The organism is Granulicella sp. dw_53, assembly GCF_018449545.1.
GTDB lineage: Bacteria > Acidobacteriota > Terriglobia > Terriglobales > Acidobacteriaceae > Edaphobacter.
The window spans coordinates 1-56551 of sequence record NZ_JAAVUR010000024.1 but is presented as its reverse complement, the minus strand read 5'-3'; the positions used below and the strand labels follow the sequence as shown (position 1 = coordinate 56551).

The following is a 56551-nucleotide window of genomic DNA, read 5'->3' as shown; positions in this document are numbered from 1 at the left end:
CGAGAGGCAGACCTCCTCGATGGCGTTCAGGACCTCGAAACGGATCTCGTGGAACTGGCGGGAGAAATCCAACATGGGAACGGGTTGCGAAACGCTTTTTGACACGTCTGTCATGTTATACCGGAGGCAGATGGAAGCCTGAACCGGTATCGAAGGGCAGAACATTCCGGGTGTCCTATCGGGAATTATCGCGGGACACACCGCGCAGAATGAGGAACAAAGCACTCCGCGAGTTGAAAATTGCGTGGGATGCTCGTATTGTGGTCAGGTTTGATAAGGCAGTGTGGTGCACCCGACGTTAATGGGTGTCTCCCGTCCGAATCAGAATCAATGCTGGACTCTAGCTGTTCGGCCAGGCCTTAACGTAATTGTTGGATGAACCCCGCAGAAGGAGATCGGCACCATGGAATCAAAGCCGGCACAGAACATTCAGGACACTTTTCTCAACACGGTTCGCAAAGACAAGAGTCCCATTACGATTTATCTGGTGAGCGGGGTGAAGCTCACAGGGCGAATCCGTTCTTTCGATAAATACTCAGTGCTGTTGGAGAACAACAGCCAGGAGCAACTTATCTTCAAGCACGCCATCTCAACGGTAGTTAGTGGACGTGCCGGAGCGCATACGGAACTGCGCTCGGAGGCCAAGACGGAGCCGCGTAGCGGTGCAGGACCCTCTCCTGCTGCTTCGCATCCGGTCTTACACGAAGCTACAGGAACCCATGGTTCGTAGAACCTGGGCGCAGAAGTCTGGCCGTTGACCGCAGAAGACAAGAACATCTCAGAGGAGAAGAAAAACCGCGCCAGTCAACCGGCGCGGCGTAGCCTCGTCGCACGGCACGAAGCCGCGGCCCGCGAGACTGCCGCCTCGGCAAATCGTCCCCACGCAGAGCGTGCGGTGCTGGTCGCGGTCGAATTCACCGCTCAGAGACGGAATCTGACAGCAGCAGCGCAGCTCGCCCGGAGATCTGCGGCAGTATCGCTGGACACCTCAGGCTTTCTGGACCGAAATGAGCCTGAAGAGTGGAATGCGGATCCGGAGGACGGAGTCTCGCCACCAAAGAGACAAACCGCCAGGCCCGGAAAGGACAGTGCGGAGCCAAGTCTCGCCGACCTGGACTTCGACGCCTCGCTGGCAGAGTTCGAAGAGTTAGCCCGAAGCGCCGGAGCAGAGGTCGCCGCGACCCTGATCCAACGCAGACCGAAGCCCGATCCAGCGACGCTGATCGGCCAAGGCAAGCTGGAGGAGATCGAGGGAGTCCTGGCTTCGACCGGCGCAGATCTGGTGCTCTTCGACCACGACCTGACACCCTCGCAGCTCAGGAACCTGGAGGCAAGGCTGCCTTGCCGTGTGATCGACCGGACCCAGCTCATTCTGGACATCTTTGCGCGGCACGCCAGGACGCGGGAAGGTCAGCTACAGGTAGAGCTGGCGCAACTCGAGTATCAGCTCCCAAGGCTTGCAGGACGAGGCAAGTCGATGAGCCAGCTAGGTGGCGGCATCGGAACCCGCGGTCCAGGTGAGACGCAGCTCGAGACCGACCGGCGCAAGATCAACCTCCGCATCGACCATGTGAAGGAGCAACTGGAGGCGGTCCGACGCATTCGGCGGCAGCAAAGACAGCGCAGGGAAGCCGTCCCTGTGCCGGTAGTTGCCCTCGTGGGGTATACGAACGCCGGCAAGAGCACGCTGTTCAACGCCCTGACTGAGGCGGGAGTGCTGGAGTCGTCGCGAATGTTCGCGACGTTGGACCCAAAACTGAAGCTCGTGCAGCTTCCATCGAAGCGAAAGGTCCTGCTCTCGGACACCGTGGGCTTCATCCGGAACCTGCCCCATACGCTGGTGACGAGCTTCCGGGCAACGCTGGAGGAGGTCGAGAGAGCGGAACTGCTGCTGCACGTTCGCGACGCTTCGAGCTCGATGGTGGAGGAGCAGAAGGTTCAGGTGGAGAAGGTCCTATCCGAGCTGGACGTCTCAAAGACCCCTCGCATCGAGGTCCTGAATAAGGTGGACCTGATCGCCGCGGATGGAGCCGTCCCGATGGGAACTCCGGGAAGCGTCGCGGTCTCAGGGCTGAAGAAACTAGGATTGGATCATCTTCTGACGGCGATCGACGCTGCTCTGGTCGAGGACCCACTCATCGAGATGCAATTCCGGATTCCACAGTCGGAGGGAGCGGTGCTGGCTGCACTGGAGGCAGGAGCGGTCTTGAAGGAGAAGCGGTTCGAAGGAAATTTGGCCTACCTATCTGCAAAAGGGCCCGAGTCGCTGCTCAACCGATACCGCCGCTTTCGGGAGCGAATTAACTAGCACAGGCTGCCTGGTTGGGAGCGGAGGTGGGTCCCAAAGCACGCAGCCTGTGTGACCCAGGAATGGGTCCGGGTGGTAGATCTATTCTAATGGATCAGCCTGGCACTGTGAAAGAAGAATGAATTTGGGATTCCGTTCGCTTACCGCACCCATCGAACGGTTATCGGTGTGGTTTTGTTTGACACTGTCATCACCGCTTTGCTAAAACTAGGTGTACTGCAAGGAACCGTTCTCGCCCTTATATACATCTTTCAGGAGCCGTACCTGCATCTGGTCCGGTAAGCGGAATCTCCAAAGCGGCTACGGCCGAACCCCCTCATGGACCAGATACTTAGACAACTCGGTGAACTTGTGCTCGGCTCTGTGCCGACCATGGTGCTCTTTATTTTGTTGGTCATCGCCTATGGCGTGCTGGTTCGGCGTCCTCTGGACAAGGTCCTGGCAGAGCGGCGAGCCCGGACGAGTGGAGCGGTAGAACAGGCGCGAGGCGCGATCGCAGCCGCGGAGGCAGAGACCTCCGTATATGAAGACAAGCTGCGCAGCGCGAAGAACGAGATCTTTCAGGCTCGCGACCAGAAGCTGAAGCAATGGAACGCTGAGCGCGATGCAGCGTTGGAGCAGGTACGACAGTCCACGCAAGAGCGGATCAAGACAGCGCGTTTGGACATCGAGCAGAGCGCTGCTGCGGCTCGCTCGCAGATCGAAGGCCTGAGCTCCGAATTGAGCGCACAGATATTGAAGGCGGTTCTACCTGCCGGTGTTGTAGCCCCGGAGGTGACACAGTGAGGCTTCCTTCTACTAAGTTTTTAGCGTTGATGATTCTTGCGGCTGGTTTGTCAGTTCCAGCGCACTCCGCGTTCGCGCAGGAGCCGACGAGTCAGTCTGTAGAGCAGAAGAGCAAGACGGCGACGCAGTCTCCGGAAGCGAAGAAGTCGGAGTCCGAAGAGAACGATGCGTATCTGCACTCTCCTTCGGTGAAGTTCATCGGTTCGAAGCTGGGAATGACGACAGAGCAGGCCTCAACGGCGTTCCAGTGGGCTAACTTTGGCATTCTCGCGGTTCTGGTTCTCTGGTTCCTGGTGAAGACTTTGCCCGGTGTCTTCCGTGGCAGAAATACTGCGATTCAGAAGCATCTGGTGGATGCCCGCACGGCGACGGAAGAGGCCAGTGTCCGTCTGAGTAGCGTGGAAGAGCGTCTTAGCAAGTTGGATGGACAGATTGCAGCGATGAAGGCGCAGGCGGAGAAAGACTCTGCGGCGGACGAACAGCGCATCAAGGCCTCGGTTGAAGAAGAGAAGCAGAAGATTCTTACATCGGCCGAGCAGGAGATTGCTGCGGCCACGATCCAGGCACAGCGTCAGCTTCAGCAGTACGCTGCCGAGTTGGCGATTGAGCAGGCTGCGCGAAAACTAGTAGTTTCAGCCGAGACGGACCGGTTGCTGGTGCAGAGCTTTGCTCGGCGGCTGGCGGGTGACGACTCGAAGGGAGGGCAGAACTAATGTCAGTCCTATCGCTTCGTTATGCCCATGCCTTGGCCTCAGTCGCAGCTTCGATGAAGCTAGATACGGCAGCCGTGCGGCAACAGTTAGACGACTTTGCGCAGACGCTGGCGGGAAGTCGCGAGCTGCATGAAGTATTGGTCAACCCTTCGATCTCCGGTGAGCAGAAGCTGAAGGTGCTCGATGCGATCGCCGCGAAGATTGGAATGTTTCCGCAGGTGCGGAACTTCGTCGCAGTGGTGATGGACCATAACCGCCTCTCGGAGTTGAGCGAGATGGTGGCGGAGTATGGAGTAGTCGCGGACGAGCAGGACGGTTTCGCCGAAGCTGAGATTACCAGTGCGCATCCTTTGAACGATGAGGATCGCGCTCAATTGGAGGCTCAGGTCGCCAAGCTGGCCGGCGGACGGATTCGCGCTACCTACAGCGAGGATAAGACGCTTCTGGGCGGAGCTGTGGTGCGGCTGGGATCTACGGTCTATGACGGCTCGATCCGGGCACAGTTGGCGCAGCTGAAGCAGAGGCTTGTAAACGCCTGAGTTTAGAAGCAAAGTTTGTTATACGTTGCTTGCGAGAGATTTCCCGAAGTTACCTACGGATGAAGTTGAGGAAGAGATGGCACAGATCAAGGCTGATGAAATAACCGAACTGCTTCGCCAGCAGATTGAGAACTACGAGCAGAAGATCCAGGTCGACGAGGTTGGCACGGTCGTCACGCTGGGCGACGGTATCGCACGCGTTCATGGCCTGGACAAGGTTATGGCGGGTGAGTTGATTGAGTTCCCGCACGGCGTGGCAGGACTCGCGATGAACCTGGATGAAGACCAGGTCGGCGCGGTGTTGCTGGGCGATTACACAGAGATTAAAGAGGGCGATCAGGTAAAGCGGACCGGAAAGATCATGTCTGTGCCGGTTGGAGAGGCTTTGATCGGTCGCGTTGTGAATGCGCTCGGTCAGCCGATCGACGATAAAGGACCGATTAATACCACCGAGACGCTTCCGGTAGAGCGGCTTGCGCCAGGCGTCATCGATCGTCAGAGCGTGCGCGAGCCGATGGCGACCGGTATCAAGGCGATCGACACGATGATTCCGATCGGGCGTGGTCAGCGTGAGTTGCTGATCGGCGATCGTCAGACGGGTAAGACAGCGATTGCGCTGGATACGATCATCAACTCTGCTAAGAACAACCTGATCTGCATCTACTGCGCTGTCGGACAGAAGCGATCTTCGGTTGCGCAGGTTGTGCAGACGCTGGAAGAGCATGGCGCGATGGCATACACCATCGTGGTTGCGGCGACTGCCTCCGAGCCGGCTCCGATGCAGTATCTTGCTCCGTTTGCGGCGACCGCGATGGGCGAGTACTTTCGCGACAACGGCAAGCATGCGTTGGTGATCTACGATGACCTTTCGAAGCACGCCGCCAGCTACCGCGAGATCTCGCTGCTGCTGCGCCGTCCGCCAGGGCGCGAGGCGTATCCGGGAGACGTGTTCTATCTGCACTCCCGGTTGCTTGAGCGCTCGTCCAAGGTCTCGGACAAGTTGGGCGGCGGCTCGCTGACGGCACTGCCGATCATCGAGACGCAAGCGGGTGACGTCTCTGCGTACATTCCGACCAACGTCATTTCGATTACCGATGGTCAGATCTTCCTCGAGACGGACCTGTTCAACTCGGGCGTTCGTCCGGCCGTGAACGTCGGTCTGTCTGTCTCGCGCGTAGGCTTCTCGGCGGCGATCAAGGCGACCAAGCAGGTCGGCGCGACGATGAAGCTTGATCTGGCTCAGTACCGTGAACTGGCGGCATTCGCGCAGTTCGGTTCGGATCTGGATAAGGCGACACAACAACAGTTGAACCGTGGTCAGCGTCTGACAGAGCTTCTGAAGCAGCCTCAGTTCCAGCCATTGACGGTGGAGAAGCAGGTTGCGATCATCTATGCCGGAGTCAATGGCCTGCTGGATGACGTCGAGGTAAAGGACCTGCGAGCGTTCGAGGATGGCTTCTATCCTTACCTCGAATCGGCACAACCTACGATCCTGACCGATATCGCGACCAAGAAGGCACTGGACGATGATCTCAAGGGACGGCTGAACGCAGCGATCAACGAATATAAGGGCAACTTCCTCGCTGAACGCAAGGAGAAGAAAGAGACGGCTGCGGCCAAGTAAACCATGGCAAACGTACTCGACTTACGGCGTCGCATTCGCAGTGTGAAGAACACGCGGCAGATCACGAAGGCCATGAAAATGGTGTCTGCCGCCAAGCTGCGTCGCGCACAGGAGCGCGCGATGCTGGCGCGTCCGTACGCGCAGATGCTGACGAATGTTCTGGAATCGCTGGTGCGGCGGACGGATCTTTACGGCGGCGAAAGCGGCGATGTGATGCATCCGCTGCTGGTTGAGCGTGAGGAGAAGAATGTCCTGGTGATCGTCGTTGCTGGCGATAAGGGATTTGCGGGCGCGTTCAACTCCAACATCACCAAGGCTGCGCAGAACTTCATCGATGCACGTCGGGCGATGGGCCAGAACGTGGATGTCGAGCCTGTGGGACGCAAGGCGCGCGATCTGTTTCGCAAGCGTTATCCGACTGCGGTCTACGACAAGACGGAAGAGCACTACGACAACGATCTCTCGACTCACTATGAGACGATTCGGCGGCGCAGCGCTCCAGTCGAGGTCTTGGGCGAGCATCAGACATTGCTCCTGAAGCTGGACATCGCAGAGGTCTCGGCGATGAGTCACTCGATCGTAGAGCGGTATGAACGGGCGGAGATTGACTCGGTTTATGTCGTGTACAACGAGTTCAAGTCGGTTATCTCGCAGCGTCTGGTCGTGGAGAAGCTGTTGCCGATTCGCAAGCTCGGATCGCACGAGATTACCGCGTCAGAAGAGATGAGCGAAGAGCAGAAGGAAGCGGCTGCTCGAGCGGCGAAGACTGCGGGCATCAGCGTGAATGAGCCGGAAGAGTCTGTGGTCGAGGCCGAGGCGAAGAAGTTCGGAACGGCTGAGGTTGACTATATCTTCGATCAGTCTCCAGCGAGATTGTTCAAGCATCTGATGCCGCGCTATGTGACGACGCAGATCTTTCACGCGTTCCTCGAGAGTGTCGCTGCGGAGCATGCAGCGCGCATGACTGCGATGGATTCAGCGACGAATAATGCAGGCGATATGATCGATGCGCTTTCGCTCACGATGAATCGTGTGCGGCAGGCAGCGATTACGAAGGAAATTATCGAGATTGTAAGTGGCGCAGCTGCCTTGTAAGTGAGGCGACTGCGGAGACGAAAGAGACTATGGCAGAGAATATTGGAAAAGTGATTTCGATCAGCGGCCCGGCCGTTGACGTTCAATTCGAAGAGTCGCACATGCCGCCGATCTTTCAGGCGCTGCGGATTGTGAGCGAGGGCTTCGTTGTTCCCACCCCGCTGGATGTCGTGGTCGAGGTGCAGCAGCACCTGGGCGAAGGCCGCGTGCGCTGCATCGCCATGGTCGCGACCGAAGGCATGGTTCGCGGGATGAAGGCGATCGACACCGGCGACGGAATCTTGGTGCCGGTTGGCCGGGAGACATTGGGCCGCGTGCTGAACGTTCTGGGCGAGCCGGTGGACGAGCTGGGACCGGTGAATGCCAAGGTGCATATGCCGATCCATCGTCAGGCTCCTGCGTTCGACGAGCAGTCGACGAGCGAAGAGATGTTCGAGACGGGAATCAAGGTCATCGACCTGATTCAGCCGTTCTTGAAGGGCGGTAAGATCGGTCTGTTCGGCGGCGCTGGCGTGGGCAAGACCGTCATCATTCAAGAGTTGATCAACAACGTCGCCAGCCAGCACGGTGGTTTCTCGGTCTTCGCCGGAGTCGGTGAGCGCACTCGCGAGGGGAATGATCTTTGGATGGAGTTTCAGGAGTCGGGTGTTATCGACCTGAAGGATCTTCCTAAGAGCAAAGCGACGCTGGTTTATGGCCAGATGACCGAGCCTCCAGGGGCGCGTCTGCGCGTGGCGCTAACCGGCCTGACCGTTGCTGAGCACTTCCGCGACGAAGAGGGTGCGGACACGCTGCTGTTCATCGATAACATCTTCCGCTTCACGCAGGCCGGTTCCGAGGTCTCGACGCTGCTTGGACGTATGCCTTCGGCCGTCGGCTACCAGCCGAATCTGGCGACCGAGATGGGCGAGTTGCAGGAGCGCATCACCTCGACCAAGAAGGGTTCGATTACTTCCGTGCAGGCTGTGTACGTTCCTGCCGACGACTTGACCGATCCGGCTCCGGCGACGACCTTTGCTCACCTGGATGCGACGACTGTGCTCTCTCGGCCTCTGTCTGAGCTTGGTATCTATCCGGCGGTCGATCCTCTGGCTTCCACGTCGCGCATTCTGTCGCCGCGAATCGTTGGGCAAGAGCACTACGATGTTGCCCAAGGTGTGAAGAAGATTCTGCAGCGTTACAAGGATCTGCAGGACATCATCGCGATTCTCGGTATCGACGAGCTTTCTGAAGACGACAAGATCACCGTGGCGCGGGCCCGCAAGGTGCAGCGTTTCCTCTCGCAGCCGTTCCATGTGGCTGAGATCTTCACCGGTATTCCGGGCGCTTACGTCAAGGTTGAGGATACGGTTCGGAGCTTCAAGGAGATCATCGACGGCAAGCATGACGACATTCCAGAGCAGGCCTTCTATTTGAAGGGCGGCATCGAGGATGTGTTGGCTACGGCTGAGAAGATGAAGCAGACGGCTTAGAGCGGGATTAGAGGTTAGGGATTCGGGTTCGCGATCACGCGGTGTGGTCGCTTGCCTTCCCTCTCTTTACCTCTTCGATTGGGTTGAGATGGCTGAGACTGTAAATAATTCGGGTCTGTTGACGGTACGGCTGGTGACTCCGGACCGTGTGCTGGCGGATGTGACGGCGGAGGCGGTGGAGCTGCCGTCGATGTCCGGGTACATGGAGGCGCTTTACGGTCATGCTCCGCTGCTGGCTGAGCTGGGTGCGGGCGAGGTGCGGCTGCATGGTGGAACTTCGGGCGATCAGAAGTTCTTCGTTGCCTGGGGCTTCGTCGAGGTGTTGCCGGAGCGGGTGACCATTCTGGCCGAGACGGCGATGCATCCGAACGAGATCGACAAGGCCGAGGCGCAGCAGGAGCTTCAGGCCGGCGAGAAGATGTGGCATGAGGCGGGCGATAATGGCGAGCAGTACGACGCAGCCAATGCGCTGACTCGTCAGGCTGAGGAGAAACTTGCCTCGGCTGAGGGTCGCAGCACTTAGGTTCTGGTTGTCGTACATCCGTGCGGCTCCTTTCGGTAGTGCCCTTGTTCTGTTTCCGTGGGTGTGGGGGGTGTCCCCCCCTTGCCCGCGTGTAAGCGTAGTTTTTGCAACAGGATAGAGGCATTGACCCCTGCCAAATTCTTCCAAACAAAAGCGTTGCGTCCAAATATGTAGAGGATAACGAGTTAGGCCCGGCTTCCGCCGGGCCTTTCTTGTCTAATCTGTCTATCTCTCTTCCTATTTGATCTCTAGTTCTATTTTAGAGAATTGACCAAAACTAAAGTGCCACTTGTAAGTGAAGGCTTGGAAGGGGTTAGGTGGTTTTGGGGCTTGACATGCGTTTTTGCTGGGAAATTTGCAAGACAAAAAAGTGGACACAAGGATTCGTCCGCCTTTTGGGCTTTGTGAGCCCTAAGTCCGGTCGGCGAGACGTGAGGATCCAGGGATCAGTTTTTGAGAAATTGGACGATTGAGTTGTTGAATGTTGTGGGGGCTTGCCAGGGGGCAAAGTGGCTTACGTCGGGAAGGATGATCAGCTTTGCGCCAGGGATGGTGGCTGCAAGATAGGTCGTGTGAGCGCGGGTTATGAACTCTTCATGTTCGCCATCGGCGATGACGATATTAGGCGCTTTGATCGCAGCGAGTTCCTGGGTCGAGTAGTTGGGCTCTTTCTTCTGCATCGTCTCGAGAGCCTCATGAAGAGTGCCGAATCCGTCGGGAGTCGGTGAGATGCGAGCGTAGGTCTTCGCCAATCTTGTTGCCAGTTCGGAGAGGATGGGTGAGGTAAAAGTACCTGGCACGATCGATTCGAGATTCATGTTTGCGCCAAAGGCGTACACCCCGTTGACTCGTTCCGGATTCTTCATCGCCATGATGAGGCTGATGTTTGCTCCGTCACTCCAGCCGACGAAGGAGGCCTTCTTCAGGTGGAGCTTATCCATCACTGCGACGACATCGCTCTCCATTCGCTCATAGGAGAGCGGATACGGTCCTAGCGTGCTGCGCCCGTGTCCACGGCTGTCGATCAAGATCACCTTATGGTGACTTTCGACCAGAGCCGGAACCTGATTTCCCCAACTCAGACTGCTGGCCATCCCTCCGTGCAAGAGGATGACTGGTTCACCCTTCCCGAGCGTTCCGTACCAGATGCGAGCTCCGTCATGATCGACGTAACCTTCCTGAGTCGGTGGGGAGAGGGGTTGCTCCACTGGCAGCGTCTGCCAGGTTGGAATCGAAGAGACATTGCTCGTTGTGGATGGCAGGATAAGTGCCATGGCGAGCAGAACAGAGGTGGTCGGCAACATGTTATCTCCTTGTATCTCTCAATTTATAGTTGGCTGGTCCTGGCTCTGCAATTTCGCTAACTGTCAAAATGATTGCTGTTGAAGGGCTTAATCCGCACGGACAGAGAATTTTGCGGAAGGGACTTTCGGTGCATCGATTGAAGGATTGTGCCGGGAGCGGTTCTTGGATTGGTGCTGGCGCTGGCTCGTGTGTTGTCGAGCTTGTTGTTCCACGTCGGACCGCGCGATCCTGTGGCCTTTGCCGGTGTGACTGGCTTGTTGATTGTAGTGGCGCTGCTTGCGGCGTTGGTCCCGGGAAGTTCTGCGGCTCGGATGGATCCTACTGTTGCGTTGCGCTGCGACTCTTAGTTGTGTGTTGGAAGGTGAAGGGAGTTCGAATTGCTGCCGCTTTTATGTAACTCATTTGGGCGTTTATTCAGCTTCACCGCGCACTCTGCCAGGCGAGTGAGCTCTGAAAGAAGGGAGGCGTATTTTTTCTTTCCGAAGCATCCGATGATATTTTGTTGCACTCGATCCCAATGCTTATTTGCATCGGTCAGGATCTGGCGTCCCTTCCTGGTGAGTTGCGCGGTGCGAAATCGAGCGTGGGTTCCGTCGTGCGAGGTGAGCCAGCCGTCGCGGATCATGGGAGTGATGGCGCGGTAGAGAGAGGTGCGGTCCATCTCCAATTCTTCAGCGATTCGGGTCAGCGGCTCTTCGCTGCGGCGCTCGATTACGCGGAGAACGGCGAGTTGAGTGATATTGATGCCAGCCTGCGAGATCTTGGAGTCGTAGAATCTGCCTAAAACTCGCGATACTTTCTTCACGGTTGTGCAGGCGCAAGGGTCGATGCCGGAGGATAGAGATGTATACACATCTTAAAATTACCATAGAGTGTGTTCTTTGGCCCATCAAATATTGTGTGATGTATATGCATCATAAAAATTGATTACCGCATCAGAAGGAGAGAAGTGAACTCGGAGGAGTAACCAACAATCAATTCGTTCCCAGAGGGAGACCTGCAATGAAGGCGATATTCTTTCAAAAGTTCGGGGTACGAGATGTACTTGAGTTTGGAGATAGGCCGGATCCTGAGGTTAAGAGTAAGCAGCTACTGATCGAGGTGGAGCGTACGAGCGTCAACTACGTCGATATCCGAGAGCGCCAAGGAACCTATAACCGTGCGGAGACTCATGTCGGTGGTATCGATTTGCCTCATATCCCGGGGCTGCAGGTTGTGGGTAAGGTCGTTGAGGTCGGTTCGGAGGAAGATCGCTCCTGGGTTGGCAAGAGGGTTGTGGCGTATACGCCCGAGGGCGGCGGCTATGCTGAGTTGGTAGCCGCAGAGACGGATTTGTGTGTGGAGATTCCTGAGTCTGCAGATGCGGATCTTCTCGCTGCGTTGCCTAACCAGGGGCTCACTGCTTATTTGCTGCTGACTGCTTCGACGCAGATTAAGCCGGGCGAATCGGTTTTGATTCAGGGAGCGTCAGGTGGGGTCGGAAGTTTGGCGATTCAGATCGCGAAGATTCTTGGTGCAGGTGTGGTTTTGGGGACAGCGAGTACGAGTAGCAAGTTGGACTTTATCCGCAGCCTGGGAGCGGATGAGGCAATTGACTACACGCAGAAGGATTGGCCGAAGATTGTTCTCGAGAAGACGGGCGGCCGTGGGGTGGATGTGCTTCTCGAGTCGGTGGGAGGTGAGATCTTCGAGCAGAACTTTGAGTGTCTCGCGACGTTTGGCCGCTACATTCTCTTTGGCTCGACACGGGGACCTGGGGAGCCGTTTGCTCCACGGCGATTGATGCAGCGGTCTCAGACGATGACGGGACTGTATCTGCCAGTGTTTCTTGAGAGGCCTGAGTTGATTCGGGAAGGATTGGAGTTTCTGGTGAAAGCTACTCTGGAGGGGAGGTTGCGGCCTTCCATTGCCCGAACTCTACCGTTGAGCCAAGGGGTGGAGGCGCATCGTCTGCTTGAAGATCGTGAGATTCAGGGGACGGTTCTCCTGGATGTCGGGACTAGCTTTGTGCGTTGAAATAGTGCGAGAGTGCGGGTCTGGGATAGAGTGGTAGGCGCCGGATCATGGCACTAGATCGTTGCGATGGAGAGTACGTTGGAAGCCGCACGACCGTCTGGAACTGCTCTTGGTGTCGCCATCCGTAGAGCGTCGCACCAGCTCTATGACTCGCCTCCGCTGGTCTTCAACGATCCGATCGCTGTTCCGATTTTGGGTGAGACGTATCGGCTTGCGCTGGAGGAGGCTGAAGCATCTATGGGTGAGAGTTTCTCGCTGGGGATGCGGGCTTGGGTTGTTGGGCGCAACCGGTATGCCGAGGACAAGCTGGCTGAGGCTGTGAGCCGGGGTATCCGGCAGTATGTCTTGCTTGGCGCGGGGCTGGATACGTTTGCCCATCGTAATCCGTATCCGAGTCTTCAGGTGTTTGAGGTGGATCATCCCGCTACGCAGGAGTGGAAGCGGGAGTTGTTGGAAAAGGGTGGATTGGCGGAGCCAGCTAACTTGCGTTATGTGCCGGTGGATTTCGAGTGTCAGAGTCTTGCGAGCCAGTTGCAGAGCGGTGGCCTGGACTGCGCGGCTCCTACGGTCTTCGCGTGGCTTGGCGTGGTGCTGTATCTGACGCATCCGGCGTTTCGCGCTACTCTCGATTTCATCGCCGGGTTTCCTGGAGGGAGCGGCGTGATCATGGACTATGCTTTGCCTCGTCATGCTTTGCCGCTGGAAGAGGTGGCGTCGCGTGACCGGCTCGCTGCGCGTGTGCAGAGTATTGGCGAGCCGTTTCAACTCTTCTTTACTCCGGTGGAGATGATGGCTGAGTTGACGGCTTTCCAGGTTGTCGAGGATTTAAGCTGGGCGGAGATGAACGCTCGCTATTTCGCGAATCGTGCGGATCGGTTGAGCCTTTCAGGTCGGAGCAGCAGGATGGTTTGCGCTCGGCGCTAAGCGCTGGGGTTATCGCTGCGCTGCTTGTACTGGGGCTGGTGGGACTGGCTTTGCAAATTAATCTATCTTCTTGAAAGTTTCGAGCGGATGGGTTGGTCGTCCGTCTGTTCTGGTAGCAGGGATTTAGATACAGGACTGTTGCCGAGAACGATGAAGAGCTCTGAAGGTATCAAGCTGGATGGTGTGGCCTGCGTGCCGCCTTATTCTGAGCGGCCGACTTATGCCGCGGCGTTTCGATGTATTGGATCGAGTTGTGAGGATACTTGTTGTGGGGATTGGGATATTCCTCTCGATAGCAGGACCTATGCGAAGTATCAGCAGTTTCCAGCAGAGAGGCTTGGGGCGGGTGTGTCGGAGTTTGTATTTGTGAATGCTCCTGGTCAGCCCGATGCACTCTATGCGCAGATCTATCGAGGGACGTCCGGGTTTTGTCCCTTTTTTGGGGCCGATCGTCTTTGCGGTGTGCAGAGGGAGTATGGCGAGCAGCTCTTATCGGCGACTTGTTCGATCTATCCGCGCTCTTTTAGTTTTGTTGCGGGGGCGCTTGAAGGGTCGCTGAGTCTGTCTTGTCCTGAGGCTGCGCGGAATGTGTTGCTGGATCCAGATTTCATGCAGATTAAAGGAGATCTCTTTTCGGGTGCTTTCCGTACGGATAACTTCTTTCAATTGGCCAGTGGTTCGAGTGATTCTTTTTGTAAGCCGCATGGTTATTTTTTTGCGATTCGGACGCTGCTGATGAAGATGGTCAGGGACCGGTCGCGTCCCATGGGGCAGCGACTGTTGTTGATCGGCTCTCTTTGCAAGCGGCTGCATGAGAGCGTGCTTGCGGAGGGCGAAGAGATCGTTCCTGCGATTCTTCGAGAGTACCGGGAGATTCTTGAGGGGCGAGGCGTGGAGCCTGAGGTGGAGTGTCTGCCTCGCGATCCGCGATTGAGGCTGGAGGTGATCTTCGAGCTAACGGATGCGCGTATTCGAGAGGGCTGTGGCAGGCGTTTTCAGGATACTTTTTTGGATGTTCGTGGAAGGGATCAGCGGTTCTGATGGTTCGGGGACGGGAGATGACCTCGAACGTTTTCTGCGGGCGGAGGAGGAGTACCATCGTCCTCTCTTCGAGAGGCTTCCGTTTGTTCTGGAGAACTACCTGGTGAACTATATGTTTCAGAATCTCTTTCCCTATGGACGCGAGGGTGGGACGAACTTAATCTCTCGAAGCATCTTCGATGAATATATTCGGATGGCGACGCGGTTCGCTTGGATTAACGGCTTGCTCGTTGGAGTTGCTGGTTACTGCAAAGAGGCCTTTGCTGGAGAGCATGTCGTGCAGACGATCCAGTCGGTCGTTCGGACGGTGGAGCACTATCCGGATGTTCTTAAGTCGATCGATGTATCTATCCGGAGCCGCGAACTGGATAGCTTGCAGGGCATGGCTGTCCTGCTGAGGAGTTAAGCTTGCTGGCGACTGCACGCGGCACTCAGCTATCTACGACCAGCGTCAAGCTGGCAATGAGGAGAGATGCGGAGAGGCTGGCCGCTGCGGGAAGGCATTTGGAGGCTAGTGAGGTCCTGGAGAAGCTGGCCGCTCGAAGTCCGCGCAATCCGCTGATCTGGAATGATCTGGGCGTTCAGTATCGGGCGGCTGGACGGATGGATGAGGCGTTTGTTGCGTTGAGGCGTGCTCATGCGGTCGATTCTAGTTATCCACCTACGCTGTATAACCTGGGCAGGTTTACGCTCGATCGTGCTGTGAGTTTGCGGGAGGGAGGAGTTTCTGCGGAGGTGGAGGTTCAGGGAATGTTGATGGAGGCGATTGGGTATCTGAATGCGAATTTAGATAGAGATCCTGAGAATGTTGATGGCCATCGTTGCATTGCTTTCGCTTACCGTATGAGACGGGATGAACGTATGGCTGAGGCGCATATGGTGGTGGCGGTTAGGCTTCTTGAGGCTGGTGCTCGTAGTGCTTAGTGGTAGTGGTGTTGTGCGTAGATCCTTTTGTTGTGTACTGCAATAGCAAGGACAACTGCAACAACAACGACAAAAGCAACTGCAACCACAGGTCCTTCGACTGCGTAACTCGCGATGAAGCTGCGAGTTACTTCGCTCAGGATGACAAATTTGTGTGAGGTACTGTCGTTGTTTGTGTGGGTACTGTCGTTGAGGCGTTGAGGTTGGGGGAGGCTCTGGGTGGCAATTTGTCGGGTGTTTGTGCTGGGTTTTATCTGTCGGTATGAGTTAGTGGGCTCCGGCGGGTGGTTTGCCGGGCTTTACTTTTCTTAGGAGCCAGACGATGCCTACGCAGAAGAAGCACAGGAGAGAGAGCCAACGGAAGACGTCTACGAAGGCCCAGTTGGAGGCTTGGCGGCCTAGTTCGCCGTAGAGGCGGGTTTGGGCGGGGGCCAGGGTGTTGGCGGGGCCGAAGAAGCCGGTGAGGGTCTGGCGGAGGTTGCCGAGGGAGTTTTGGAACTGCTGGCTGGTGATGGGGACGGAGTTCAGGATTTCGTTCTGGTGGACGGCGGCTCGGCGGGTGAGCAGGGTGGAGGCGATAGAGATGCCGATGCTACCGCCGATGTTGCGCATGAGGTTGAAGAGGCCGGAGGCGTTGCCGATCTGTTTGTTGTCCAAGGTGCCGTAGGCGGCGGTGCTGATGGGCACGAAGACGAAGGAGAGGCCGAAGCCGGTGATGAGGATGGGGATGAGGAGGGTGGTGGGGGAGACGTCGAGGGTGATGTTGCCGAAGTAGAGGGTGGTGAGGCCGAAGGTGAGGAAGCCGAAGGTGAGGAGGAGGCGCGGGTCTACCTTGTTGGAGAGGAAGCCGATGATGGGCATTCCGCAGATGGCTCCGAGACCGCGGGGAGCTACGACGATGCCGGCGGTGAAGGCGGTGTAGCCGAGCAACTCCTGATAGAAGAGGGGCAGGACGGTGACGGTGGAGTAGATGCCGATTCCGAACATGAAGATGAGCGCGGAGCCGATGGCGAAGTTGCGGTCTTTGAGGACCTTGAGGTTGACGAGGGTGTCCTTGTGGCTCCAGGAGTGCCAGACGAAGAAGACAAAGCTGGTGATGAGGGCGAAGAAGGCCCAGCGGATCCAGAGGGCTCCGAACCAGTCGTCCTCCTGGCCCTTGTCGAGGATGATCTGGAGGCAGCCGGTCCAGATGACGAGGGCGGCGAAGCCGAAGCGGTCGAAGGCGGCGACCTTGGCTTCTTTGATGTAGGGAGGATCAATGATGAAGCGGTTGATCATGAAGAGGGCGAGGATGCCGATGGGGATGTTGATGTAGAAGGCGTAGCGCCAGGAGTAGGTGTCGGTGAGCCAGCCGCCGAGGGTGGGGCCGAGGACGGGGGCGACGACGACTCCGAAGGCGAAGACGGCCATGGCGGCGCCGCGTTTGGCGGGCGGGAAGGACTCGAGGAGGATGGCCTGGGAGAGGGGTTGGAGGGCTCCGCCGCCGGCTCCCTGGATGACGCGGGCGATGAGCATGAAGCCGAGGGTGGGGGCGGCTCCGCAGAGGAAGGAGCTGACGGTGAAGATGAGGACGCAGGACATGAGGAAGCGCTTGCGTCCGAACTTGAGGGAGCACCAATTGCTGGCGGGGAGGACGATGGCGTTGGCTACGAGGTAACTGGTGAGGACCCAGGTGGCCTCGTCGGTGGAGGCGGAGAGGGAGCCGGCGATGTAGGGCAGAGCCACGGAGGCGATGGCAGTGTCGAGCACCTCCATGAAGGTGGCGAGCATGACAGCAGCAGCGATGAGCCAGGGATTGATTCCCCGGGCGACCTGGGCGGACTGGTCTGGTGGCGCTGTCTGGGCGGCGGCAGCCATACTGGGTCGAGCTCAACTCTCAGGTGGGATGCAAGACAGGCGTTTATGAGGCGCTATCCACTATAAGAGGTGAATCGGGAGCGTGGGGATGCTTTATGGCGTTCGGGTGAAGATTTGCTGAAGATATGGGTGTTACGGGTGGCGGACGATCAGATGCTGGGTGTTGCGGAGACGAAGATGGGCGGGGGTGGTCTCGAGGTAGCGGCGGGAGGTGGTGTAGTCGGCGTGGGTGGCGAGGCGATCGGGAGAGTCGGCCGTGGCGTTGGCGGTGGAGTAGGCCTGCCACTCGGAGTTGTGGTGGTTGGGCAGAAGGAGGCTGAGGGCGGAGACCGAGTCGGAGGAGCAGCCGGTGATGAGGCCTGACATCAAGCCAGTGAGGCTGAGTGCGGCTATCTGAAGGAGGCGGCGTTGGATACGTCCGGATTTAGGGAAGGACATGCGGTGGGCTCCAGGGCAGCGGGTCGAGATGCAGACGACTGACCTTGAGAGAAGGTTAACTTCTGTGGTTCGGGGTAACAATGCTGCGATGGTGGGAGTGGAGCCGCCTGAAGTTGTAGGAGGCCTTCGTTATTGGCTCATGAGTACGCCTAGAAAGTTGCCAGAAAGGCATCCGGGAGTGTCGGAGAGGATGTTTAGTGAACTACCAGACAGAGTGGCTCCTGCAAAGAATGCTCCGGCGTTGAATCTGATGGAAGGAGAGTCGGTAGGAGTAGGTGGAGCAGAGTTGAGCGAGAGTTCGGCTCCACTGACGGCGCCGGTAAGGGGGGTGGCTGGGAGGGTGCAAGTGGGAGAAGTGAAGGAGAGGGATGCGGTGACGGGAAACTGTCCGTCGGCGTTTGCGGACGCTTGCGTCAGAGTTATCGTGGCCGTACCGCCCGTAGTGGTGGTTGCCTGCCCGGGGAATGGGGCGAGCGTGCCGGTATAGGTACCTGTGACTGAGGGGATGAACCTCCCGAGCACCGGGGTGGAGGCAAGGGGGCAGGAGTCGCCTGTGATCTGGATACTTCCCGAGGCTTGGCTACGAGTCAGTGGGAGTTGGAGTTGCAAGGTGGCAGTGCTGCCGGAGAAGGGTGCGGAGGTGAGGGTGAGGAGGTTCGAGGCGTCTATGGATCCGGCGAACGGGATACCGATATCTTGCATCGAGGAACAGGAGACACTACTGAAGATCGACGAAGGAGCGCGAAAGACCGCCGAGGCCTGGGAGCCCTGCATAGAGAGGGCGCCGACGAGATTGAAGACAGTTTTCGTGGGGACGGAAGAGGTGTTCTGCGTTCCAATCTGCCAGTTGCCGGTGATATTTGGTGAGACTGAGGCGGGCGGAGCAGAGACGGGATTGCTGCCGCAACCTGTGAAAGGCATGGAAGAGAGCACGAGCAGAGATTGCAGGACGTGGATTCGGGTAAAGCGCATCGGAGGAGTCCCGTTTTTTTGGAGTTAACTGACGGTAAAGGCTAGAGTTATGCCGGTCAAGGGGCTCTTTCGTCAATTTTCGGAGAAGTGGAATCCTGTAAGTGTTTTCTGCATCATATTAGTTGACAGTAAGTGACTCAAGTGTGAGAATGAGACTGTCGCAGGTTTAGTAACATGCAGTAGATATGAATACGGGCTGCGGCCTGAAATGGGGAACTGTATATGGGAAAAATTATTGGGATCGATTTGGGAACGACGAACTCCTGCGTGGCCGTAATGGAAGGTGGCGAAGCGAAGGTGATTCCGAATGAAGAGGGTGGCCGTACTACCCCTTCGATCGTGGCGTTCACCAAGAGCGGCGAACGGCTGGTGGGCCAGGTGGCCAAGCGCCAGGCGATTACGAACCCCGAGAACACGATCTTCTCGGTGAAGCGGTTTATGGGACGCCGTCTGAGTGAAGTTGGCGACGAGATGAAGATGGTGCCGTACAAGGTCGTCGCGAAGGGCGACAACATCGTGATTTCGGCGCAGGGCAAGGAGTACACGCCACCCGAGATCTCGGCGATGATTTTGCAGAAGTTGAAGAAGGCTGCCGAGGATTATCTGGGCCAGTCGGTGACGGAGGCTGTGATCACGGTTCCGGCTTACTTCAACGACGCGCAGCGGCAGGCGACGAAAGACGCCGGCAAGATCGCTGGACTCGACGTCAAGCGCATCGTGAACGAGCCGACGGCGGCAGCGCTGGCATACGGGCTCGACAAGAAGAAGGACGAGACCATTGCCGTGTATGACTTCGGCGGCGGTACGTTCGATATCTCGATTCTTGAGGTTGGCGAAGGCGTTATCGAGGTGAAGTCCACCAACGGCGATACGCACCTGGGCGGCGATAACCTCGACCAGCGGATCGTGGAGTGGCTGATCTCGGAGTTCAAGAGCGAGACCGGACTGGATCTGCACTCCAAGGGCAACGAGATGGCGCTGCAACGTCTGAAGGACGCGGCGGAGAAGGCCAAGATCGAGCTGTCCACGGCGCAGGAGTCGGAGATCAACCTGCCCTTTATTACTGCCGATGCGAGCGGACCGAAGCACCTGGTGCGCAACTTGACGCGGGCGAAGCTGGAGTCGCTGGTCGATGACCTGTTGCAGCGGTCGATTGGGCCGTCGAAGCAGGCGATGAAGGATGCCGGCATCGATGCTTCGAAGGTCGATGAGGTCGTATTGGTCGGCGGTCAGACGCGTATGCCCAAGATTCAGCAGATGGTGAAGGAGCTCTTCGGCAAGGAGCCGAACAGGGGCGTGAATCCGGATGAGGTCGTCGCGATCGGTGCGGCGGTTCAGGCTGGCGTCCTGGCGGGCGAGGTGAAGGATCTGTTGCTGCTCGATGTGACTCCGCTGACGTTGTCGATTGAGACCATGGGCGGCGTGGCGACGGCGATGATCAACCGTAATACGACGATTCCGACGAAGAAGACGGAGACGTTCTCTACGGCGGCGGATAACCAGACCGAGGTTGAAGTACACGTTCTGCAGGGCGAGCGTCCGATGGCAGCGCAGAACCGGACGCTGGGCAAGTTCAAGCTGAGCGGGATTCCGACTGCTCCGCGTGGCGTGCCGCAGATCGAGGTGACGTTCGACATCGACGCCAACGGCATTTTGAACGTGACGGCGAAGGACAACGCGACCGGCAAGGACCAGAAGATTACCATTACGAGTTCTTCGGGTCTAAGTAAAGAAGAGGTGGAGCGGATGGCGAAGGATGCCGAAGCCCACGCGGCCGAGGACAAGGAGCAGCGCGACGCGGTTGAAGCACGCAACGGGCTGGATTCGATGGTCTATAACGTCGAGAAGATGTTGAAGGACTCGGGCGATAAGGTTGCCGAGTCGGATAAGACAGACGTCGAGGCGGCGCTGGCTGAGGCCAAGACGACGCTGAGCGGTACTCCCAACGCAGCAGAGCTGAACGCGGCGAAGGACAAGCTGACGGCGGTAAGCCATAAGCTTGCGGAGGCGATGTACAAGGCGGCTTCGGCCTCTGCGCCTACCGATGGCGCGGCTGCCGCAACAGGAACCGCGGATGAGCACGCTGAAGGCAAGAAGGACGAAGGCGTGATCGATGCGGAGTACGTAGACGTCGAGAAGTAAGGCACGGCCGTTTCTCTGTACGGTTGCGCCGTGCAGAGAACGCGGATGAAGTACGCAGTGTTGAGAAGGGCGTTCCGGCTTGGCTTGGGGCGCCCTTGTTGTATAGGGCTGAGGCTCAGAAGGCAGGGTGTCTATGACTGGCATGACGGTATGGAAGTGCGAGCAGTGGTTCGGTGGAGAGTTGCACGAGCAGAAGGTGTTCCGGAGTGAGGAGCAGGCGCGGGACTTTGCGCGGCGGCTGATGGATGCTGCTCCGGACATGATGTTGAAGATTGAGGCGATGCCGATTCAGCATGTCTGGAACTGAGTCTCCATGATGATTAATTGGGTAGCAGTAGAGGCGATTGCGAACGCGGGGCTGGTGATGTCGAGTGTCGGCGCCATCAGCTACGCGGGGCTCCAGCTGCGGCATGAGCGGGATTACCGGTCGGTAGCAAACCTGGAGAAGCAGTTGAGTTTCTTTCTCTCGGAGGCGTTCGTTGGCGCACGGCGTCGGCTGGCGGAGGCGCGGTTGGACGAGTCGGGACTGAGGGCCTGGAGTCTGGATGATCCGCCGGTGAGCGTCTTCGAGGTGCTGGATTTTTATGAGCATCTCTCGTTACTAGTAAAGAAGGGCCACCTTGAGCTGTATGACGTGTGGCATACGTTCTATGAGTGGGCTCAGCCGGTTTATGTGGATATGCAAGAGCTGATCGAGAGCGAGCATAGCTCTTATTCGGATCACTACAACTATCTACAGCGAATGATGCGTCAGATGGACGAGATTCAACTCAAGAAGATGGAGAAGCAGAAGGGGAACCACTGGGCGCTGTGGACTCCGGAGCGAATTATCGAGCACTACCGGTATGAGCTGGAGGCCGGAGGACGGCCGCGCAGGGTTCGCCGCCGGAGCGAGACGACGGTGACGGCGACGAGGGATAAGACGAATGCCTGAAGGAAACGAGATCCATCGGTGGGCGGAGCGACATGCGGCGGCGTTTGCTGGAAGGCCGGTTCGAGTGGATGGACCGCAAGGGCGGTTTGTGGACTCGGATGTCATCGATGGCCGCAAGCTGGTTCGAGTGATGGCGGTCGGGAAGCACTTGGGATATGACTTCGGGACGGATCGAATTCTGCATGTGCACCTGGGTCTGCAGGGGGACTTCAAAGAGGGATCAGGGCCGTTGCCGCCGGTGAAAGGTGCTCTACGGCTGCGAATGTGGAATGCGGCGGCGGTGAAGAAGCCCGCTGTTCCTGGGGAGAGTAAGAAGCATAGCTGGTACTCGGAGGACGATGGGACAGGGCATATCGCGCCGGAGCAGGTGGCTTGGGTCGAGCTGCGAGGGCCCATGGATTGTGCGATCTATACGCAGGACAAGTGGGAGAAGCTGCTGGAGCGCCTCGGACCGGATCCGCTGAACGGGGATGGGCCGGAGAAGGCGATCGAGAGAATAAAAAAGAGCAGGAAGCCGATAGGGGCTCTATGGATGGATCAGTCGATTGCGGCTGGCATCGGGAATATCTATCGGGCTGAGTTGTTGTTTCGTGCAAGGTTGAATCCTTTCGTTGTTGGAAAGGATGTTTCAGAAGCGAAGCTGAAGGCGATCTGGAAGGACGCGTTGCCCTTAATGAAGGCGGGAATGGTCGATCGGCGGATCATAACGACGCTGCCGAAAGACCGGCCTAGCAAGGGTAAAGTGTTGAAGGAAGAGGCGCATTACGTGTATCGCAGGCAGGGCCGGGAGTGCTTTGTTTGCGGTACGAAGATCATGAAAGAAGAGATGGCGGGCAGGAACCTATATTGGTGCCCGTGTTGTCAGAAGGACGGACGAACAGGCTAAAGTTGCTGTAAGTTCATAGGATGGATTCATACACTAGTGCTTTCTGGACGCGGGTTGCGTCCAAAGTAGGAGAGAGTGAATCCAATAAGGGACAGAGCAGGAATAGTTCCATTGCATGCGAATAACAAGGATGCTGTATCTCTTGGTTAGGGCAAGTGAACCGGCTGTTGGATCACAAGCGTGCTGAAAGTAACCTGGAACTCAATTCATTGAATGGGAGCAAAGGGCGATGACAGAGACGATTTGGAGATGCGATCAGGTTCGGGCCGGTCAGCTTTACAACCGGATGATCTTCGATACGAAGGCCGAAGCGGAGCAGTTCATGCAGCGTATGCAGCAGATGGAGCCTGATCAAATGATCTCGATTGAAGCGATCGACGCGAGTCGCGTCTGGAATTGATTTCTATTTTTTATAGAGACTGAATAAGTCGAGTGAAGTGAAATGGCGCCGATAGCTCTGGGGATGACCCCGCTGTCGGCGCCATTCCACGTTTCCCGTATAACGGGCGGCGTGGTACGCTGGCGATGTGATCCTGAACTTCAAAGATGCGGAGACCGAGAAGGTCTATGCGACGGGTAAGAGCAGGAAGCTCGGTCCAATTGCCCGGGTAGCGGCCCGCCGGCTGGCGGCGATTGAGTTCGCGAAGGCCCTGGCTGATCTCACGGAGCTGCCCTTGAAGGGCGACCGCAAAGGACAATACAGCATCTGTATCAAGGGCCAATACTGGCTCTGTTTCCAGTGGAACGGCAAAGATGCTGCCGATGTAGAGATTGTGGACTATCGCTAGGAGATGGACGATGGCAGCGAAGAAAAAGATGGTGCGGTTGGTTGCGATCCATCCGGGGGAGTTTCTGCGGGAGGATTTTCTGAAGCCTCTGGGACTCTCTGTGAATGCGCTGGCACTGGCTTTGCGGGTTCCGGCGACGCGGATCGCGGAGATCGTGAACCAACGGCGCGGCATTACGACGGATACTGCGTTGCGCCTGAGCCGATACTTTGGAACGACACCGGACTTCTGGATTCATATGCAGGCGGCCTATGAACTCGCCATTGGCGAGAGCGAACTGCTGCCGAAGATTGAGAAGGAAGTACAACGCAGAGTTGCGTAAGAGCACTAAAAGAGCAATGGACGCTGCAAGGAGTTCGACCGTTTTCCGCAGGGCCAAAGCCCTGCGCTGATGCGAGAGGCAAAGAAGGGAGCTTTCAAGCTCACTCCCAAGTGGCGCAGTTTGAGGAAGTGAAGGGCGAGTAAAGATTATGGCGACGACACAGACGAAGGACTATTACGGCACGCTGGGCGTGAAGAAGACGGCCACGCAGGATGAGATTCGCAAGGCGTTTCGGAAGCTGGCGCGGAAGTATCACCCCGATGTGAACCCGAACGACAAGAAGGCGGAAGAGAAGTTCAAGGAGATCTCCGAGGCGAACGATGTCCTGAGCGACGAGAAGAAGCGCAAGATCTTCGACCAGCTTGGTTTTTACTCTGACAATATCGATCCGGCTGCGGCGGAGGCTGCGGCGCGCGGAGGGTACGGCGGCAGTGGGTTTGCCGGCGGTGGGCAATCGCGTGCAGGGCGGGGAGCGCAGGAGGTTCCATTCGACTTTGGCGGCTTCGATTTTTCAGGCTTCCAGGGCGGAGGTGGACGTGCGCAGCAGGAGCAGAGTGGCGGCGGTTTTGGGGGAAGCTTCCGTGACATCTTCAGCGGCATGTTCAATGGCGGAAACAAGGCTTCGCACGGGCCGGAGCCCGGAACGGACCTGGAGTATCAGGTCAGCGTGGACTTCTGGACGGCGGTGCGTGGCGGGGTGACGCGGTTGGAGATCCAGCGGCAGGAGGTTTGTCCGACCTGCAAAGGGAAATCAGTCACGGGCGGCAGCATGGAGTGCCCGGAGTGCCATGGTTCAGGGCAGGTGACGCAGATGGGTGGGCGGATGAAGTTCAATATCCAATGCCCGCGATGCGGAGGTTCGGGCAAGGTGCAGAACGTGTGCGCGACCTGTGATGGCGAAGGCGTGGTGACGCGCAAGGAGCAGCTGGAGTTCCGCATCAAGGCGGGGACGAGAGACGGACAGAGGATTCGCCTGGCAGGCAAGGGAAATGCCGGAACTGGCGGCGGTGCTCCGGGAGACCTGTTTCTGATCATCAAGGCGGGGACGCATCCGGTGTTCCGGCGGGTCGGGGACGATATTCATGTCACTGTCCCGGTCACGGTATCCGAGGCTGCGCTGGGAGCAAAGATCGACGTTCCTACGATCGACACGCATGAGGGCGGCGGCAGGACGCAGTTGAAGATTCCGCCAGCGACGCAGACGGGGCAGAAGCTGCGGCTGCGGGAGAAGGGCGTCGCGAACGCCGCAAGGGAGGGAGCCCGGGGCGACCAGATCGTGGAAGTCAAGATCGTGGTGCCTAAGGTGCAGGATGAGCGGAGCAAGGAGATTCTAAGGGAGTTGGCGAAGCTGAATCCAGAGGATCCCAGGACGGAGATGATGGCGGAGGTGTAAGGTGTGAGTGACGTCTTCGTGGTGGTCTCGCGCTGGTTGTTGTGATTTACCAACAAATCTTCTCTTAGCCATAGGGCGTTTGCACAGGAAATGGTGCAGCGTAGTGGAATGGTGTTAGGAGGGCAAGATGATACGACTTCATCGGTTTGGGCGGATGGCAGGCGTAGGTCTGGTCGGGATGGTGATGGGCGCGACGGGGGCGGCCGCGCAGGGCCCGACCGCGAATGAGATTGTGACGCGGATGCTTGAGAAGAACCAGGAGCGGCTGGTCGCGTTGGAGTCCTACGAGACAGAGCGCACCTACCGGGTGGACTACAAGGGAACGGGCGGGCACCACGAGGCAGAGATGCGGATCCGTGTGGAGTACACGGCTCCTGAGCGGAAGAAGATGACGGTGCTGAGTGAGACCGGGTCGAAGTTTCTGTGCCAGAAGATCCTGCACAAGCTGGTGGAGAGCGAGGAGGAGGCAACTGCGAAGACGAATCGGACGCAGATGAGCCTCTCTGCCGAGAACTACACGGCTGAACTAGAGGGCGAGGAGACGCTGGACGGCATCCGCACCTGGGTGTTGAAGGTGGTTCCGAAGGTGGATAACAAGTTCACCTACCGGGGACGGGTTTGGGTGAGCCAGGATGACTACGCGATGATGCGGGTGGTGGGCGAGCCGGCGAAGAATCCTTCGTGGTGGATCAATCATGCGAACTTCGATTCGCGGTATATGCGGCGAGGCGAGGTATGGGTTCCGCAGAGAAATGTGTCGACCAGTCATGTACGAATCGGCGGGGAGGCGACCCTGACGATCGACTACGGGGAGTATGCGGTGCTGGCGGCTCGGCCGCTGAAGCAGGGTCCGGAGCAGGCGGCGGCTTTGGCGGCGATGCGATGAGGGCCTGGTGTTCTTAGAGCACGGCTACATGAGCGGCTGATCGGCGGGTACGGACCAGGACGCGTTTTCGCTGTCTTCGTTGCGGAAGGTGAATGTGGCCTGGCTGGGATCGGGGGCGTAGGCTAAGGTCGGTTGCTGGTTGTGTTGCGCTTCGAGAGAACGGCTGCGGCTGGAGCTGGCGGCGCGAGGGTCGAAGCCGAGGATGAACTGCTCCTCGCTGAGCGGGTTTGGCAGAATGAACTCGTTCGCCAGCGAGGCCAGGTACTGGCTGGTGTTGGGCGCGAGGCCGGTGAGGCGGGCGGCGAGCCAGGCCTGTGGGGTGATGACGATCTCGGTGCGGCCGTCGACGACTGCGTTGTAGATGCGATTGGCGGCGTGGCGAGCGGAGGTGGCGATACCCGGAGTGGTGGCGGCGAGGGCGAACCAGCGATACTCCTTGGGTTGGTCTCCGACGAAGGAGGCCTGGACGTGAGAGCCGGTGCGCATGAGGCCAGGACAGACGGTGGTGACGCGGACGCCTTTGTGGCGGAGTTCGGCGTGGAGGCCTTCGGAGAAGCCGACGAGGGCGAACTTGCTCGCGACGTAAGGCAGAAGGTGGGGCATCGCGAACTTGCCGCCGATGGAGGCGATGTTGACGATGGATGGGTGGAGGGAACTGGAGGTGCGGGCTTTGGCGCCACGATCCAGCAGATGAGGGAGAGCGGCGTGAGTGGTGTAGAGGGCAGCGAAGAAGTTGGTGGCCATGGCGCGGCGATAGGCAGCGAGCGGCTGGTTTTCGACGGGTCCGACCTCCATGATGCCGGCGTTGTTGATGAGGACGTCGATGTGGCCGAAGTGTCCGATGGCGTGGTGGATGAGGCTGGCGGCCTGATTGGGATCGGTGAGGTCGGCTGGGATGAGGAGGACGTCGTCGGGATTCTTGATGGCGCGGCGTTCGAGCAGGAGGCTGCGGGCGCGGGTGAGCTCCTCCAGATCGCGGGCGGTGAGGACCAGCTTAGCGCCCGCACGGCCGAACCTCTCGGCGAGAGCCAAGCCAAGGCCGCGTGAGCCTCCGGTGATGACGGCTACCTGACCGAGGCGCGAGGTGCGAGGCATCAGGGCGTAGGCGACGGCTGCAGCAGCGATGCCTGTGACCAGTTGGGCGGCGTGGAGAGCGGTGACGGAGGGCTTCTTCATGGTGGTAAATAAGGTGCCGGACGAGAGACTACTCTTATACAACGGTCCAGGGAAAAGGGACAGTAGACTGGTGAAGTAGAGGCACAAAAGACGATGCGTGGACGACGCAATACACTGTATCTACTGGGTGGGACGTTTTTCGAATGGGATGTGGAGAAGGCTGCTTCGAATGTTCAGAAGCACGGCGTCAGTTTTGAAGAAGCTGCGAGCGTATTTGGAGACGAGGCTGCGCGGGTGTATGCGGATCCGGATCACGGAGATGACGAGTCGAGGTTTTTGCTTGTTGGAGAGTCCGGCCTTGGGCGACTATTGGTCGTAGCCTCGGTGGAACGGGGAGAGAGGGTAAGACTCATCAGCGCGCGGCGTGTGACGAAGAGGGAGAGACGAGATTATGAAGAAGAAGCTTGATGCAGACGAGATGCGAGCAGAGTATAAGTTGTCGGGCGGAGTAAAAAATCCATATGCTGAGCGATTTGCGAGAGGGACCAATCTCGTATTGATTGAGCCCGACCTCTTTGAGGTATTTCCGAGCAGTGAGGCGGTCAACCGTGCCTTGCGGATTCTAGCCAAGGCTGGGGCGCAGGCGGTGAAGGGGAAGACGCAGCGAGCGGCGAAGGCGAGTTAGGGGCGTATGGTTACGAGGCGGAAGAGCAAGGGTGCTTACATGATTTCGGCGGTTGCGGAGATGTATGAGATTCATCCGCAGACGCTGCGTCTGTACGAGCGGGAGGGTTTGCTGCGGCCGAGCCGAAGCGAAGGAAATACTCGGCTCTATACGGATGAGGATCTGGAGCGTCTGGAGTTTATTCTGAACCTGGCGCGGGATTTGGGCGTGAATATCGCCGGAATCGCGGTCGTGCTGCAGATGCGGGAGCGCATGGAGGAGATGAACCGGCAGATGCAAGGGTTCGTCGACTATGTTCGGACGGAGATGCTGACGAGGATGCAGCAGCAGACTCCAGGATCGGGTTTGGTGCCGTTGCGGCGGCCGGTGATCTTCCCGATGAAGACTGGTGTTTCGATCAAGGCTGCGACGAAGGTTGTGAAGAAGAAGTAAAGGTTGTCGGGACGGGATTTAGACCTTAAAATTTTGGATCTTTGTTTGGAGCGATGCGCCGCGGCGTGCGCAGATGAGGCTGGATGCACTGGAACGTTGGGATTGGCTGGGGGCTGCTGGCGCTGGGTGGATTTGGGCTCTTGAGCTCCACGGTTTTTCTAGGAATGGTGTTGGTGGGAGCGGCGCGGTTCCGTCGTGAGGCAGAGGCGCAGGAGGTAGAGCTGCGTAAGAGTCCAGCGTTCCTGCCGGCGGTGAGTCTGTTGAAGCCGCTGCATGGGGCGGAGGTGGGGCTGGAGGGGAATCTGCGCGGATTTTATGAGCAGGATTATCTGCGCCACGCGGTGGCGAATGGGGACTCTGCCGTCGTCAACGGGGTTTCGCGGGTGGAGGTGTTGTTTTGTGCGCGCAACGAGGACGATGCGGGGCTGGCGATTGCGCGGCGGGTGGCGGCGGAGTATCCGGAGGTGACGACGCGATTCTGCACCAGCGGGGAGCCTTGGGCGGCGAATGCGAAGGTGTGTTCTCTGGTGACGATAGCGAAGGTGGCGACGCACGATCTTTGGGTGATCAGCGATAGCGATGTGCAGGTGGGACCAGAGTATCTGCGGCATGTTGTGCTGCCGTTCGCGGATGCCCAGGTGGGATGCGCTACTTGTCTCTATCGCGGTGTGGCGGTTGAGCATGGGCTCTGGTCGCAGCTCGAAGCGGTGGGGATGTCGATTGAGATGAGCTCCGGAGTGTGCGTGGCGAACCTATTGGAGCCGATGGAGTTCGCGTTGGGGCCGACGATGGTGGCGCGGCGGGAGAGCGTGGCTGCGATCGGCGGGTTTGAAGCTACTGCGGAGTACTGCGCGGATGACTTTGTGCTTGGGAACTGGATCGCCAAGAAGGGCTACAAGGTCACGATGATCGGACATGCCATCGACCATATGGTGCTGCATGCGGGGTTTGTGGACTCGATCAAGCACCAGGTGCGGTGGATGAAGAGCACACGTTTCTCGCGGCCCAAGGGACACTTTGGGACGAGCCTTACGTTTGGGGTTCCGTTTGGGCTGCTGGCGTGGGTTGGGGCGTTGTTGCTGGGGATGCCGGGGTTGGGGTGGAGCTTGCTTGTGGCCAGTGTTCTGGGGCGGAGCTTGCAGGCGTGGGTGGTGGGCAAGTTCGTCGTGCGAAAGCGGCGGAACTTGTCGACGATGATTCTGTTTCCGTTGCGGGATCTGATGGGGATGTTGTTCTGGGCTCTCAGCTATACGAGCAACCGGATCCTTTGGCGGGGAGAGGTTTATGAGCTGGTGGAGGATGGGCGGATGGTGAAGGCCCGGGTCCGGGGTTAGTGCACCCCCTCCCCCCTTTTTTGGGTTAAATTCTTCATTTCAGGTTGGTTGGGGGTGGACTTTTTGCCGTTTGCTTTCGGCTTCGCTTGGTTCGCGAGGTGGTTGGGTTGGCAAAGAGCTTCTGGCCGCGCTGGGCGGTTTATTTTTCTAGTTCTATTTTATTGGTTTGATCGTAACTAAAGTGCCAGTTGGATCTTGCTGATTTTTATGGGTTTGGGTGGTTTTGGGGCTTGACATGGTGTTTTGTTGGGTTTTTTATGGGTTGGGGTTGTAAGTTGTTGGGTGGGCGTGGGTTCGGCTGTGTGATGGTTTACTTCCCACCCTTCGCGAGACAAGGCGCGAAGGATGGCACCCGGGGTGTTGTGCGTTATGGAAGGAAGGCGGTCGGGCTTTGCCCGATACCCCACCCTATTTGCGGTGATACTGCAAATAGGATGGGGCACCCGCTTTTGGGCTCAGGTTGGGTTTTGAGGTGGTTCTTGGCCGGGTTTGTGCGGGCGAGGGGGAGTTAGCGGTTGGTTAGGATGGATTTTCCGCCGGCGGTGGATAGGGTGCGGACGGCGCCGTAGGGGGCGAGGTCGTGTTTGCGGGAGGTGGAGTTGTAGGTGAAGAGGAAGATGCGGCGGGGGCTGGACCAGAGCTGGTGGAGGGAGTTTTCTGTCTCGAAGATGGCGGGGGCGTCGGGCCAGAAGCTGCCGTACCAGAGGCCGTTTACGCGGCCGTCAATGAGGTGGAGTTGCTGGCGGGTGTAGAAGATGAGAGTGGAGCCGGAGGTGAGTTCGCCGTCGAGGACGATGAGGTCCTGGGGTTTGCCGGGTGGGGTGGGTGTGGACTGCTGGGCTTGGTCGATGCTGAGGGCGAGGCCCTTGGAGCCGAGGATGGGGTTGAAGCGGATGAGGCCCTCGTGAGCGGCGAGCAGGGTGACGGTCATGCCGGCGGCCAAGGTGAGGTTTGCGGCGAAGGCAGAGCCACGGCGGCGAAGCAGAAGGGCGATGGGGCCAACGGCGATCATGCTGAGGGCGACGGCGGTGAGAGGGCCACGGAAGAGTCCCATGGCGTCTCCGGTGAGGTCGTAGAGGTGGCCGAGGGAGAGGTTATAGAGGCTCGGATTGTTGGAGAGCAGGTCAGCGAGATCGGGGATGCGGCCGTCGGGTCCGGGGACGAGCCGAGGAGCGGTGAGGGAGAAGTAACCGCAGACGACGGCGATGAGGGTAGTAATGGGGAGGAGGAACCAAGTGGACCAGCGGAGGGCACTGCGTTGTGCTGCCGGTTCGCTGCCGTTGGACTCGGCCCGGGTGAGGAGGCCGCCGGCCATCAGGGCCAGAGCGGGGATGGCGGGGAGCGAGTAGTACTCCTGGCGGGAGGAGAGGGTGAAGAAGCCCATGACGATGCCTGTCCAGAGGAGCAGCGCGAGGGCGGCTTCGTAGTCCTGCGCGGTGGTGATGGCGCGGTTGCGGAGCGCGCGGATGTGGCGGGTGAGCGCTCCGGGGATGAAGGTGGACCAGGGCATGACCCAGACGAGGAGCATGAGCCAGAAGAGAGGGATGGGGACCTGGCCGTAGTCGTGGGGGATGCGTTTGGCGAGGAAGCGGGCGATGTGTTCGTTGTAGAGATAGAACCACGTCCAGCCGCCGGTTGCGGGGAGGCCGAGCCCTGCGGGGAGTGAGATTGCAGGGGTACGCAGTGCGGCGAGGATGTGCCAGGGGGCGGCGATAGCGAGGAAGACGGCTGTGCTGGGGAGGAGGTGGAGCTTCGGCAGGAGGTGGAGTTGTTTGGTGAAGGCCAGATAGAGAAAGACGAAGGCGATGGGGAAGACCAGGCCGATGAGCCCTTTGGTGAGGACGTTGAGGGCCAGGACTGCGGCAAAGGCGAGGCAGGGGAGGAGGGCTGAGGCTGCAGGGCGTAACGGGGATGAAGAGGATAGAGGCTGATAAGAGCGGGGGAAGCGACTGGCGCTGCGGGGAGTCTTGAGTGGGATTGAATTTTGGTGGATGCGGTCCAAGGCTATGAGGGTGAGGTGGACGCCGAGGGTCATCCAGAGGCAGAGGAGGATATCGGGGATGTAGAAGCGGGTGAAGAGGTAGGGGCCGATGCTGGTGGCGACGATGAGTGCGGCGTAGAGGCCTCCGCGGTCGGGGCTTTGTACGGGGGAGATCTCGCGGAAGAGGCGGATGCCCAAGGCGTATACGGCGAGGAGGAGGGCCAGGACGGAGAGGATGAGGGGGATGCGGGCAGCCCAGTCCGTCTCTCCGAAGAGGTGCATGGAGCCTGCGGCCATCCAGTACATCAGAGGGGGCTTGTCGAAGAAGCGGATGCCGTTGATGTATGGGGTGACGAAGTCGTGGCGGTGAAGCATCTCGCGCGCGATCTCAATGTAGATGGAGTCGACGTCATCCAGGAGGCCGGGGCTGAAGATGCCGCCGAACTGGAGGAGGAGCCAAGCGAAGACGAGGATGGCGATGGAGCGTAGCTTCCAGCAGTGTCTGCTTGCGGCTCGTTCCTGGGTTCCTGTAGGGATCGGTGCGATTTTAGCTGTAACTTCGTGCAAGTTATTTTGTGAGGATCTTGGCTAGTTTCGCATGAAGTTCGGGCTCGTGCGGCGCATTCGGACGGATATGGGTGGGATCGAGGGGACGATCGGTGAAGAGAGCTTTGCCGGAGGTCTCTTCGATGAGGATCTTGCGGCTGCCGAGGAGGTGATCGACCTCGTCGCGTTTTTCCAACGGGACGAAGAGGAGCTTGCGTCTACCGGTGCCCCAGGTGGAGGCGAGGTCGTTGGGGGTGAGGAAGATGGGAGGCGCGTCGGGGAAGGTGGAGCCGAAGAGCATGGAGGAGGAGCGGCCGTCGACGAGGGAGATGGGCTGGTCGAGCGGCTCGGCGAGGTAGAAGGGGATAGAAGAGCCGTAGGACTGGTCGCCGTAGAGGAGGATCTGACGGTCGGCGGTGACGTTGCCGTCGTCTTCGAGCTCCTGGATCTTCTCGGCGAGGTCCTGGGAGGAGAGCATGGGACCGAAGCGGATGAGAGCGATGTGAGCTGCGATTAGAAAGACCGCGCTGGTGATGGCGATGGCGGTGGTGGCGGCGAGGTGGCGGCGCTGTCTGCGAAGAATCCAGGCAGTGGCGGGTCCGAGAGCGAAGGCGAGCGCGGCGAGGGTCGCAGGGAGCCGGAGGGCTGCGAAGCTGGGGCCGGTGAGGTCGAAGAGGTGCGACATGGAGAGGGTGTAGTCTCCTACGCCGCGGTGGGCGAGGAGGTCTCCGATGTCGGGAACGAAGGCGAGGTGGCGCGAACTCCACAGGCCGTAGACGAGGGTCGCGGCGACGGTCAGGCCGATGACGGTGAGGGTGGCGTGGCCGAAGGTGATCCAACGGCGCGAGGAGGGATCTGCAGCGAAGGACTGTTCCGCTTTGACCAAGCTGGCGCAGAGGAGAAGCAGCAGCGGAAGGTAGGCGGGAAAGGTGTAGTACTCCTGGTTGGTGGAGAGGGAGAAGAAGCCGAGGACCAGGGCGGAGAAGAGGACGAGCAGGAGGGTCGTGCTCTGGGTGAAGGTGCGGGGGGTAGGCTCGAGGTCGCGGCGTTCGTCTTCGTTGAGGTTCTGATTGTTGCGCAGGGCGCGGAAGGCTGGAATGGCTGCAAGAGGAGCGAAGAGGCTCCAGGGAAAGAGCCAGACGAGATGGAGGCTCCAGAAGAGGTAGGCGGGGAGCTTGTTGTAGTCCTTGGGGAAGCGCCGGCCGAGGAAGCGGAGGAGATGCTCGTTGATGAAGTAGAACCAGAAGAAGCCGTGGCCGTTCATGCCCCCGGTGTTGCGGAGTCCAGCGAGGATGTGCCAGGGGGCGGCGATTGCGAGGAGGAGCAGGGGGCCGCTGAAGGGCTTGAGGAGACGCCAGTTTTTGTAGTCGCCGGTGAGGAAGAGGTAGACGATGGCGGTGCCGAAGAAGAAGACCAGGGCGACGAGGCCCTTGGTGAGGACGGCGAGGGCCAGGGCGGTCCACATGAGATAGGCGTGGGCGGTGGAGGAGAGAAAGGAGGCCGGACGGGAGGCTACGGTCCACGGCTGGGAGGCTGGGTATCGGCCTTCGGACTTTGAGGCGGTTCTTGCGCCCAGAGCATGGAGGAAGCAGTAGAGTGCGGTGCAGAGTAGGAGCGAGAGCAGGACTTCGGGGATGAAGATGCGGGTGAAGAGGAAGACTCCGGCGGAGGTGAGGGTGGCGAGACCGGTGTAGAGGGCGGTGCGGGGGTCGAAGGCCTCCCGGGCCCAGCGGTAGCCCAAGAGGGCGAGGAGGAAGACGGCGATGGCCTGGGGGAGGTGGGCGGCGAAGGCGTTGAAGCCGAATATTTTGAAGGAGATCGCTACGAGCCAGTAGGGGAGGGGCGCCTTCTCCAGGTAGCGGATGCCGTTGACGTGGAGGGTGACCCAATCGCCGGAGAGCGCCATGTGGCGGGCTGCGCTGGCGTGGGTGGCATCGGCGTCGTCCAGGAGGGGAGGGGCGAAGAGGGCAGCGAAGAAGAGGATTAACCAGACTCCGCTGAGAATCAGGAGCGCCACTTTGTGGCGAGGGCCGTCCGGGCTAAGGGCACTCGGTTGGGGGGTACTCGTGGGCTGTTGGACGGTTATGAGGTTCATTGAACTGCTTTGCTCTACCAGCATAAATGGATTAGACGGGATTTCTATTCCCTGAGATTCTCGTAGAGCGTTGAAATGATTCGTACGGTGGACGACATTGCGGCGAATGAAATGGCCGGGACGGGTTCCATGTATCGTCATTTGTGGTGGGAGTAATACGCCGATTTGAAGGGGAGTTTGCCAGATGCCTACGTTTGCGGCGATCGATATTGGATCGAATTCTTGTCGGTTGAAGATCGCTTCGGTGCAGCAGCACCGGTTGAAGACGCTGCATGAGGATCGCGAGGTGACGCGGCTGGGAGAGAGTGTCTTCCAGACGGGGGTGATCTCTCCGGAGGCGATGGCGGGGACGATCCGGGCGTTGAAGCGCTTCCATAAGGCGGTGCAACTGCATGTCGTGGATAAGGTTAGGGTGGTTGCGACGAGCGCGATGCGGGATGCTCGGAACGCGGCGGCGTTTACGGAGTGGGTGAAGTCGACGACGGGATGGAGTGTGGAGGTGATCTCGGGGCTGGAGGAGGGACGGCTGATCCACCTCGGTGTGGTGACGCATGAGGTGGGGGCTCGCGGGAGATGTCTGCTGATCGATCTTGGGGGTGGGAGCTGTGAGGTTACGCTGTCGGACGCGGGGAGGGTGAAGGCGATGGTCAGCCTGCCGCTGGGAGCGGTAAGGCTGCAGCAGGAGTTCCTGCGGACCGATCCTCCGGCGAAGGCGGATGTGGCGAGGCTGAAGCAGTTCATCGACCGGGAGCTGAAGAGGGCGGAGAAGAAGCTGGGGACTCCGCGGGTTGGGCTGGTGATTGCCACGTCGGGGACGGCTGCGGCGCTGGCGGAGGCGAGTGTATCTATCGTCAAGCGACCTGGTGGTGCGCGGAAGCGGGTGCGGACGAATGTGGCGGTTACGGCGGATGTCCGGATGCTGGCGGATCGGCTGGCGAAGATGACCAATGCGGAGCGCGAGGCGGTTCCGGGGATCGGGCCGAAGAGGTCGGAGATCATCGTCGGCGGAGCGCAGGTGTATGCGAGTCTGCTGGAGCGGATGGGGCTGAAGGGCTTTCGGTACTCGCCGCTGGGATTGCGGGATGGGATTTTGGCGCAGATGCTGGGTGAGGTCGATCTGCGGGCTTCGGTGCACAAGAAGATCGAGCAGGAACGTTGGGCTGGAGTTCTGGAGCTGTGCGTTCGGTATGGGATCGATCAGCGGAAGACAGAGCCAGTTCGGCAGCATGTGGTGGAGTTGTTCGATGCGATGCCTGCTGTGCATCAGTTGCCTTCGGAGTACAAGCTTTGGCTGGAGTCTGCAGCGATGTTGCAGGAGGTGGGGAAGTTCATGAACCATCAAGGACATTTCCGGCATACGCAGTACATCATTGCGAACTCGGAGATCTTTGGATTTTCGCCGGAGCAGAGGCTGATTGTGAGTGCGCTGGCGCGGTATCTGGGGAAGAGCCGTCCGGATCCGATGGACCGTGTGATGCGGGGGATTCCGGTGGAACAGCAGGCGCATGTGGTGCGGGCAGGAGTGCTGCTGCGGCTGGCGGTGGCCTTGAACCAGGATCGTGCGAGCGCGGTGGTGAAGATGCGGACGCTGGTGTATCCGAAGCGGGTGGTGCTGCAGCTCGTTCCGGGGCGAGGCGGAGCGGAGCTGGAGGCCTGGTCGCTGCGGAAGGAGCGGGACTACTTCCGGGAGGTCTTCCGGCGGGAGCTCTTGGTCGAGGTCGCGTAGAGGGCTCGCACAATGCGGGGATCGAGCAGGCCCTGAAGGGTTGCGGGGCCGCGGGTGAGGCTGAGGCGGGCGAGGGAGCCTTTGCGGAGGCGAACGCTGGCTGGAGCGGTCGCGGCTGGGACGAGGAGCGCTCCGAGGAAGGCGGTGAGGTTGGGATTGTGGCCTACGACGAGCAGGTTCTCGACCTTGGAACACTCTTTGAGGAGGTTCTGAAAGTCCCTGAGGGCGGCTGCGGGCGCGAGGGCGTTGGAGTGGAGGATCTGGGCCTCGTAGCCGGTCTCGGTGCCGATGAGCGAGGCTGTCTGAAGGCTGCGCTTGAGCGGGCTGGAGACGATGAGGTCGAACTGGACGTCGAGGGCGTTAAGGACGTGGGCGAGTTGCAGGCAGTGGCGCTTGCCGTCCTTGTCGAGAGGTCTCCTGGTGTCCAGGAGCGGGTTGGCTCTGCGGGTGCCTGCGCTGGCGTGACGGAGGATAAAGAGATTCATAAAACCTGAGTCAAGTTTACTTCAGCCTCCACTTCGACGCGATAGCCGATGGGGTCGGCTTCGGGGTGGACGATAGGACGGGCCCAGAGTTCGGTGGTGAGGAGGCCGAAGAGGGAGTGATGGTGGGCGATGCGGACGAAGCGGGCTTCGGTGAAGGGGCGGACGTGGTCGGGGAGGTGGGTGGTGCGGAGGCCGGTGAGCAGGCTGAAGGCCGCGTAGAGGCTGCGGACGAAGATGTGGGCTGGAAGGCGCATTCCGTTGGGTGGGATGCGGAAGTCGGAGACGAGCCAAAGCATTCCGGGCTGGAGGTTGGCTGCGAGGCGATGGATGAGGAGATCGACCTCGGGTTGGGTGAGGCAGTCGAGGAAGAAGTGGGAGACGATGAGGTCGCAGGCTCGAACCGGAGTGTAGGTGAGGGCGCTGACCTGGTGGGTTTTGAGGCGGGTGGCGGCGGTGGAGGAGGCGGCGGCGCAGTGCTCGCGCAGGAGCTGCAACATGATGCGGCTGGTGTCGACTGCATCGGCGTGGAGCTGGGGATTGGCGGCGAGAAGGGCGGCTAGAAAGCGGCCATCTCCGTCGCCGAGGACGAGAGCTCTTCTTTGATGGAGGAGGGCGGGCATGAAGTGGGTTCGGCAGCGCTGGAGGGCGGAGCCGAGGGTGAGGTGTTCGAGCCAGCGATAGGAGCGGGCTATGCGGTCGAAGTTAACGTTGGTGGTCATTTGGAGCGTCTTCGTCTTCATTTGGACATCCAGGGGAGGAGCAGGATGGGTGTAAGGAGAGCGAGATCGGCGGCTGCGCGCAGGGTGATCGGGTTAAGGCGCTGGTGTTGGAGATGGAGGATGAGCAGGGTGAGGGAGCTTAGGCAGGCTGCTAACGCTAACGGCCATAGGGTGGAGGATCGCGTAAGCAGGGCCAATATGAGGCTGATGGCGGTGGCTGTGGAGGCGAGGGCAGAGAGGTGGGCGGTTCCCAGGCGGGTGGTCCAGTGGGCTGCGAGGCGAGGGGCCGGATGTTCCCAGGCGTAGATAGCGAGGCAGTTGATACTGCAGGCAGCGGCGAAGAGGATGGCGTGAGGGAGCAGGGCGAGCTGCAGACCGGGCTGGCGGGCGACGGTGGGGATGAAGATGGCGGCGGGGAAGAAGATGCCGACGGCGAGTTCCTTGGGGAGGCGGCGGTTGGAGGCCGAGGATGGCGTGGCGCGGGCGTGGATGAGAAGGAACCAGGCGAAGAGGAGGGCTCCGAGGATGGAGTAGAGCTCGAGGGCTCTGGGGATGAGGAGGGGGAGGAGAGCAGCGAGGGTGATGGAGGCGAAGAGGATTCCGGTGAGGAAGGCTGGGGCGTGGCGGTGGTGGAAGAGGTGCCGGGGCTCTAGCTCGTCGGTGTGGAGGGGGTTGGCGAAGAGCTGGCGGGCGTCGAGGAGACGGTCTGCGGCGTAGAGCATCCAGACCGCCAGGAACATGCTGACCAGCACGTAGGGGGGAAGGTGGACGGAGGCGGCTCGGGCGACGAACCAGGCCCAGAGGGTGGCGACGGTGGGGGCGTCGAGGGAGAGGAGATGCCAGAGGTGCAGGGCACGAGTGGGCTGGGGTTTGGTTGCCGGTGCGTTGGTGACGACGGGTTTGGATTGTTGCATCTCTCTTCTCCTTTCTTCCTTTTTCGGGGAGGGGGCCCCCTTGCCTGGGTGTAAGCCGTTTGTTTTTATGGAGCTACGGCGGGTGTTGGTTGCCAAATTATTCCAAGGAAAGGGCTTACGGCCAAATAAGTGCAATGAAACGAGTTAGGCCCGGCGTAGAGCCGGGCCTTGAGGATTTTTTCTTCTGTTTTTATTTTAGCGGATCGACCATAACTAACGTGCCACTTTTATTTGGATTTATTCCCTTTGTTTTGAGTTAGTTGTGCTTTTTGGGGGCTTGACATGTGGATTTGCTGGGAATCGAAGTGAGGAGGTGATTTTTGTGGTGTTACGGTTGGGTTGAGACGGTTTTGTCGTCGGATACCGTGGCGCTTCGAAATACAGGGGTCCTTCGCTTCGCTCTAGGATGACGAAAAGGACTTTGTGGAGGATTACAAAGAGGGCCTTGTAAGAGGTGCGAAGGCTAGGGTGCCCGGGCTTTGGTGCTGGGTGGAGAGGTGGTTGTCCTTTCTGTTTTTCCTTTCTGGGGTGGTTGGGGTTTGGAGAGGAAGGCGGTCGGGCTTTCGCCCGATACCCCACCCTATTTGCGATGAAGCTGCAAAAAGGATGGGGCACCCGCATTGTGCTGCTCTCTCTTTTTTTCTTTATGTCTTTCCTTATGCCGTTTTCTTTATGCCTTGGTGGATTGGATGGTTAGGCGGTGGTGGCTACTTGGGTTTCGAAGTGGGTTTCGCGGGCGCCTGTGGCCCATAGGCCGGGGTCTATGTGGGAGAAGACTCCGTCGCGGAGTTCTATTTCGGCGAGGCGGGTCTCTTGTTCGGGTTGGATGGCGCGGGTGGAGTCGAAGGTCTGGTAGATGGCCTTGAGGTCGTTGAACTGGTCGTTGTGGGTGAGGAAGCGGAGCTCGGCATAGTCGCGGGCGGCTCCGGTGGTGATGAGGAACTGCCAGTCGGAGGACTCGAGGAGGAGGAGCTCGCGGCAGAGCTGCTGGACGATGCGTTTGCCGAGGGCGGAGCTGCGCCACTTGCCGGCGGTGCAGACGTCGCGGGTGTAGAGCTCGGCGGGGTAGATGTGGGTGTAGGTCCAGGAGGTCTCGGGGTTCATCCAGACCTGGCTGGTGCCTTCCGCTCCCCAGGAGCCTTCGTGCATGGCGATGACTCCGGCACGAGGGTAGTGCTGGAGGTACTCGCCGCAGCTGATGAGCTGGAGTCCGGTGGTGTGGTTGTGCAGGTTGCGGGCGACGGCTTCGAGCCAGAGGATGCCCTCGAACCACCAGTGGCCGAAGAGCTCGGCGTCGAAGGGGGAGCAGAGGATGGGTGGGATGGGGCCGGAGAAGCCGGGCTGGAGGGTCTCCCAGACGAGGGTGGTGTAGTGGATGGCGTGAGCTTTGACGCGTTCGGCGGCCTCGCGGAGGTTGTAGGGCTGCTTGTCGTCCATGCCGGTGTGGGAGTTGGTGACGCGCCAGTAGCGGTGACCTCCGGGCCAACGCTTCTTGTGGAAGTCGAGGTAGGCTCCGTCGCCGGGGTAGCCGATGTCTCCGGACCAGACCTGGATGCCGGTGCGGGGGTCGCGGGGGAAGACGGTGGTGGATTGGCGGACGGCCTCGGGGGTGGTGTTGGGGCTGTGGACGTAGTAGGGCTGGTAGAGGTGGCGGTCGTCGTCCCGGGCCAGAGGCGCGGCCTGTTCGGAGGGTTTTTCCGGCCAGTTGGAGACGGTGCTGTCGTGGAGGTCGTGGGGCAGGGGGATGCGCAGGGCTTCTTCGACGAGGTGGGTGTCGACGAAGAAGAACTGGAGACCGGACTCGGAGAGGGCCTGCTCGACGCCGATGCGGTCGAAGCCGGGGGCGGTGGGTGTTCCGTCGGCGTGGGAGGTGGGGTAGTTCCAGAAGCCGGCGGGGCGGTAACCGCACTCGGGCGCCCAGATGCCGCGAGGGTGTTCGCCGATGTGGCGGATGTGGGTGTCGACGGCGGTGCGGATCTGGGCGCGGACGCTCTCGTCGGTGCCAAGAAGAGGAAGGTAGCCGTGGGTGGCGGCGCAGGTGATGATGTCGATGAGGCCGGTCTGGTTGAAGTGGCGGAAGGCGGAGACGATGTCGTTGTTGAAGCGGCGGAAGTCCTCGAGGGCGTGGGTGAAGAAGCGCTGCCAGAAGCGGGCGGTGTCGGCGTAGTGGATCTCGCCGGACTGGATGAAGAAGGCCTCGTCTTCGCGGGCCGCGACGACCTTGCGGGTGAGGTATTTGGGAAACTCGGAGATGAAGACGGGGTGGGCGAGCTGTTCGAGGAGGATAGGGGAGAGGTTGAGGTTGCAGTTGAAGCGGACTCCGTCACGCTCCAGGCTGCTAAGCATGCGGAGGAGCGGAAGATAGGTCTCGGCGGCGGCTTCGTGGAGCCACTCCATGCCGTGGGGCCAGGTGCCGTGATTGACGACGTAAGGCAGGTGCGCGTTCAGAGTGAAGGTTAAGAAGCCTTTGGGGTTGGCCGCTGCATGGAGCTCTGCGTGGGGAGATGCCTGCGTCAAGTTGAGTACCTCGGAAGAGTGGTTCTTCAGCGGTGGATTAGAGGCAAGATGTGAAGACCATGGGGATTTGCCCAGTTTACGCCTCATGGCGGGATCTGGAATGCACGAAGGGAGAGTCTTTTCGAGGTAAAACCAGACCAATAAATTTAGATGCGAAGGAGCGTGTTTGCGCTGCCACGGTAGTGGTTGTACTGCACAACTTAAAGAGCACACCCTTCGCCGGTGGCGAAGGGTGTGGGTGGTTCCCATTTTGAATTACTTGTTTACTGTGGAGGGTCGAGCTGACGCCGGCCGGTGGGGGTGGCGTCGGGGTTGGTGTTGTCGCGGGATGCGGCGTCTCGGGTAGAGGCGCGCACCGCGATGGAGTTGCTGAGACGGAAGCGGACGAGGGTCTCAGAGGGGATCTGAACCTGCTGGCCGCGGGTGATGGTGTTGGCTCCTGCTCCGAGGGCTCCGCCAGAGGCTGCGCCGATGGCCGCGCCTTTGCCGCCTCCGAAGATGCCGCCGAGGATGGCTCCGACAGCTGCTCCGCCGCCGACCTTCTCGGCGGTGTTCTTACCGCGGCCGTTACCTTCCTTGCTGAAGGGCTCGGTGGTGATGGGGATCTTCTCGCCTTTGCGGGTGATGCTGGTGAGTTCGACGGTGAGGAGCGAGCTGCCCTTGAAGTGGGCGGCCTCGTGGACCTCAGAGACGCGGCCGGAGACGGGCGTGCCCTGGGGGATGGCGACGAGGCCGTCGATGATGACGTCGGTGGCGACTACGCCGTTGAAGGTCTCACCCTGCTGGGTGGTGGCACTGTCGAGGGTCTGGGTGATGCGGACGGGAAGTGTGCTGCCGGAGGTGATGGTCACGGTCCGGAAGGCGGGCGGCGGTGGTGGCGGGGGAGGCGGCGGCGGAGCTTGCTGGACGGGAGCGGGCTCAGGGCGCTGAATGGGCGCTGGGGGCGGGTAGTTGTCGACGTGTGCCTGCTGGTGGCTGGGTGGGGGGCGCTTGATGGCGCGCATCGGCTCGGGGGCCGGGGTTGGCTTGACGGGAGCCGGAGGCGGCGTGAGAGCGGCGGTCTGCGGCGGCGCGACGGTAAGGTTGTTGACTACGGTACGGATTCCGGGGACCTGGGAGGCGTCGCTGGCGGCGAGCGAGCGGGCGGCGTCGCTGCTGACGTTGCCGTTGAGGGTGGCTACTCCGTCTTGAACGGAGGCCTGAATGGGTTCGGAGGCGAGAGCGGAGTCGCCGGAGATGCGGGAGGCCAGGGCCGAGCTGAGACTGGCATCGTCTGCCGGAGCCGCAGGCTTGGACTTGCAACCGACGGAGAAGGCGAGAGCGAGGCCAAGGGCAGCGACCAGGACGCGGGGAGCGGAACCTTTCGCCCCTGCAGCGCGGTGGGAAGAGGTCTCAAGGTGATGAGTGATCCGGTTCATGATGGAAATCCCTTTCTTTATTGCGACCACTTTATTCTAGAGGACATTAGGAGTTAAGAGTCATCGGCCTATTGTTCTATCTGTTCTATGGGGGTATGCTGTCCCCTTCCTGAATGTGCTGAAAATGGGACGAAGTTCAGAGGAAAAGGATGCCTGGTTATGGGATTTCACGGAATGATTCGGCTGAGATACGCGATTGGTGCGTAGGCCTTGGGGTTGCGCGCAACCCTAGTCCATAGAAGGGCATCCACTTGAGTGTGGCGCTTTGAAGTTACGCCGAGAGTTTTATTCCCGGTTTGGTAGCGGTCTTCTATTTACGATTTACGGTTGTACTCGATTCGATTTCAGATGCATTCGATTTAGATGAAAGGCCCGGGACAGCGACAGCAGGCAAGGGTATGCTGGAGTGAGTTCAGTCTGGGGCCGTAGTTGCAGACGATCCAAGCGGGAGGGTTCAGCCGAGACGCTGAGACTCGCGCACCTTGAAGATGGAACAGGAGAATTTGAGATGTCAGACAACGAAAACGGCGTTAGCGGATTTGGATGGTTTCTTGCAGGGCTCGGCGTAGGAGCCCTGGTGGGTGTGTTGTATGCGCCAAAGGCAGGCAAGGACACGCGCGACGATATCGTCGCCGGTGCTCTGGAGGCCAGGGAACGGGCTGCGGCTTTGGCCCAAGAGGGCAAAGAGCGCGCTGCCGCGCTTGCGGAACAGGGCAAGCAGCAGATGAACGAGTATGTGGACCGCGGCAAAGAGTACTACGACCGTGGACGCACCCAGTGGACGCAGTATGTCGACAAGGGTAAGGATCTGGTCCACGAGCAGCAGGAGAAGGTCGCCGCGGCGATCGATGCCGGCAAGGAAGCTTACGTCAACACGACTACTGCCGATCAGGCGTAGGACACTAAAAGATACACAGGCCCGGTCCACCGTAGTATGGTTGGCCGGGCCTTAGATTTGGGCGAATGACGCCCGGCGAGCGAGAGATGGAATGAACTCTATAGGGATTGCAGGATTTTGGTTGCAGGATGTGGATTCGCTTTCGTCTGGAAACTCCAGGCTGCTGATGGTTTTCGTGGCTATGGTGGCGGTGGCGATGGTCGCGCAGGCGATCGCTCTTATCGTGCTGGCGGTGGGCGCGGCCAAGGCACGGAAGCGAAGCCTGGAGATCGCCGAGGAGGTTCGGGCGAAGTTGATGCCGGTGATCGAGGGAGCGCAGGAGTTCGTCCACGATACGGTTCCGAAGATCAAGGTGATTACGGAGAACCTGGTGGAGACGAGCTATGTGGTTCGAGCGAAGGCGCAGGAGTTCGATGTAACGCTTTCGGATGCGAACCAACGGACTCGCAAGCAGGTGGCTCGGATCGATGGGATGGTGACTTCTACGTTGACGGCGGCGGGTGAGCTTGCGGCTACGATCCAGCACAGCATTCGGGTGCCGGTACGTGAAGTTGCTGGGCTGGTGAATGGGCTGAAGGCTGGCGTGGATGTGCTGGTAGGACGGATGAAGGGCTTTGGGTATGGGCGGGGTTCTACGGCTAAGCGGCCTGGGGATGATAGCGATTTGGTTTTGTAACTGAAGTTGTTACAAAACAAGTGCAAAGGCAAGCGACGGCAAAAGCAAATACAGGGTCCTTCGCTGCGCTCAGGATGACGGCGTAAAACGTAACAGGCGTCCTACACGAAAGCTTAGTCAAACAGACTTATTTGATCCAACCACCCCCGACCACCTCGTCTTGCTGGTAGAAGACGGCGGACTGGCCGGGGGTGATTGCACGTTGGGGGTCGTCGAAGGTGGCATGGACCAGGTCTGTGCCGGTGCCGGTGAGGGTGGCTGGAGCTGGTGTGTGCCGGTGGCGGATCTTGATTTCTACGCGGATGCTTTCGCCGGATGCGAGGCCGGGGGTGGAGATCCAGTTGAGGCGGTCGGCGGTGAGATCGCGGCTCATGAGGTCGGCGTCCGAGCCTACGGTGACTTGGTGGGAGTCGGGGTGGATGTTGAGGACGTAGAGGGGATCGACGCTGGTGAGGCCCAGGCCCTTGCGCTGTCCGACGGTGAAGCTGTGGATGCCGTTGTGATGACCGAGGACCTCGCCGGTGGTGGTGACGAGTTCGCCGGAGGAGTCGGGGAGGGGCTCGCCCTGCTCGTCGAGGTAGGCCTTGAGGAAGGTGTTGTAGTCGCCACCGGGGATGAAGCAGATCTCCTGGGAGTCGGGCTTGGCGGCGACGTCGAGGCCGGCTTCGGAGGCCATGACGCGGACGGCGGGCTTGTTCATCTCGCCGAGGGGGAAGAGGGTGCGGCTGAGCTGCTCCTGAGTGAGGCCGAAGAGGAAGTAGGTCTGGTCCTTGGACCTGTCGGCGGGGCGGGAGAGGATCCAGCGGTTGCGCGACTCGTCGAAGTGGTTGCGGGCGTAGTGGCCGGTGGCGATGCGGCTGGCGCCGATCTGGCGGGCGGTGGTGAGGAGCTGATCGAACTTGAGGTGGTTGTTGCAGAGGGTGCAGGGGATGGGGGTGCGGCCGGCGAGATACTCCGAGACGAAGGGCTTGACGACCTCGGCCTCGAAGCGGTCCTGCTGGTTGACGAGGTAGTAGGGGATGTCGAGTTGTTCGGCGACGCGGCGGGCGTCGTAGACGTCGTCGATGGAGCAGCAGCGGCCCTGGACGGCCTCGGGCATGCCTTCATGTCCGGCGAGGCGGCGCTGGTTCCAAAGCTGAAGGGTAAGGCCGACGAGGGTATAGCCCTGGGCGCGGAGGAGCGCGGCCACGGCCGAGGAGTCGACACCTCCGGACATGGCTACGGCGATCGTATCGTTGGTCTGCTGGGACATCTCTTCTATTTTCGCAGAAGTAGGGGTTTGGTTGAGGAGTTTGGGCTTATTGGGGTTGGCTGGGCGGCGTTTTTGATGAAAATCTTTGCTTAAGATTTCGGAGGCGGCGCCGATAAGGGGGAGGAAGCGTTCCCGAAATAAGGAGAAGCCAGCCATGCAAGATCCGATTATGACGCCTTTTCGCGGTGGGCCGGTGAGGTACTGCCGTCCTAACCTGCGACGAAGCACCTTGAATTTTCTGCGAGTTCTCTCTGTGGTTTTTGCCCTGACTGTTCTAACGACCAGCGTTGCGCCGTTGCGTGCGGAGGAGCGGGCGTCGATCGTCAGGGTGCCGCCTGCTTATCCGGAGATGGCGAAGCGGATGCACATTACCGGGACGGTGAAGGTCGTCGTGACCGTCGACGCGGCCGGTTCGGTTTTGCGAGCTGAGTCTGACAGCGGCAACAAGATGCTGGCTCCGGCTGCGATCGATGCGGTGAAGCATTGGAAGTTCGCTCCGGGAGACGGCAACGCTACGGTCGTGGTTCAGGTGAACTTCGGGTTGTAGTTTTCGTCTGTTGAGTTATTGGGCTGGCGAGGGTTGTGTCTCGCGGCAGAAGCCGGAGTGTGCTTCATGGGCGCCTGCGCTCGTTGTGTCTCTGCGAGATTTTAGTCGCAGTGAAGAGAAGGCCCGGGGCTAAAGCCCCTGAGTCGGTTGGATCTTTTTCGTAGGGCTAAAGCCCTACGCTAATCCCAAAGGCTTTCTTGCAGGCAAGGTCTGCGAGTTTTGGCAGCTTATTAGAACGAACGAGTCGTTCCAGCGTTACGGCGAACGAGTTATAGCGGCGAGCGAATTACAAATTTCAATCAGGCGGGATTTATACGATGGGTATTCGAGGCAAGTTCCTAAACAGCATCGGGGCTTTGGCGTTGGGCTTTGTGCTCTTCTTCGCGCTGGTGGAGTGGACGACCTCCACGACGCAACGGCATCTGCGGATTGCATCGGGCTCGTTGTTCCCGGCGGCTTCCAGTCTGCAGCAGGCGCAGGCGAGTTTTCAGAAGCTGAACAAGTCGTACAAGGATGCGGTGGTGTTGCAGGATGCGTCGGCGCTGAATGCGGGCGATACGGAGGCGCAGGCGGGTGTGGCGGAGCTGCAGACGGCTCGCGAAAAGCTAGAGTACAACCCGGAGCTGCAACAGAAGGCAGCGGATATTCTGAGCCGGTTTACGGAGCTGCATAACCGCTCCAAGGCGACGTATGCCAAGATGATCGCCGCGCCGAATATGTCGGCGGATGCGCAGGCGAGCCTGACCAGTCTGGAGCAGGAGACGCAGCGGATGGAGCAGTCGCTGGATGAGCTGCACAATACGGTGGGGAACAAGAGCTATCAGGCAGAGCTGGATGCGGTGACGGCGTCGAACACGCGGCAAGGTGCGTTGGGGTTTGCGTTGTTCCTGCTAGCGGCGTTGGTGGCGGGAGCCTCGATGTTCGTCATGGAGCGGCAGGTGGCGGGTCCGTTGCGGGATCTGGCGCAGCGGTTGGCGGAGGGTGCGCGGAAGGTGGCTGATTCGGCGGGGCAGGTCTCGACGTCGAGCCAGGCGCTGTTCCAGGGGACTTCGCACCAGACAGCTTCGCTGGAAGAGACATCAGCGTCGTCGGATGAGATTCGATCGATGGCGCAGTCGAGCGCGGAGCACTGCCGGTCGACGGCGGAGCTGGTCTCGATGTCGCAGACGAAGTTTGTGCATACAAATAAGTCGCTGTCTGAGCTGATTCTGGCGATGGATGAGACGAATGCTTCGAGCGCGAAGATCTCGAAGGTGATCAAGCTGATCGACGAGATTGCGTTCCAGACCAATATCCTGGCGCTGAATGCGGCGGTAGAGGCGGCTCGTGCTGGTGATGCCGGGCTCGGCTTTGCGGTGGTTGCGGATGAGGTGCGGACGCTGTCGCAGCGGTGCGCGAAGGCTGCGCAAGACTCGGCGGTGATGCTGGATGAGTCGATACTGAAGTCGCAGAGCGGCAAGGCCAAGTTGGACGAGGTGATTACGGCGATCCGTGCGGTGACGGAGGAGTCTTCGAAGGTGAAGTCGTTCGTGGACCAGATCAACAAGGGGAGTGTCGAGCAGAATCTCGGGATCAGTCAGATTGCCCGGGCCATCTCTGAGATGGAGAAGGTGACGCAGGCTTCGACGGCGAGTGCGCAGACGAGTGCGGCGGTGGCGGAGGAGTTGACGGCGGAGTCGGAGGCCCTGAAGGAGATTGTGCTGATTCTGAGTACGGTGGTGGAGGGGCGGTCTTCGCAGATGGAGAGGATGCCTGGGATGCGGCTGGCTCAGGTGGCTATGGGGTAGTTGTTGTTGGTTGATAATTTTTGGTTGGGAAAGGAAGGCGGTCGTGCTTGTGCACGATACCCCACCCTATTTGCGATGAAGCTGCAAATAGGATGGGGCACCCGCTTTTGGGGCTTGGTTATTTTGTTGGTGGGCCGGAGAGTGCTGAGTGGCCTGGTATGCGGCTAGGCTGCGAGGGCTGATTCTATGGTGGTGACGATGATGGGATCGTCGGGGGTGATCTCGGGGGAGAAGCGGGCGATGACGGCGCCGCTGCGGTCGACGAGGAACTTTTCGAAGTTCCAGAGGATGCCGGGCTCGGGGTTGGTGGCGGAGCCGGATTTGCCGAGGAAGCCTTCGAGGTTGGCGCGGAAGCCTTCGCGCGTGGAGCCTGTTGCCTCGGGCTTTGCCGCGATGAGGGATTGGTAGAGGGGCGCGGTGTTCGCGCCGGTGACGGTGATCTTCTGGAACATGGGGAAGCTGACGCCGAAGGTGGAGGCGCAGAAGTTCTGGATCTCTTCGTTGGAGCCGGGTTCCTGGCCGCCGAAGTCGTTGGCGGGGAAGCCGAGGACGACGAGGCCGGAGTCTTTGAAGCGGGAGTAGAGCTTTTGGAGGGCGTCGTACTGTTTGGTCAGGCCGCATTGGGAGGCGACGTTGACGATGAGGAGGAGCTTGCCGCGGTAGTCGGCGAGAGAGGCGCCTTCACCGTTAATGCGGTGGACGGGGATGTCGTAGAGGTTGGACATGGAACTCCTTGAGATATGGATCCGACTGGAGCTTATGAATTACGGGATTAGGAAGAATGTTACATGGCTATCTGGTCGGCAGGGCAGGTTGTGCCGTACTTCTCTCTCAAAGCGGCTGAGAAGCTCTGTTTGAGAAGAAAGACCGCGCGATGTGTGCGGTTAGCGAAAGGAAGCAGACTTTTACGACTTCTTTACAAGTTTCTGACGTGGGTGGGAGGGTAGATTCTCAACAGGCATTAGTATCAGAATCGACATGTCTATTGCGGATCAGTTGTTTGGGAAGCCTTTAGCAACGAGTGAAGAGAGAGCCGAACACATCGGCGTAGCAGCCGGGATCCCGATTTTCGGGCTGGATGGATTGACGAGCGCGGCGTACGGGCCTGAGGCGGCGATGACGCTGCTGATTCCGCTTGGGCTGCTGGGTACCCACTACATTGTTCCGATTATCTCGGCGATTCTGATTTTGCTGGGGATTGTCTACTTCAGCTACCGGCAGACGATCGCGGCGTATCCGAGTGGCGGCGGGTCTTACACGGTGGCGTCGGAGAACCTCGGCGAGGGCGCTGGGTTGCTGGCTGCCGCGGCGCTGATGATCGACTATATTCTGACGGCGGCGGTGGGGATCTCGGCCGGTGTGACGGCGCTAACCTCGGCTGTGCCGCATCTGCACCAACATACGCTGCTGTTGTGTTTGGCTATTCTGGCGATCCTTACGCTGATCAATATGCGAGGCGTGAAGGACACGGGGGCGGCGTTTATAGCGCCGACTTTTTTGTTTGTGGGGTCGCTGCTGACGTTGATTGCGGTGGGGCTCTTTAAGTCGTGGGCGGCGCATTGGCATCCGGTGCCGGTCGCGCTGCTGCCTCCGGCGCTGCCGGCGATGTTGCCGGCACTGACGCTGTGGATGTTGATGAAGGCGTTCGCGAGCGGATGCGCGGCGATGACGGGTGTGGAGGCGGTGTCGAACGGAGTGATGGCGTTCGGCGAGCCGCGGGCGAAGAATGCGCAGCGGACGTTGACGGTGATCATCGCGATCCTGATGGTGTTGCTCTTTGGGATCTCGTTTCTCGCGAAGACCTACGGGATCATGGCGATGGAGCCGGAGGGCGCGGGGTACCAGAACCTCTTGAGCTTGCTGGTGACGGCGGTGTTCGGGCGCGGGTGGTTCTACTACACGACGATGGGTGGGGTATTGCTGGCGCTGGCCTTGAGCGCGAATACGGCGTTCGCGGACTTTCCGCGGCTGGCGCGGGCGATTGCAGCGCATGACTATCTTCCGCATGTGTTTATCCTGCGGGGCCGGAGGCTGCTGTTCTCGCACGGGATCTATGCGCTGACGGGATTTACGGCGCTGATCCTGATCCTGTTCGATGGGGTGACGGACAAGTTGATTCCGCTGTATGCGATTGGAGCGTTCCTGGCGTTCACGCTCTCGCAGGCGGGAATGGTGGTGCATTGGCACAGAGCGGAGAAGCATAAGGGCCGCTTGTGGCACATGTTCGTGAACGGTGTCGGCTCGATGGCTACGGGGCTGACGCTGATCGTGGTGCTGGTCGCGAAGTTCATGGCGGGGGCTTGGGTTACGGCGCTGCTGGTGCCGTTCCTTATCGCGATCATGCTGGCGGTGAAGCGGCACTACTCGCGCGTGAACCGCGAGATGAAGGATATGACGCCGTTGAACCTGGTGAATCTGGAGCCGCCGATCGTGGTGATTCCGATGGCACGGTGGGACCGGATCACGGAGAAGGCGATGCGGTTCGGGCTGGTGATGTCGAAGGATATCAAGGTGGTGCACGTTCACTCGGACGACGACAACGACGGCGGCCTGGCCGAGGTGTGGGACGACAAGGTGATTACGCCGATCCGCAAAGAGGGACTCCAGGAGCCGGAGCTGGTGACGATTCTGTCGTCGTACCGGTTCGTGATCGGGCCGCTGATGGACTATATTCTGGACCTCGAAGCCAAGAATCCGGGGCGGAAGATCGCGGTGCTCCTGCCGGAGCTGGTGGTGCGGCATTGGTGGGAGAATGCGCTGCACGGGCAGAGGGTGCAGTTGCTGAAGCTGCTGTTATTGCTGAAGGGCAACCAGCGGATTCTGGTGGTCAATATCCCCTGGTATCTCTAGGCTGCTAGTAGGGACGGGTTTGAAGGGGCTGCGCTTATGCTGCAGCCCCTTCGGCGTTGCACTCCAGGAATCAACCGAAGAGGAGTGCCTTGGTCGCTGATGTGACGTCGGACTGCCGCATGAGGCTTTCCCCTACGAGGAAGGTTCGAACGCCGGAGCTGCTGAGCTTCACGATGTCCGAATGGTTCGAGATACCGCTTTCGCTCACGATGATTCGATCCTTCGGAATCCCGGCTGCCAACTTTTCAGTGGTGTCCAAAGAGACCTCGAAGCTGCGCAGATCGCGATTGTTGATGCCGACGAGCTTGGTTCCCAGAGGCAGAGCACGTTCGAGCTCCAGTGCGTTATGCACCTCGACGAGAACGTCCATTCCCAGGTCGTGGGCCGAGCTGACGAGCTCCCAGGCCTCGGCGTCGGTGACGCTGGCCATGATGACGAGGATGCAGTCGGCGCCCCACGCGCGGGCCTGATCGACCTGGTACGGCTCGAACAGGAAGTCTTTGCGGAGGACGGGGAGACCGGAGGCCTCTCGCGCGAGACGAAGGAAGTCGGGGTGGCCTTGAAAGGAGGGCTCATCGGTGAGAACCGAGAGACAGCTCGCGCCTCCTTCCACGTAGGCGCGGGCCAGGCTGGGGGGATCGAAGTCGGGGCGGATCAGGCCCTTAGAGGGGCTTGCCTTTTTTATCTCCGCGATGAGCGCAGGACGGCCTTCGGAGAGGTGACGCTCTATGGCGGCGGCGAAGCCGCGGGGCGCGGGGGCCTGTCGCGCCAGTTTTCGCATCGCGTCGGCGGGGATCGCTTCTTTGGCTGCAAGAACCTCGCGGCGCTTGTAGATCTCGATTTTGGCGAGGATATCGGGCTTGTCTTGAACTCTATCCTGGACGGTTTCGTTCTGGAGCGGTGCATGCTGTTTTGGCGTCTGGGTACTCACGTTATCTCCCTATCTCTCAATAAACTGAGAAAACAAAACAAATGCCAATCGGCGTTATTCCCCTGTGAACGGTTACCGGGCGCCTGACTCTACGCAACGTTCGACGCGCTTTACTTTAATTTTAACCTTGTGAAGGTCTCAGCGTCCCTCTCGGAGGCGGGCGGCGAGGCGCTCGGGCAGGCCAGCCATGAGGATGCGTCCCTGGGCGGCGGTGAGGTCGTAGGGGACGCGGTGGAAGGTGATGGCGGAGGCCTCGGTGTCGTAGATGGCGAAGGCGGCGCGCCAGTCGCAGTCGCGGGGCTGGCCGATGGAGCCGGGGTTGATGAGGTGACGGGTGCCTGGAGGGATGGGGAGGGTCCAGGATTCGGCGTCGTTGCGGGTGATGTAGTGGGGGCGAACCTCGTGCCAGTCGTGCTCCTTCTGGGAGAAGCCGCCCTGGATGTGGGTGTGGCCGAAGAAGGTAATGGCGGTGGTCATCTGCTGGAGCGGAGCCCAGGCGTCGCGCATGTTGAGGATGTAGTGATCCTCGTTGAGGGGCGAGCCGTGGGCGCAGGTGACGTCGGGAATCTCAGGATGACCGGGATGCTCGGGCTGCAGTGGGCCGGGGGGAACGGAGCGGAGCCAGTTGAGGTTCTCGGGGGTGAGCTCGTCCTGAGTCCAGGTGGCGGCTGCGCGGGCTATCGGGTTGAAGCCGAGTGCGGAGGTGAGGCCGCAACAGACGCGGTCGTGGTTGCCGCGCACGTCCAGGGCAGAGATGGGGCGGACGATGTCGATGACCTGATTGGGGCTAGCGCCGTAGCCGACGAGGTCGCCGAGGTTCCAAAGGGTGTCGAAGGAGCCTGCGGCTGCTTCGAGGGATGCTTTGAGTGCTTCGAGATTGGCGTGGACGTCGGAGAGGATGAGGGCGCGCATACAGGTGTCGGTGCCCTAAGGCCCAAGGGAATAGCTTATCTGGATTCGGCGAGGGACGCGAGGGGCAGGCGGCGGTCGGTGTGCATTGTGGGGGCCGAGGCGAGGAGGCTGCGGGTGTAAGGGTGCTGGGGAGAGAGGAAGAGGTCGCGGGCGAGAGCCTGCTCTACGATGCGGCCGTGCTGCATGACGGCGAGGCGGTCCGCGGGCTGGTTGCAGGCCTGGGAGACGACGGCGAGGTCGTGGGAGATGAAGAGCATGGCGAGGTTGTGCTGGTCGCGTAGGTCGCGAAGGAGGGCGAGGATCTGGGCCTGGACGGTGACGTCGAGGGCGGTGGTCGGCTCGTCCGCGATGAGGAGGCGGGGCTGGTTGACGAGGGCCATGGCAATGAGGATGCGCTGGCGTTGGCCTCCGGAGAACTGGTGAGGATAGTCGCGGAGGCGGCGCTCGGGGTCGGGAAGGGCGACCTGATGCATGGCTTCGAGGACTTTGTTTTTGATGGCGCGGCGGGAGAGCTCGGGATGGTGGGCTTCGACGGCTTCGGCGATCTGGGAGCCGATGGGCATGACCGGGTTCAGGGCGGTCATGGGCTCCTGGAAGATCATGGAGATGTTGCGGCCTCGGTGGCGGCGCATGGCGGCTTCGGGGAGGGAGAGGAGTGGCTGGCCATCGAAGGTGATGGTTCCGTTGACCTGGGCGTTGGGGGCGAGGAGGCGGAGGACGGCGAGCGAGGTGGCGGATTTGCCGGAGCCGGACTCGCCGACCAGGCCTAGGGTTTGGCCGGCGTGGATGTGGAAGGAGATGGAGTCGACGGCGCGATGGGGGCCGAAGGCGATGGAGAGGTCGGCTACGTCGAGGAGCGGGGTGGAGGCCATCTGGATGCAATCTTAGCGTGTTGTTGGCAGGATTCGTTAGGGACAAACGGATTCAGGCTACTCCTTCGCGGCGCGAAGAGCGTCTAATACCTCCAGACTGATGATGTTCAGGGACGCGGGGATGGATTTGAAGATGATGCTTCGGATGCTGGTGGTGGGATTTGTGGGCGCTGCGCTGGCGGGTGCTGGCGCGGTGGGGCAGACGCACAAGGTGGCGAAGCCGGAGAGCGTCGTCCGGGCGGTGGGGGTGTATGAGTGGACGGGGGATTTGGCCAAGCCCAAGGCTAGCCGGCTGATTCCGGTGACGGTGTTTATCGATGACGAGTTGCAGGATGCGGGGGTTTACCTGGCTCGGCCGGTGCCGTTGGCTCTGCTGAGCGGGAATCTTTATGAGCTGCAGGAGGCCGGGGTGGCGAAGGGCGGTCTGGAGTTGGCGTATGCGCGGCATCTGCGTGCCATTGAGACGGCCACGGGAGACTCGCTGTTCGACGATGGGTGGTTTGGGTATGGAAACTTCAAGGCGTCGGTGGTGGAGAAGAAGAAGACTCCGGCGCTGAAGGCTTCGAAGGAGATCGCGGAGGTGAAGACCTCGAAGGACGATGGACGGCCACACTTCTCGGGCAAGGGTCCGAAGGACGACTCGGGGAAGGAGGATAGTGGGTCTGCTGGCTCTTCTAGCCCTTCTACCAGCTCTTCCAGCGGTTCTGGTAGCGGATCTGCGAATGGATCTGCTACTCCGGCGGATGCGGATCGGCCTACGATGAAGCGGCGCTCTGGCTCGGATAGCGACTCGTCGGGGAAGAGTACGGCGTCGAGTGGCGCGGATGCGGGGACTCCGGCGGATGATCCGGATCGTCCGCGACTTTCGAAGAAGCCGGCGAGCGATTCGTCTTCGGATGGTACGGTGCCGGGGGATGTCGATGGGCAGAGTAAGTCGGGGTCGAGCAGTGGGAGTGGGAGTACTGCTCCGCCGACTACGGCGCAGGGTGGCTCTGCGGACGATCCGGATCGTCCGACTTTGAAGCGAAGGACGCCGGAGGAGATCAAGAGGGATCAGAAGAAGGAGGATCGCGCGTCGGTGAGTGGGGTGGGTTCTCTGAACGACGATCCGGATAGGCCCAATCTGCACCGGGGCAAGCCTACTAGTGCGATGAACGAGGACGATCTTCCGAAGCTGCAGGGGCTGCCGGTGGATATGCGGCAGATGGTTGCGGTGTCGGATGCGGCGAATCGTCCGGTGCACGAGTTTGCTCGGCCCTGGGAGGATGACAAGGAGCGGTCGGCGATTCTGACGAAGATGCAGGTGCTGGCTCGGACGCAGTTGGCAGGGTATGGCGCTGTTGCGACTCCTGTCGCCCCGGCTCCGGCTGCTGCGGCTGCTAAGCCGGCTACGACTGTGGCGGCGCGGAGAGCGGCTGCGGCGAAGAAGAAGGCGGCGGCTGCTGCTCCGCAGATTGCGTTGCTGGACGAGGAGCTGAGAGGGTACACGCTGAGCTATGGCGGGGCCGCGACTTATGTCTATACGGCTCATACGGCGGGGACTGGCGCCGCGCTGGACTACGTGACGGTGGTGGCTCAGGCGGATGCCATGGGGGAGCTCAAGCCCGCGATCCAGAATGTGACCGATGAGGCGCATCTGGACCGGACTCCACGGATGCGGCTGGTGGATGTGGTGGATGCCGAGGCTAGTAATCGGGCTAGTCTGCTGTTTGAGTTGCGGGGACAGCGGACCCGACAGTTCGGTTTGTATAGCGTGATTGGGGCTCGGGCGGATCAGCGTTTCTTGTCGGGAACTACTCAGTAGGCCCCCCTCCCCCATTCTTGGGTGTAACGCGTTTCTTTTGTCGCGGTTAGGGGCTGGGGTGGGCTGTAAAATATTCTATTTAGGTGGGTTGTGGCTAAATAGGAGATATTGAACGGCTTAGCGGCTTTTGGTTGGGAAAGATCTGGTGGTTCTTGTCCACGCTGAGCGGTTTGTTTCTCTATTTCTATTTTAGTGAATTGACCGAAACTAACTTGCCACTTTTATTTCTTTTGTTTTGATGGGGTTAGATGGTTTTGGGGGTTGACATGTGATTTTGCTGGGTTTTTGGGGGTTAAAAAAGAGGCGATAGATTTTGTTGTTTCGGCTTCGCCTTTACTCCTGCCTTCGGCAGAGCGGTGACGCCTTTGGCGTGGCTTTTTCGTAAATGCCTATCCGTTCGTTGTCCTGGATGGTTGGATATTGTCGATCCCACCCTTCGCTAGAGAGAAGGGCGCGAAGGATGGGGCACCCGGGCGTTGGTGGCTGGGTGAGAGTTTGTGTGGGTGGTCGATCGTTTGGGGTTCTCCTGGGAGAGATGAGGTCGGGAGAGGAAGGCGGTCGTGCTTCCGCACGATACCCCACCCTATTTGCGATGAAGCTGCAAAAAGGATGGGGCACCCGCTTTTGTGGCGGTCCTCTAGCGCTAGAGCTTTAGGAGGGGGAGGAGGCTGGAGTAGTCGTCGGTCCAGAGGCGGATGCCTAGGGTGTGTGGGATGGGGATGGTGTTTTCGGTGATGGAGGGTTGGGTGAGGAAGGTGGGGTTGCTGGTGGCCAGGACCCAGGAGGCGCGGTAGGAGCCGTCGGCGTGGTTGGCGGGGCTGTCGATGCTGGCGCATTGGAGGTGGGATGCAGAGGCGAGGAGGGCGATCTCGGGGGCGAGGTCGACGTACTGGTTTGAGACGTGGAAGGCGAGGATGCCGCCGGGCTTCAGATGGCGCTGGTAGAGGGCGATGGCCTGGGTGGTGAGGAGGTGGAGGGGGATGGCGTCGCCGGAGAAGGCGTCGATGACGAGGACGTCGAATTGTTGTGAGGCTTCCTGGGTGAGGGAGGTGCGGGCGTCGCCCTGGGTGATGGTGATTTGGGCGGGGGAGTCGCGGAGGTAGGTGAAGAGGTTGCGGGCGATGGGTTCGACGGAGGGGTTGAGCTCGTAGAAGTGGATGCGGTCTCCGGGTTGGCCGTAGGCGGCGAGGGTTCCTGCGCCGAGGCCGATGACGCCGATGTTGCGGGGACGTCCCTGGCAGCAGAGGGTGAGGGCGAGGCCGATGCCGGAGTTGGAGCCGTAGTAGGTGGTGGGGGTGTGGCTGAGGGAGGGAGAGAAGATCTGGTTGCCGTGCTGGATGGTTCCGTTGAGCATCATGCGGACGGGGTCGCTGGTGGGAGCGGTGCCGAGGGGAGCGTGGTTGGTCTGTTTTACGCGGAGAGTGCCGTAGAAGTTGCGAGTGAGAAGGAGTGCGTCGCGGGAGTAGGCGACGTGGAGCATGACGGCGAGCAGAAGCAGCCCGGCGGAGGCGATGGACCAGAGGAGGCGCTGGATGGGGCCTTCGGACCAGAGGGCGGGGATGGCGACGGCGGCGGTGACGAAGAAGGCCAGGGGGAGATCGTAGTTGGCGGAGAAGAGGAGCGGGCTGGCGATGCCGATGAGGAAGGTTCCGGTGGCTCCGCCGGCGGCGATGAGGAGGTAGAAGAGGGTGGTGTGGGAGGGATTGGAGGGGCGGAGGGCGTGGGTTTCGGCGTGGCAGAAGAGGCAGGCGATGAAGCACTCGGCGAGGAAGAAGAGGATGCCGACGGCGATGGGGAGGGAGGTGTCGGTCTTGGAGAGGGCGTAGCCGAGGCTGGCGAGCAGGACGACGAGCAGGCGGGCGATGGTGGCGCGTCGGTAAAGAGCGGGGAACTCGAAGGCGACGATGAAGGAGAGGAGGTAGACGGCGAGGGGCAGCATCCAGAGGAGAGGGATGGCGGCGATGTTGGCGGTGAGGTGTCCGGTGACTGCGCTGAGTTGCATGGCGGCGGCCATGGGGAGGAGGAACCAGAGGAGCTTTTGGCGGGAGGGGGGTTCGTTGGGGCCGTTGGGGTCGGGGGGGGGGGCGGCGGCGGGGGGGGGTTGGGGGGGGGGGGGGGGGGGGGGGGTGGGGGTGGGGGGGAGTGTGGGGGGGAGGGGGGGGCGGG

Annotated in this window: 55 protein-coding genes (1 of these 55 cut by a window edge); 35 read left to right on the top strand and 20 right to left on the bottom strand. The window is 60.1% G+C overall.

Annotated features, from left to right (window positions below; genetic code table 11):
• Positions 1-114, bottom strand: the start of a protein-coding gene (locus HB393_RS23735) for a DegT/DnrJ/EryC1/StrS family aminotransferase (protein ID WP_255551554.1). 1077 nt of this gene lie to the left of the window's left edge; only the first 114 of its 1191 coding nucleotides appear in the window; it begins with the start codon at positions 112-114; its stop codon lies beyond the left edge, outside the window.
• Positions 115-403: 289 nt separating this feature from the next.
• Here HB393_RS23735 and hfq point away from each other — a divergent pair, with 289 nt between their 5' ends.
• From hfq to atpC, 9 genes are all read left to right on the top strand, one after another.
• The gene (gene hfq, locus HB393_RS23730; RefSeq protein ID WP_213807700.1) at positions 404-730 is read left to right on the top strand and encodes an RNA chaperone Hfq; all 327 of its coding nucleotides are present in this window, start codon (positions 404-406) and stop codon (positions 728-730) included.
• 24 nt (positions 731-754) lie between these two features.
• Positions 755-2308 carry a GTPase HflX gene (gene hflX, locus HB393_RS23725; RefSeq protein ID WP_255551553.1) on the top strand — a complete coding sequence of 518 codons (1554 nt, stop codon included), beginning with the start codon at positions 755-757 and terminating at the stop codon, positions 2306-2308.
• Between the two features lie 318 nt (positions 2309-2626).
• Positions 2627-3094, top strand: coding sequence for an ATP synthase F0 subunit B (locus HB393_RS23720; RefSeq protein ID WP_213807699.1), 468 nt, complete (start codon positions 2627-2629; stop codon positions 3092-3094).
• Entirely contained in the window at positions 3091-3807 is a 717-nt protein-coding gene (locus HB393_RS23715; RefSeq protein ID WP_345945408.1) for an ATP synthase F0 subunit B, read from the top strand. Before HB393_RS23720 ends, HB393_RS23715 begins: the two co-directional genes overlap by 4 nt.
• Entirely contained in the window at positions 3807-4346 is a 540-nt protein-coding gene (atpH, locus tag HB393_RS23710) for an ATP synthase F1 subunit delta (protein ID WP_213807698.1), read from the top strand. Before HB393_RS23715 ends, atpH begins: the two co-directional genes overlap by 1 nt.
• Before the next feature lie 76 nt (positions 4347-4422).
• A complete protein-coding gene (gene atpA, locus HB393_RS23705; RefSeq protein ID WP_213807697.1) occupies positions 4423-5970 on the top strand; it encodes a F0F1 ATP synthase subunit alpha in 1548 nt (515 codons plus the stop codon).
• Positions 5971-5973: 3 nt separating this feature from the next.
• Positions 5974-7065, top strand: a complete 1092-nt coding sequence (locus HB393_RS23700; RefSeq protein WP_213807696.1) for a FoF1 ATP synthase subunit gamma — start codon at positions 5974-5976, stop codon at positions 7063-7065.
• Between the two features lie 29 nt (positions 7066-7094).
• The gene (gene atpD / locus HB393_RS23695) at positions 7095-8537 is read left to right on the top strand and encodes a F0F1 ATP synthase subunit beta (RefSeq protein WP_213807695.1); all 1443 of its coding nucleotides are present in this window, start codon (positions 7095-7097) and stop codon (positions 8535-8537) included.
• An 88-nt stretch (positions 8538-8625) separates the two neighbouring features.
• Positions 8626-9060: an ATP synthase F1 subunit epsilon gene (gene atpC / locus HB393_RS23690; protein ID WP_213807694.1), complete on the top strand. Its 435-nt coding sequence runs from the start codon at positions 8626-8628 to the stop codon at positions 9058-9060.
• A 446-nt stretch (positions 9061-9506) separates the two neighbouring features.
• On the opposite strand, the gene HB393_RS23685 is transcribed toward atpC, so the two are convergent.
• On the bottom strand, positions 9507-10364 hold the full coding sequence (locus tag HB393_RS23685; protein ID WP_213807693.1) for an alpha/beta hydrolase: 858 nt from the start codon (positions 10362-10364) through the stop codon (positions 9507-9509).
• A 147-nt stretch (positions 10365-10511) separates the two neighbouring features.
• On the opposite strand from HB393_RS23685, the gene HB393_RS23680 reads away from it, so the two are divergent.
• The gene (locus tag HB393_RS23680) at positions 10512-10712 is read left to right on the top strand and encodes a hypothetical protein (RefSeq protein ID WP_213807692.1); all 201 of its coding nucleotides are present in this window, start codon (positions 10512-10514) and stop codon (positions 10710-10712) included.
• Here HB393_RS23680 and HB393_RS23675 read toward each other — a convergent pair.
• Positions 10709-11170 carry a MarR family winged helix-turn-helix transcriptional regulator gene (locus HB393_RS23675; protein WP_213807691.1) on the bottom strand — a complete coding sequence of 154 codons (462 nt, stop codon included), beginning with the start codon at positions 11168-11170 and terminating at the stop codon, positions 10709-10711. The two genes, HB393_RS23680 and HB393_RS23675, sit on opposite strands and share 4 nt — an antisense overlap.
• A gap of 197 nt (positions 11171-11367) precedes the next feature.
• Here HB393_RS23675 and HB393_RS23670 point away from each other — a divergent pair, with 197 nt between their 5' ends.
• The 5 genes from HB393_RS23670 to HB393_RS23650 all read left to right on the top strand — a co-directional run bounded on the left by HB393_RS23670 (position 11368) and on the right by HB393_RS23650 (position 15270).
• Positions 11368-12381 (top strand): zinc-binding dehydrogenase, encoded by a 1014-nt coding sequence (locus HB393_RS23670; protein ID WP_213807690.1) that lies wholly within the window; start codon positions 11368-11370, stop codon positions 12379-12381.
• A gap of 78 nt (positions 12382-12459) precedes the next feature.
• Positions 12460-13305 carry a class I SAM-dependent methyltransferase gene (locus HB393_RS23665; protein WP_213807689.1) on the top strand — a complete coding sequence of 282 codons (846 nt, stop codon included), beginning with the start codon at positions 12460-12462 and terminating at the stop codon, positions 13303-13305.
• Positions 13306-13455: 150 nt separating this feature from the next.
• A complete protein-coding gene (gene fliB / locus HB393_RS23660; protein ID WP_213807688.1) occupies positions 13456-14346 on the top strand; it encodes a flagellin lysine-N-methylase in 891 nt (296 codons plus the stop codon).
• Positions 14318-14752 (top strand): hypothetical protein, encoded by a 435-nt coding sequence (locus tag HB393_RS23655; RefSeq protein ID WP_213807687.1) that lies wholly within the window; start codon positions 14318-14320, stop codon positions 14750-14752. The genes fliB and HB393_RS23655 overlap by 29 nt, the downstream gene beginning before the upstream one ends.
• 2 nt (positions 14753-14754) lie before the next feature.
• On the top strand, positions 14755-15270 hold the full coding sequence (locus tag HB393_RS23650) for a hypothetical protein (protein WP_213807686.1): 516 nt from the start codon (positions 14755-14757) through the stop codon (positions 15268-15270).
• 267 nt (positions 15271-15537) lie between these two features.
• Here HB393_RS23650 and HB393_RS23645 read toward each other — a convergent pair whose 3' ends face one another.
• The 3 genes from HB393_RS23645 to HB393_RS23635 all read right to left on the bottom strand — a co-directional run bounded on the left by HB393_RS23645 (position 15538) and on the right by HB393_RS23635 (position 18537).
• Positions 15538-17127 (bottom strand): DHA2 family efflux MFS transporter permease subunit, encoded by a 1590-nt coding sequence (locus HB393_RS23645; RefSeq protein ID WP_213807685.1) that lies wholly within the window; start codon positions 17125-17127, stop codon positions 15538-15540.
• A 132-nt stretch (positions 17128-17259) separates the two neighbouring features.
• Complete coding sequence (locus tag HB393_RS23640) at positions 17260-17565, bottom strand: hypothetical protein (protein WP_213807684.1); 306 nt, start codon at positions 17563-17565, stop codon at positions 17260-17262.
• Between the two features lie 129 nt (positions 17566-17694).
• The gene (locus HB393_RS23635) at positions 17695-18537 is read right to left on the bottom strand and encodes a hypothetical protein (protein WP_213807683.1); all 843 of its coding nucleotides are present in this window, start codon (positions 18535-18537) and stop codon (positions 17695-17697) included.
• A 222-nt stretch (positions 18538-18759) separates the two neighbouring features.
• Here HB393_RS23635 and dnaK point away from each other — a divergent pair, with 222 nt between their 5' ends.
• From dnaK to HB393_RS23590, 9 genes are all read left to right on the top strand, one after another.
• Positions 18760-20679 (top strand): molecular chaperone DnaK, encoded by a 1920-nt coding sequence (gene dnaK / locus HB393_RS23630; RefSeq protein ID WP_213807682.1) that lies wholly within the window; start codon positions 18760-18762, stop codon positions 20677-20679.
• Positions 20680-20812: 133 nt separating this feature from the next.
• Positions 20813-20986 carry a hypothetical protein gene (locus HB393_RS23625; protein ID WP_213807714.1) on the top strand — a complete coding sequence of 58 codons (174 nt, stop codon included), beginning with the start codon at positions 20813-20815 and terminating at the stop codon, positions 20984-20986.
• A 6-nt stretch (positions 20987-20992) separates the two neighbouring features.
• On the top strand, positions 20993-21613 hold the full coding sequence (locus HB393_RS23620; protein WP_213807681.1) for a hypothetical protein: 621 nt from the start codon (positions 20993-20995) through the stop codon (positions 21611-21613).
• Positions 21606-22499 (top strand): DNA-formamidopyrimidine glycosylase family protein, encoded by an 894-nt coding sequence (locus HB393_RS23615; protein ID WP_213807680.1) that lies wholly within the window; start codon positions 21606-21608, stop codon positions 22497-22499. Before HB393_RS23620 ends, HB393_RS23615 begins: the two co-directional genes overlap by 8 nt.
• Positions 22500-22728: 229 nt before the next feature.
• Complete coding sequence (locus HB393_RS23610) at positions 22729-22899, top strand: hypothetical protein (RefSeq protein ID WP_213807679.1); 171 nt, start codon at positions 22729-22731, stop codon at positions 22897-22899.
• Positions 22900-23026: 127 nt separating this feature from the next.
• Positions 23027-23287 carry a type II toxin-antitoxin system RelE/ParE family toxin gene (locus HB393_RS23605; RefSeq protein ID WP_213807678.1) on the top strand — a complete coding sequence of 87 codons (261 nt, stop codon included), beginning with the start codon at positions 23027-23029 and terminating at the stop codon, positions 23285-23287.
• Between the two features lie 10 nt (positions 23288-23297).
• A complete protein-coding gene (locus tag HB393_RS23600; protein WP_213807677.1) occupies positions 23298-23609 on the top strand; it encodes a HigA family addiction module antitoxin in 312 nt (103 codons plus the stop codon).
• 148 nt (positions 23610-23757) lie between these two features.
• Positions 23758-25002 (top strand): J domain-containing protein, encoded by a 1245-nt coding sequence (locus HB393_RS23595; protein WP_213807676.1) that lies wholly within the window; start codon positions 23758-23760, stop codon positions 25000-25002.
• 127 nt (positions 25003-25129) lie between these two features.
• Complete coding sequence (locus HB393_RS23590) at positions 25130-25888, top strand: outer membrane lipoprotein-sorting protein (RefSeq protein ID WP_213807675.1); 759 nt, start codon at positions 25130-25132, stop codon at positions 25886-25888.
• A gap of 24 nt (positions 25889-25912) precedes the next feature.
• On the opposite strand, the gene HB393_RS23585 is transcribed toward HB393_RS23590, so the two are convergent.
• Complete coding sequence (locus HB393_RS23585; protein ID WP_213807674.1) at positions 25913-27064, bottom strand: SDR family NAD(P)-dependent oxidoreductase; 1152 nt, start codon at positions 27062-27064, stop codon at positions 25913-25915.
• Positions 27065-27157: 93 nt separating this feature from the next.
• Between HB393_RS23585 and HB393_RS23580 the strand changes: the two genes are divergently transcribed.
• The 4 genes from HB393_RS23580 (at position 27158) to HB393_RS23565 (ending at position 29455) form a co-directional block, all read left to right on the top strand.
• Positions 27158-27472 carry a BrnT family toxin gene (locus HB393_RS23580; protein WP_213807673.1) on the top strand — a complete coding sequence of 105 codons (315 nt, stop codon included), beginning with the start codon at positions 27158-27160 and terminating at the stop codon, positions 27470-27472.
• Positions 27456-27689, top strand: a complete 234-nt coding sequence (locus HB393_RS23575) for a hypothetical protein (protein ID WP_213807672.1) — start codon at positions 27456-27458, stop codon at positions 27687-27689. Before HB393_RS23580 ends, HB393_RS23575 begins: the two co-directional genes overlap by 17 nt.
• Positions 27690-27695: 6 nt before the next feature.
• Positions 27696-28121, top strand: a complete 426-nt coding sequence (locus tag HB393_RS23570; protein WP_213807671.1) for a helix-turn-helix transcriptional regulator — start codon at positions 27696-27698, stop codon at positions 28119-28121.
• Positions 28122-28204: 83 nt separating this feature from the next.
• On the top strand, positions 28205-29455 hold the full coding sequence (locus HB393_RS23565; RefSeq protein ID WP_213807670.1) for a glycosyltransferase: 1251 nt from the start codon (positions 28205-28207) through the stop codon (positions 29453-29455).
• Positions 29456-29963: 508 nt separating this feature from the next.
• On the opposite strand, the gene HB393_RS23560 is transcribed toward HB393_RS23565, so the two are convergent.
• Together HB393_RS23560 and HB393_RS23555 are read right to left on the bottom strand one after the other, a co-directional pair.
• The gene (locus HB393_RS23560) at positions 29964-32003 is read right to left on the bottom strand and encodes a glycosyltransferase family 39 protein (RefSeq protein ID WP_218624058.1); all 2040 of its coding nucleotides are present in this window, start codon (positions 32001-32003) and stop codon (positions 29964-29966) included.
• A 1-nt stretch (position 32004) separates the two neighbouring features.
• Complete coding sequence (locus HB393_RS23555; RefSeq protein WP_213807669.1) at positions 32005-34077, bottom strand: glycosyltransferase family 39 protein; 2073 nt, start codon at positions 34075-34077, stop codon at positions 32005-32007.
• 184 nt (positions 34078-34261) lie between these two features.
• On the opposite strand from HB393_RS23555, the gene HB393_RS23550 reads away from it, so the two are divergent.
• A complete protein-coding gene (locus tag HB393_RS23550) occupies positions 34262-35803 on the top strand; it encodes a Ppx/GppA phosphatase family protein (RefSeq protein ID WP_213807668.1) in 1542 nt (513 codons plus the stop codon).
• On the opposite strand, the gene HB393_RS23545 is transcribed toward HB393_RS23550, so the two are convergent.
• From HB393_RS23545 to HB393_RS23525, 5 genes are all read right to left on the bottom strand, one after another.
• On the bottom strand, positions 35755-36288 hold the full coding sequence (locus HB393_RS23545) for a phosphoglycerate mutase family protein (RefSeq protein WP_213807667.1): 534 nt from the start codon (positions 36286-36288) through the stop codon (positions 35755-35757). The two genes, HB393_RS23550 and HB393_RS23545, sit on opposite strands and share 49 nt — an antisense overlap.
• On the bottom strand, positions 36285-37028 hold the full coding sequence (locus HB393_RS23540) for a class I SAM-dependent methyltransferase (protein WP_255551552.1): 744 nt from the start codon (positions 37026-37028) through the stop codon (positions 36285-36287). The genes HB393_RS23545 and HB393_RS23540 overlap by 4 nt, the downstream gene beginning before the upstream one ends.
• Complete coding sequence (locus tag HB393_RS23535; protein ID WP_255551551.1) at positions 37025-37921, bottom strand: hypothetical protein; 897 nt, start codon at positions 37919-37921, stop codon at positions 37025-37027. Before HB393_RS23535 ends, HB393_RS23540 begins: the two co-directional genes overlap by 4 nt.
• 693 nt (positions 37922-38614) lie before the next feature.
• Positions 38615-40525, bottom strand: a complete 1911-nt coding sequence (locus HB393_RS23530; protein ID WP_213807666.1) for a 1,4-alpha-glucan branching protein domain-containing protein — start codon at positions 40523-40525, stop codon at positions 38615-38617.
• A gap of 176 nt (positions 40526-40701) precedes the next feature.
• A complete protein-coding gene (locus HB393_RS23525) occupies positions 40702-41856 on the bottom strand; it encodes a BON domain-containing protein (protein WP_213807665.1) in 1155 nt (384 codons plus the stop codon).
• 508 nt (positions 41857-42364) lie between these two features.
• Between HB393_RS23525 and HB393_RS23520 the strand changes: the two genes are divergently transcribed.
• Positions 42365-42754 (top strand): YtxH domain-containing protein, encoded by a 390-nt coding sequence (locus HB393_RS23520; RefSeq protein WP_213807664.1) that lies wholly within the window; start codon positions 42365-42367, stop codon positions 42752-42754.
• Between the two features lie 91 nt (positions 42755-42845).
• Positions 42846-43430 (top strand): hypothetical protein, encoded by a 585-nt coding sequence (locus HB393_RS23515; RefSeq protein WP_213807663.1) that lies wholly within the window; start codon positions 42846-42848, stop codon positions 43428-43430.
• 127 nt (positions 43431-43557) lie between these two features.
• Here the strand turns inward: HB393_RS23515 and mnmA are convergent, their stop codons facing one another.
• On the bottom strand, positions 43558-44682 hold the full coding sequence (gene mnmA / locus HB393_RS23510) for a tRNA 2-thiouridine(34) synthase MnmA (protein WP_213807706.1): 1125 nt from the start codon (positions 44680-44682) through the stop codon (positions 43558-43560).
• Between the two features lie 154 nt (positions 44683-44836).
• On the opposite strand from mnmA, the gene HB393_RS23505 reads away from it, so the two are divergent.
• Entirely contained in the window at positions 44837-45229 is a 393-nt protein-coding gene (locus HB393_RS23505) for a TonB family protein (protein WP_213807662.1), read from the top strand.
• Positions 45230-45546: 317 nt separating this feature from the next.
• Positions 45547-47016 (top strand): methyl-accepting chemotaxis protein, encoded by a 1470-nt coding sequence (locus tag HB393_RS23500; protein WP_213807661.1) that lies wholly within the window; start codon positions 45547-45549, stop codon positions 47014-47016.
• A gap of 164 nt (positions 47017-47180) precedes the next feature.
• On the opposite strand, the gene HB393_RS23495 is transcribed toward HB393_RS23500, so the two are convergent.
• Positions 47181-47741 (bottom strand): glutathione peroxidase, encoded by a 561-nt coding sequence (locus HB393_RS23495; protein WP_213807660.1) that lies wholly within the window; start codon positions 47739-47741, stop codon positions 47181-47183.
• Between the two features lie 253 nt (positions 47742-47994).
• Here HB393_RS23495 and HB393_RS23490 point away from each other — a divergent pair, with 253 nt between their 5' ends.
• Positions 47995-49866: an APC family permease gene (locus HB393_RS23490; RefSeq protein ID WP_213807659.1), complete on the top strand. Its 1872-nt coding sequence runs from the start codon at positions 47995-47997 to the stop codon at positions 49864-49866.
• 70 nt (positions 49867-49936) lie between these two features.
• Here the strand turns inward: HB393_RS23490 and trpC are convergent, their stop codons facing one another.
• The 3 genes from trpC to HB393_RS23475 form a co-directional block, all read right to left on the bottom strand.
• Complete coding sequence (trpC, locus tag HB393_RS23485) at positions 49937-50797, bottom strand: indole-3-glycerol phosphate synthase TrpC (RefSeq protein WP_213807658.1); 861 nt, start codon at positions 50795-50797, stop codon at positions 49937-49939.
• Between the two features lie 138 nt (positions 50798-50935).
• Positions 50936-51709: a metallophosphoesterase family protein gene (locus HB393_RS23480; RefSeq protein WP_213807657.1), complete on the bottom strand. Its 774-nt coding sequence runs from the start codon at positions 51707-51709 to the stop codon at positions 50936-50938.
• 35 nt (positions 51710-51744) lie between these two features.
• Positions 51745-52581 (bottom strand): ABC transporter ATP-binding protein, encoded by an 837-nt coding sequence (locus HB393_RS23475; protein ID WP_213807656.1) that lies wholly within the window; start codon positions 52579-52581, stop codon positions 51745-51747.
• 121 nt (positions 52582-52702) lie between these two features.
• On the opposite strand from HB393_RS23475, the gene HB393_RS23470 reads away from it, so the two are divergent.
• Complete coding sequence (locus HB393_RS23470) at positions 52703-54385, top strand: hypothetical protein (RefSeq protein WP_213807655.1); 1683 nt, start codon at positions 52703-52705, stop codon at positions 54383-54385.
• A 643-nt stretch (positions 54386-55028) separates the two neighbouring features.
• Here the strand turns inward: HB393_RS23470 and HB393_RS23465 are convergent.
• Positions 55029-56551: fused MFS/spermidine synthase (locus HB393_RS23465; RefSeq protein WP_213807654.1), on the bottom strand; the 1523-nt coding region annotated here is incomplete at its 5' end.

Coding starts and splice junctions, on each gene's coding strand:
- hfq (WP_213807700.1), top strand. CDS start 404: ATGGAATCAAAGCCGGCACAGAACATTCAGGACACTTTTCTCAACACG.
- HB393_RS23535 (WP_255551551.1), bottom strand. CDS start 37,921: ATGCAACAATCCAAACCCGTCGTCACCAACGCACCGGCAACCAAACCC.
- HB393_RS23505 (WP_213807662.1), top strand. CDS start 44,837: ATGCAAGATCCGATTATGACGCCTTTTCGCGGTGGGCCGGTGAGGTAC.
- HB393_RS23635 (WP_213807683.1), bottom strand. CDS start 18,537: ATGCGCTTTACCCGAATCCACGTCCTGCAATCTCTGCTCGTGCTCTCT.
- HB393_RS23645 (WP_213807685.1), bottom strand. CDS start 17,127: ATGGCTGCCGCCGCCCAGACAGCGCCACCAGACCAGTCCGCCCAGGTC.
- fliB (WP_213807688.1), top strand. CDS start 13,456: ATGAAGAGCTCTGAAGGTATCAAGCTGGATGGTGTGGCCTGCGTGCCG.
- HB393_RS23595 (WP_213807676.1), top strand. CDS start 23,758: ATGGCGACGACACAGACGAAGGACTATTACGGCACGCTGGGCGTGAAG.
- HB393_RS23620 (WP_213807681.1), top strand. CDS start 20,993: ATGATGATTAATTGGGTAGCAGTAGAGGCGATTGCGAACGCGGGGCTG.
- HB393_RS23700 (WP_213807696.1), top strand. CDS start 5,974: ATGGCAAACGTACTCGACTTACGGCGTCGCATTCGCAGTGTGAAGAAC.
- HB393_RS23515 (WP_213807663.1), top strand. CDS start 42,846: ATGAACTCTATAGGGATTGCAGGATTTTGGTTGCAGGATGTGGATTCG.
- atpC (WP_213807694.1), top strand. CDS start 8,626: ATGGCTGAGACTGTAAATAATTCGGGTCTGTTGACGGTACGGCTGGTG.
- HB393_RS23555 (WP_213807669.1), bottom strand. CDS start 34,077: ATGAACCTCATAACCGTCCAACAGCCCACGAGTACCCCCCAACCGAGT.
- atpA (WP_213807697.1), top strand. CDS start 4,423: ATGGCACAGATCAAGGCTGATGAAATAACCGAACTGCTTCGCCAGCAG.
- atpH (WP_213807698.1), top strand. CDS start 3,807: ATGTCAGTCCTATCGCTTCGTTATGCCCATGCCTTGGCCTCAGTCGCA.
- HB393_RS23575 (WP_213807672.1), top strand. CDS start 27,456: ATGAAGAAGAAGCTTGATGCAGACGAGATGCGAGCAGAGTATAAGTTG.
- HB393_RS23615 (WP_213807680.1), top strand. CDS start 21,606: ATGCCTGAAGGAAACGAGATCCATCGGTGGGCGGAGCGACATGCGGCG.
- mnmA (WP_213807706.1), bottom strand. CDS start 44,682: ATGTCCCAGCAGACCAACGATACGATCGCCGTAGCCATGTCCGGAGGT.
- HB393_RS23590 (WP_213807675.1), top strand. CDS start 25,130: ATGATACGACTTCATCGGTTTGGGCGGATGGCAGGCGTAGGTCTGGTC.
- HB393_RS23610 (WP_213807679.1), top strand. CDS start 22,729: ATGACAGAGACGATTTGGAGATGCGATCAGGTTCGGGCCGGTCAGCTT.
- HB393_RS23525 (WP_213807665.1), bottom strand. CDS start 41,856: ATGAACCGGATCACTCATCACCTTGAGACCTCTTCCCACCGCGCTGCA.
- HB393_RS23685 (WP_213807693.1), bottom strand. CDS start 10,364: ATGTTGCCGACCACCTCTGTTCTGCTCGCCATGGCACTTATCCTGCCA.
- HB393_RS23490 (WP_213807659.1), top strand. CDS start 47,995: ATGTCTATTGCGGATCAGTTGTTTGGGAAGCCTTTAGCAACGAGTGAA.
- HB393_RS23600 (WP_213807677.1), top strand. CDS start 23,298: ATGGCAGCGAAGAAAAAGATGGTGCGGTTGGTTGCGATCCATCCGGGG.
- HB393_RS23580 (WP_213807673.1), top strand. CDS start 27,158: ATGCGTGGACGACGCAATACACTGTATCTACTGGGTGGGACGTTTTTC.
- HB393_RS23495 (WP_213807660.1), bottom strand. CDS start 47,741: ATGTCCAACCTCTACGACATCCCCGTCCACCGCATTAACGGTGAAGGC.
- HB393_RS23540 (WP_255551552.1), bottom strand. CDS start 37,028: ATGAAGACGAAGACGCTCCAAATGACCACCAACGTTAACTTCGACCGC.
- HB393_RS23565 (WP_213807670.1), top strand. CDS start 28,205: ATGCACTGGAACGTTGGGATTGGCTGGGGGCTGCTGGCGCTGGGTGGA.
- HB393_RS23720 (WP_213807699.1), top strand. CDS start 2,627: ATGGACCAGATACTTAGACAACTCGGTGAACTTGTGCTCGGCTCTGTG.
- HB393_RS23480 (WP_213807657.1), bottom strand. CDS start 51,709: ATGCGCGCCCTCATCCTCTCCGACGTCCACGCCAATCTCGAAGCACTC.
- HB393_RS23545 (WP_213807667.1), bottom strand. CDS start 36,288: ATGAATCTCTTTATCCTCCGTCACGCCAGCGCAGGCACCCGCAGAGCC.
- HB393_RS23530 (WP_213807666.1), bottom strand. CDS start 40,525: ATGAGGCGTAAACTGGGCAAATCCCCATGGTCTTCACATCTTGCCTCT.
- HB393_RS23625 (WP_213807714.1), top strand. CDS start 20,813: ATGACTGGCATGACGGTATGGAAGTGCGAGCAGTGGTTCGGTGGAGAG.
- HB393_RS23520 (WP_213807664.1), top strand. CDS start 42,365: ATGTCAGACAACGAAAACGGCGTTAGCGGATTTGGATGGTTTCTTGCA.
- HB393_RS23570 (WP_213807671.1), top strand. CDS start 27,696: ATGGTTACGAGGCGGAAGAGCAAGGGTGCTTACATGATTTCGGCGGTT.
- HB393_RS23640 (WP_213807684.1), bottom strand. CDS start 17,565: ATGTCCTTCCCTAAATCCGGACGTATCCAACGCCGCCTCCTTCAGATA.
- HB393_RS23500 (WP_213807661.1), top strand. CDS start 45,547: ATGGGTATTCGAGGCAAGTTCCTAAACAGCATCGGGGCTTTGGCGTTG.
- HB393_RS23475 (WP_213807656.1), bottom strand. CDS start 52,581: ATGGCCTCCACCCCGCTCCTCGACGTAGCCGACCTCTCCATCGCCTTC.
- dnaK (WP_213807682.1), top strand. CDS start 18,760: ATGGGAAAAATTATTGGGATCGATTTGGGAACGACGAACTCCTGCGTG.
- HB393_RS23655 (WP_213807687.1), top strand. CDS start 14,318: ATGTTCGTGGAAGGGATCAGCGGTTCTGATGGTTCGGGGACGGGAGAT.
- atpD (WP_213807695.1), top strand. CDS start 7,095: ATGGCAGAGAATATTGGAAAAGTGATTTCGATCAGCGGCCCGGCCGTT.
- HB393_RS23670 (WP_213807690.1), top strand. CDS start 11,368: ATGAAGGCGATATTCTTTCAAAAGTTCGGGGTACGAGATGTACTTGAG.
- HB393_RS23470 (WP_213807655.1), top strand. CDS start 52,703: ATGGATTTGAAGATGATGCTTCGGATGCTGGTGGTGGGATTTGTGGGC.
- HB393_RS23585 (WP_213807674.1), bottom strand. CDS start 27,064: ATGAAGAAGCCCTCCGTCACCGCTCTCCACGCCGCCCAACTGGTCACA.
- HB393_RS23550 (WP_213807668.1), top strand. CDS start 34,262: ATGCCTACGTTTGCGGCGATCGATATTGGATCGAATTCTTGTCGGTTG.